This is a genomic window from Clostridium sp. K04, assembly GCF_019734375.1.
Classification (GTDB): Bacteria; Bacillota; Clostridia; order Clostridiales; family Clostridiaceae; genus Clostridium; species Clostridium saudiense.
On record NZ_JAASHD010000027.1, the window covers coordinates 1 to 53,406 of the forward strand.

49 protein-coding genes, 2 pseudogenes and 1 other annotated feature are annotated in these 53,406 nt (G+C 26.0%); of the genes and pseudogenes, 41 read left to right on the forward strand and 10 right to left on the reverse strand.

What is annotated here, in order from left to right; all coding sequences use genetic code 11:
- Positions 1 to 182: 182 nt before the first annotated feature.
- The 10 genes from HCG70_RS11700 to HCG70_RS11745 all read left to right on the forward strand — a co-directional run bounded on the left by HCG70_RS11700 (position 183) and on the right by HCG70_RS11745 (position 10,547).
- Positions 183 to 2,075: a beta-glucoside-specific PTS transporter subunit IIABC gene (locus HCG70_RS11700; RefSeq protein WP_221697813.1), complete on the forward strand. Its 1,893-nt coding sequence runs from the start codon at positions 183 to 185 to the stop codon at positions 2,073 to 2,075.
- 82 nt (positions 2,076 to 2,157) lie between these two features.
- On the forward strand, positions 2,158 to 3,567 hold the full coding sequence (locus HCG70_RS11705; RefSeq protein ID WP_157029179.1) for a glycoside hydrolase family 1 protein: 1,410 nt from the start codon (positions 2,158 to 2,160) through the stop codon (positions 3,565 to 3,567).
- Positions 3,568 to 3,766: 199 nt separating this feature from the next.
- Positions 3,767 to 4,048 (forward strand): hypothetical protein, encoded by a 282-nt coding sequence (locus tag HCG70_RS11710; protein ID WP_042399664.1) that lies wholly within the window; start codon positions 3,767 to 3,769, stop codon positions 4,046 to 4,048.
- 39 nt (positions 4,049 to 4,087) lie between these two features.
- Positions 4,088 to 4,798: a protein kinase family protein gene (locus tag HCG70_RS11715; protein WP_055275478.1), complete on the forward strand. Its 711-nt coding sequence runs from the start codon at positions 4,088 to 4,090 to the stop codon at positions 4,796 to 4,798.
- Positions 4,799 to 4,881: 83 nt separating this feature from the next.
- Entirely contained in the window at positions 4,882 to 5,445 is a 564-nt protein-coding gene (locus HCG70_RS11720) for a hypothetical protein (protein WP_042399657.1), read from the forward strand.
- Positions 5,446 to 5,644: 199 nt separating this feature from the next.
- Complete coding sequence (locus HCG70_RS11725; protein ID WP_042399654.1) at positions 5,645 to 6,562, forward strand: patatin-like phospholipase family protein; 918 nt, start codon at positions 5,645 to 5,647, stop codon at positions 6,560 to 6,562.
- A 241-nt stretch (positions 6,563 to 6,803) separates the two neighbouring features.
- A complete protein-coding gene (locus HCG70_RS11730) occupies positions 6,804 to 7,259 on the forward strand; it encodes a GatB/YqeY domain-containing protein (protein WP_260457821.1) in 456 nt (151 codons plus the stop codon).
- A 129-nt stretch (positions 7,260 to 7,388) separates the two neighbouring features.
- Entirely contained in the window at positions 7,389 to 8,564 is a 1,176-nt protein-coding gene (locus HCG70_RS11735; RefSeq protein ID WP_221697814.1) for a YibE/F family protein, read from the forward strand.
- Complete coding sequence (locus HCG70_RS11740) at positions 8,506 to 9,309, forward strand: YibE/F family protein (protein ID WP_055275474.1); 804 nt, start codon at positions 8,506 to 8,508, stop codon at positions 9,307 to 9,309. The genes HCG70_RS11735 and HCG70_RS11740 overlap by 59 nt, the downstream gene beginning before the upstream one ends.
- Before the next feature lie 185 nt (positions 9,310 to 9,494).
- Positions 9,495 to 10,547, forward strand: a complete 1,053-nt coding sequence (locus HCG70_RS11745) for an HD-GYP domain-containing protein (RefSeq protein WP_055275471.1) — start codon at positions 9,495 to 9,497, stop codon at positions 10,545 to 10,547.
- A 138-nt stretch (positions 10,548 to 10,685) separates the two neighbouring features.
- Here the strand turns inward: HCG70_RS11745 and HCG70_RS11750 are convergent, their stop codons facing one another.
- Positions 10,686 to 10,847, reverse strand: coding sequence for a hypothetical protein (locus HCG70_RS11750; protein WP_172676141.1), 162 nt, complete (start codon positions 10,845 to 10,847; stop codon positions 10,686 to 10,688).
- 247 nt (positions 10,848 to 11,094) lie between these two features.
- Here HCG70_RS11750 and HCG70_RS11755 point away from each other — a divergent pair, with 247 nt between their 5' ends.
- The 5 genes from HCG70_RS11755 to HCG70_RS11775 all read left to right on the forward strand — a co-directional run bounded on the left by HCG70_RS11755 (position 11,095) and on the right by HCG70_RS11775 (position 17,562).
- Positions 11,095 to 12,858, forward strand: coding sequence for an aminopeptidase P family protein (locus HCG70_RS11755; RefSeq protein ID WP_042399648.1), 1,764 nt, complete (start codon positions 11,095 to 11,097; stop codon positions 12,856 to 12,858).
- Between the two features lie 368 nt (positions 12,859 to 13,226).
- Complete coding sequence (locus HCG70_RS11760; RefSeq protein WP_055275468.1) at positions 13,227 to 14,042, forward strand: hypothetical protein; 816 nt, start codon at positions 13,227 to 13,229, stop codon at positions 14,040 to 14,042.
- Positions 14,043 to 14,053: 11 nt separating this feature from the next.
- The gene (locus tag HCG70_RS11765) at positions 14,054 to 15,184 is read left to right on the forward strand and encodes an ATP-binding protein (RefSeq protein ID WP_042399642.1); all 1,131 of its coding nucleotides are present in this window, start codon (positions 14,054 to 14,056) and stop codon (positions 15,182 to 15,184) included.
- A gap of 3 nt (positions 15,185 to 15,187) precedes the next feature.
- The gene (locus HCG70_RS11770; RefSeq protein WP_221697815.1) at positions 15,188 to 16,594 is read left to right on the forward strand and encodes a VWA-like domain-containing protein; all 1,407 of its coding nucleotides are present in this window, start codon (positions 15,188 to 15,190) and stop codon (positions 16,592 to 16,594) included.
- 68 nt (positions 16,595 to 16,662) lie between these two features.
- Positions 16,663 to 17,562: a lipopolysaccharide assembly protein LapB gene (locus HCG70_RS11775; protein ID WP_055275537.1), complete on the forward strand. Its 900-nt coding sequence runs from the start codon at positions 16,663 to 16,665 to the stop codon at positions 17,560 to 17,562.
- A gap of 53 nt (positions 17,563 to 17,615) precedes the next feature.
- Here HCG70_RS11775 and queF read toward each other — a convergent pair whose 3' ends face one another.
- Both queF and HCG70_RS11785 read right to left on the reverse strand, forming a co-directional pair.
- Entirely contained in the window at positions 17,616 to 18,098 is a 483-nt protein-coding gene (gene queF, locus HCG70_RS11780) for a preQ(1) synthase (protein ID WP_042399636.1), read from the reverse strand.
- 3 nt (positions 18,099 to 18,101) lie between these two features.
- Positions 18,102 to 18,581, reverse strand: a complete 480-nt coding sequence (locus HCG70_RS11785) for a QueT transporter family protein (protein WP_242833253.1) — start codon at positions 18,579 to 18,581, stop codon at positions 18,102 to 18,104.
- A gap of 395 nt (positions 18,582 to 18,976) precedes the next feature.
- Between HCG70_RS11785 and HCG70_RS11790 the strand changes: the two genes are divergently transcribed.
- On the forward strand, positions 18,977 to 19,564 hold the full coding sequence (locus tag HCG70_RS11790) for an ECF transporter S component (RefSeq protein WP_042399633.1): 588 nt from the start codon (positions 18,977 to 18,979) through the stop codon (positions 19,562 to 19,564).
- A 136-nt stretch (positions 19,565 to 19,700) separates the two neighbouring features.
- Here HCG70_RS11790 and HCG70_RS11795 read toward each other — a convergent pair whose 3' ends face one another.
- Positions 19,701 to 20,609, reverse strand: a complete 909-nt coding sequence (locus HCG70_RS11795; RefSeq protein ID WP_042399631.1) for a DUF362 domain-containing protein — start codon at positions 20,607 to 20,609, stop codon at positions 19,701 to 19,703.
- Positions 20,610 to 20,832: 223 nt separating this feature from the next.
- Between HCG70_RS11795 and HCG70_RS11800 the strand changes: the two genes are divergently transcribed.
- The 3 genes from HCG70_RS11800 to HCG70_RS11810 all read left to right on the forward strand — a co-directional run bounded on the left by HCG70_RS11800 (position 20,833) and on the right by HCG70_RS11810 (position 23,983).
- A complete protein-coding gene (locus tag HCG70_RS11800) occupies positions 20,833 to 22,248 on the forward strand; it encodes an MATE family efflux transporter (protein WP_055275463.1) in 1,416 nt (471 codons plus the stop codon).
- A gap of 230 nt (positions 22,249 to 22,478) precedes the next feature.
- The gene (locus tag HCG70_RS11805) at positions 22,479 to 22,925 is read left to right on the forward strand and encodes a MarR family winged helix-turn-helix transcriptional regulator (protein WP_055291161.1); all 447 of its coding nucleotides are present in this window, start codon (positions 22,479 to 22,481) and stop codon (positions 22,923 to 22,925) included.
- Positions 22,925 to 23,983, forward strand: a complete 1,059-nt coding sequence (locus HCG70_RS11810) for an FUSC family protein (RefSeq protein ID WP_042399621.1) — start codon at positions 22,925 to 22,927, stop codon at positions 23,981 to 23,983. Before HCG70_RS11805 ends, HCG70_RS11810 begins: the two co-directional genes overlap by 1 nt.
- Positions 23,984 to 24,123: 140 nt before the next feature.
- Here the strand turns inward: HCG70_RS11810 and HCG70_RS11815 are convergent, their stop codons facing one another.
- Positions 24,124 to 25,164: a hypothetical protein gene (locus HCG70_RS11815; protein WP_055291164.1), complete on the reverse strand. Its 1,041-nt coding sequence runs from the start codon at positions 25,162 to 25,164 to the stop codon at positions 24,124 to 24,126.
- Between the two features lie 288 nt (positions 25,165 to 25,452).
- On the opposite strand from HCG70_RS11815, the gene HCG70_RS11820 reads away from it, so the two are divergent.
- The 7 genes and pseudogenes from HCG70_RS11820 to HCG70_RS11850 form a co-directional block, all read left to right on the forward strand.
- The gene (locus HCG70_RS11820; protein WP_042399615.1) at positions 25,453 to 25,983 is read left to right on the forward strand and encodes a hypothetical protein; all 531 of its coding nucleotides are present in this window, start codon (positions 25,453 to 25,455) and stop codon (positions 25,981 to 25,983) included.
- 74 nt (positions 25,984 to 26,057) lie between these two features.
- Entirely contained in the window at positions 26,058 to 26,687 is a 630-nt protein-coding gene (locus HCG70_RS11825; protein ID WP_055291166.1) for a histidine phosphatase family protein, read from the forward strand.
- Between the two features lie 162 nt (positions 26,688 to 26,849).
- Positions 26,850 to 27,977: a flagellin lysine-N-methylase gene (gene fliB, locus HCG70_RS11830; RefSeq protein WP_042399608.1), complete on the forward strand. Its 1,128-nt coding sequence runs from the start codon at positions 26,850 to 26,852 to the stop codon at positions 27,975 to 27,977.
- A 333-nt stretch (positions 27,978 to 28,310) separates the two neighbouring features.
- The gene (locus tag HCG70_RS11835; RefSeq protein WP_221697816.1) at positions 28,311 to 30,272 is read left to right on the forward strand and encodes a HAMP domain-containing sensor histidine kinase; all 1,962 of its coding nucleotides are present in this window, start codon (positions 28,311 to 28,313) and stop codon (positions 30,270 to 30,272) included.
- Positions 30,273 to 30,337: 65 nt separating this feature from the next.
- Positions 30,338 to 30,597, forward strand: a binding site (T-box leader).
- 113 nt (positions 30,598 to 30,710) lie between these two features.
- Positions 30,711 to 31,904: pseudogene (gene tyrS / locus HCG70_RS11840) on the forward strand (tyrosine--tRNA ligase).
- A gap of 185 nt (positions 31,905 to 32,089) precedes the next feature.
- Positions 32,090 to 32,587 carry a hypothetical protein gene (locus tag HCG70_RS11845; RefSeq protein ID WP_154821000.1) on the forward strand — a complete coding sequence of 166 codons (498 nt, stop codon included), beginning with the start codon at positions 32,090 to 32,092 and terminating at the stop codon, positions 32,585 to 32,587.
- A 99-nt stretch (positions 32,588 to 32,686) separates the two neighbouring features.
- Positions 32,687 to 32,869, forward strand: a pseudogene (locus tag HCG70_RS11850) (HsmA family protein); the annotation flags it as partial.
- Positions 32,870 to 32,954: 85 nt separating this feature from the next.
- On the opposite strand, the gene HCG70_RS11855 reads toward HCG70_RS11850, so the two are convergent.
- On the reverse strand, positions 32,955 to 33,305 hold the full coding sequence (locus tag HCG70_RS11855; protein WP_042399595.1) for a thioredoxin domain-containing protein: 351 nt from the start codon (positions 33,303 to 33,305) through the stop codon (positions 32,955 to 32,957).
- A 103-nt stretch (positions 33,306 to 33,408) separates the two neighbouring features.
- Positions 33,409 to 34,824 (reverse strand): spore germination protein, encoded by a 1,416-nt coding sequence (locus HCG70_RS11860; protein ID WP_154821002.1) that lies wholly within the window; start codon positions 34,822 to 34,824, stop codon positions 33,409 to 33,411.
- Between the two features lie 553 nt (positions 34,825 to 35,377).
- On the opposite strand from HCG70_RS11860, the gene HCG70_RS11865 reads away from it, so the two are divergent.
- The 6 genes from HCG70_RS11865 (at position 35,378) to HCG70_RS11890 (ending at position 42,023) form a co-directional block, all read left to right on the forward strand.
- Positions 35,378 to 36,049: a response regulator transcription factor gene (locus HCG70_RS11865; protein WP_042399590.1), complete on the forward strand. Its 672-nt coding sequence runs from the start codon at positions 35,378 to 35,380 to the stop codon at positions 36,047 to 36,049.
- 18 nt (positions 36,050 to 36,067) lie between these two features.
- Positions 36,068 to 37,078, forward strand: a complete 1,011-nt coding sequence (locus HCG70_RS11870; protein WP_042399587.1) for a sensor histidine kinase — start codon at positions 36,068 to 36,070, stop codon at positions 37,076 to 37,078.
- Between the two features lie 385 nt (positions 37,079 to 37,463).
- Positions 37,464 to 38,231, forward strand: a complete 768-nt coding sequence (locus HCG70_RS11875; protein ID WP_055276159.1) for an ABC transporter ATP-binding protein — start codon at positions 37,464 to 37,466, stop codon at positions 38,229 to 38,231.
- Positions 38,221 to 40,230 (forward strand): ABC transporter permease, encoded by a 2,010-nt coding sequence (locus HCG70_RS11880; RefSeq protein ID WP_055291170.1) that lies wholly within the window; start codon positions 38,221 to 38,223, stop codon positions 40,228 to 40,230. The genes HCG70_RS11875 and HCG70_RS11880 overlap by 11 nt, the downstream gene beginning before the upstream one ends.
- A gap of 216 nt (positions 40,231 to 40,446) precedes the next feature.
- Complete coding sequence (locus HCG70_RS11885) at positions 40,447 to 41,028, forward strand: hypothetical protein (protein ID WP_055276163.1); 582 nt, start codon at positions 40,447 to 40,449, stop codon at positions 41,026 to 41,028.
- A gap of 338 nt (positions 41,029 to 41,366) precedes the next feature.
- Positions 41,367 to 42,023, forward strand: a complete 657-nt coding sequence (locus HCG70_RS11890) for a YafY family protein (RefSeq protein ID WP_154821381.1) — start codon at positions 41,367 to 41,369, stop codon at positions 42,021 to 42,023.
- A gap of 189 nt (positions 42,024 to 42,212) precedes the next feature.
- Here the strand turns inward: HCG70_RS11890 and HCG70_RS11895 are convergent, their stop codons facing one another.
- A complete protein-coding gene (locus HCG70_RS11895) occupies positions 42,213 to 42,395 on the reverse strand; it encodes a hypothetical protein (RefSeq protein ID WP_055276165.1) in 183 nt (60 codons plus the stop codon).
- Positions 42,396 to 42,691: 296 nt separating this feature from the next.
- On the opposite strand from HCG70_RS11895, the gene HCG70_RS11900 reads away from it, so the two are divergent.
- From HCG70_RS11900 to recA, 3 genes are all read left to right on the forward strand, one after another.
- Entirely contained in the window at positions 42,692 to 43,606 is a 915-nt protein-coding gene (locus HCG70_RS11900; protein WP_154821382.1) for a Ppx/GppA family phosphatase, read from the forward strand.
- 103 nt (positions 43,607 to 43,709) lie between these two features.
- The gene (locus HCG70_RS11905) at positions 43,710 to 44,036 is read left to right on the forward strand and encodes a DUF1622 domain-containing protein (protein WP_042399683.1); all 327 of its coding nucleotides are present in this window, start codon (positions 43,710 to 43,712) and stop codon (positions 44,034 to 44,036) included.
- A 308-nt stretch (positions 44,037 to 44,344) separates the two neighbouring features.
- Complete coding sequence (gene recA / locus HCG70_RS11910; protein WP_154820815.1) at positions 44,345 to 45,373, forward strand: recombinase RecA; 1,029 nt, start codon at positions 44,345 to 44,347, stop codon at positions 45,371 to 45,373.
- Between the two features lie 51 nt (positions 45,374 to 45,424).
- Here the strand turns inward: recA and HCG70_RS11915 are convergent, their stop codons facing one another.
- Positions 45,425 to 46,072, reverse strand: a complete 648-nt coding sequence (locus HCG70_RS11915; protein WP_042399570.1) for a guanylate kinase — start codon at positions 46,070 to 46,072, stop codon at positions 45,425 to 45,427.
- A gap of 812 nt (positions 46,073 to 46,884) precedes the next feature.
- Between HCG70_RS11915 and abc-f the strand changes: the two genes are divergently transcribed.
- The 6 genes from abc-f to HCG70_RS11945 all read left to right on the forward strand — a co-directional run bounded on the left by abc-f (position 46,885) and on the right by HCG70_RS11945 (position 51,625).
- Positions 46,885 to 48,831, forward strand: coding sequence for a ribosomal protection-like ABC-F family protein (gene abc-f / locus HCG70_RS11920; RefSeq protein WP_221697817.1), 1,947 nt, complete (start codon positions 46,885 to 46,887; stop codon positions 48,829 to 48,831).
- A 48-nt stretch (positions 48,832 to 48,879) separates the two neighbouring features.
- Entirely contained in the window at positions 48,880 to 49,716 is an 837-nt protein-coding gene (locus tag HCG70_RS11925; protein WP_195948797.1) for a hypothetical protein, read from the forward strand.
- Positions 49,717 to 49,850: 134 nt separating this feature from the next.
- The gene (locus tag HCG70_RS11930) at positions 49,851 to 50,264 is read left to right on the forward strand and encodes a type VII toxin-antitoxin system MntA family adenylyltransferase antitoxin (protein ID WP_042399565.1); all 414 of its coding nucleotides are present in this window, start codon (positions 49,851 to 49,853) and stop codon (positions 50,262 to 50,264) included.
- Entirely contained in the window at positions 50,261 to 50,686 is a 426-nt protein-coding gene (locus HCG70_RS11935; protein WP_042399564.1) for a HepT-like ribonuclease domain-containing protein, read from the forward strand. The genes HCG70_RS11930 and HCG70_RS11935 overlap by 4 nt, the downstream gene beginning before the upstream one ends.
- 195 nt (positions 50,687 to 50,881) lie before the next feature.
- Positions 50,882 to 51,376 carry an NUDIX domain-containing protein gene (locus HCG70_RS11940; protein ID WP_042399563.1) on the forward strand — a complete coding sequence of 165 codons (495 nt, stop codon included), beginning with the start codon at positions 50,882 to 50,884 and terminating at the stop codon, positions 51,374 to 51,376.
- A gap of 99 nt (positions 51,377 to 51,475) precedes the next feature.
- On the forward strand, positions 51,476 to 51,625 hold the full coding sequence (locus HCG70_RS11945; RefSeq protein WP_172676155.1) for a hypothetical protein: 150 nt from the start codon (positions 51,476 to 51,478) through the stop codon (positions 51,623 to 51,625).
- Between the two features lie 429 nt (positions 51,626 to 52,054).
- On the opposite strand, the gene HCG70_RS11950 is transcribed toward HCG70_RS11945, so the two are convergent.
- Complete coding sequence (locus tag HCG70_RS11950; protein WP_055292152.1) at positions 52,055 to 53,299, reverse strand: IS256 family transposase; 1,245 nt, start codon at positions 53,297 to 53,299, stop codon at positions 52,055 to 52,057.
- Positions 53,300 to 53,406 lie beyond the last annotated feature (107 nt).

Sequence of the window (53,406 nt, forward strand, 5' to 3'; positions counted from 1 at the left end):
TGTCTTGGATACAAGACACCGTTAGAAGCATTTAACGAAGAACAAGCTAAGTGTTGCACTTAGCTTGACAATTCGTCATAAATAAAAGCTTAGTTATGAAAGGTAGTTACCGTAAGCAGTAGATACTGTATTATGGGCTTTACTTCATTAAAATTAATAAATTTTAAATGGAGGATATTAAAATGGATTATGCAGTAGTTGCAAAAAAAATATTAGAAAAAATAGGTGGAGAAGGTAATGTTAACAGTGTACAACACTGTATGACAAGACTTAGATTCATATTAAAAGATGAAAGCAAGGCTGATGATGAAGCTATAAAAAAGATTAAAGGTGTTATGGGTGTTACAAAACAAGGTGGCCAATATCAAGTTATTATTGGTAATAATGTTGGAGCATGCTATAAAGAAATATTAAAGTTAGGGAACTTTAAAGAAGGAAATTCAAATGAAGTTAAAGAAAAAAAAGGGGTATTTACTAGTATATTAGATGTAGTATCAGGATGTATGTCTGCAACAATGCCAGCAATCGTTGGGGCAGGTATGATAAAGGTTTTACTTGTAATATTACCAATGATAGGAATATTATCAGAAACTAGCCAAACATATACTATTTTAAGTGCTTTAGGAGATGCAACATTTTATTTCTTACCACTAATACTTTGTATTTCTGCATCTAAAAAGTTTAATATAAACGCTTATACTTTAGCAGCAGTAATTGGTGTTATGGTATATCCGGATTTTATAGGATTAGTTGATCCTGGTAATAAAATATCATTATTTGGATTGCCAGTTGCATCTGCAAGTTATGCTTATTCTGTAATTCCGGTAATTATGATGGCATGGGTAATGACATATATTGAAAAATTTACGGATAAAATTACTCCAGCAGTTACAAAGAATTTCTTAAGACCGATGTTAACACTTTTAATTGCACTTCCAATAGCTTTAGTTGTTATTGGACCTATAGGATTCTATGCAGGTGAAGTTTTATCAAGTGCAATGGTATTTATTTATGACAAAGCAGGTTGGTTTGCAATAATGGTAATGGGTGCATTAATGCCTTTATTAGTTATGACAGGTATGCATTGGGCATTTGTTCCACTTTCATTAATGAATATAAATAATCCTAATGTTGGATTTGATACTTTATTATTAGTTGGTATGTTAGCTTCTAACTTAGCACAAGCATCTTCATGTTTAGCAGTATTCTTTAAATCAAAAAATAAAGATTTAAAACAAGTTGCTGGTGCTTCAGCTGTTTCAGCATTCCTTGCAGGGGTTACTGAACCAGCAATGTATGGTGTTACTTTAAAATATAAGAAACCATTATACGCTTGTATGATTGCAGGTGGTATTTCAGGGTTATATGCAGGATTTGTTGGATTAAAATGTTTCGTATTTGCTACACCGGCTATTTTATCAATAGTTCAATTTATAAATCCAGCTGGTGGATCTAACTTTACAAATGCATTAATAGTTGCAGCAATGACGATTGTTATAGCATTTATATTAACTTGGGTATTTGGATTTGAAGATCCAGCTAATGAAGAAGAAGAAGAAAGTCAAGAAGAAGAGATTGCAGCAGATATAGCAGTAAATGAAGAGAAAACTAGCCCACAAACTGATGCATTAGTATTAGCACCAATTAAAGGTAAAGCAGTTTCTTTAAGTCAAGTTAATGACATTACATTTTCAGAAGAAATAATGGGTAAAGGGGCAGCTATAATTCCAAGTGAAGGAAGAGCAGTATCTCCAGTTGATGGAGTAGTTTCAGCAATATTTGAAACAAATCATGCAATAGGATTAACTGCAGATAATGGCGCTGAAATATTAATTCATATTGGTTTAGATACAGTTAAGCTTGGTGGAAAGTACTTTACTGCTCATGTAAAGAATGGGGATAAAGTAAAAGCTGGGGATTTATTAGTAGATTTTGATATAAAAGCAATACAAGAAGAAGGATATGACACAATTACTCCAGTATTAGTTACAAATCCAGATAACTATAGCAATATTTTAACTTTGATAGATAGAGATGTTAATGAAAAGGAAGAGTTTATTAAAGCAACTAAATAATTTAAACAAAATGTTGTATCGAAATACTATTATATTTTAATTTTGATACAACATAAAATTAAAATATATGGAGGTAGTAAAAATGATTAAGTTTCCAGAAAACTTTTTATGGGGTGGAGCTACAGCAGCTAACCAATTTGAAGGTGCATATAATGAGGATGGTAAAGGATTATCAATTCAAGATGTTATGCCAAAAGGAATAACAGGTGCTGCAACTGAAGAACCAACAGCAGATAATATGAAATTAATTGGTATTGATTTTTATCATAGATATAAAGAAGATATCAAATTATTTGCAGAAATGGGCTTTAAGACATTTAGATTATCTATTGCATGGTCAAGAATATTCCCAAATGGTGATGATGCAGAACCAAATGAAAAGGGGTTAGAGTTTTATGATAAGGTATTTGATGAGTTAGCTAAGTATGGTATTGAGCCTTTAGTTACTTTATCTCATTATGAAACACCTTTACATCTTGCAAAAGAATATGATGGATGGGTAGATAGAAGATTAATAGGTTTCTTTGAAAAATATGTTAGAACAGTGTTTACAAGATATAAGGACAAGGTAAAATATTGGTTAACATTTAATGAAATTAATTCAGCGTTACATTTTCCTTTAATGAGTGCTGGAATATGGACTCCAAAGGAAAAGTTAAGTAAGCAAGATCTTTATCAAGCAATGCATCATGAATTAGTTGCTAGTGCATTAGCAGTTAAGATTGGTCATGAAATTAATCCTGAATTTAAAATAGGATGTATGATTTTAGGTGTACCAAATTATCCATTAACTCCAATGCCAAGTGATGTATTAAAAGCTGTAGAACAAGACAGAGGAAATTTATTCTTTGCTGATATTCATGCAAGAGGAGAATATCCTAAGTACATGAATAGATATTTTAAGGAAAATAATATAGAAATTAAATTTGAAGATGGAGATAAAGAAATACTAAAAAATACAGTAGACTTTATTTCGTTTAGTTACTATATGAGTTCATGTGCAACAGCAGACCCAACGAAAAAGGCTGGGAAAGGAAACTTAATTGCAGGGGTTCCAAATCCATATTTAAAGGCATCAGAGTGGGGATGGCAAATAGATCCTGAAGGTTTAAGATATATCTTAAACTTCTTATATGACAGATATCAAAAACCATTATTTATAGTTGAAAATGGGCTTGGTGCTGTAGATGAATTAATTACTGATGAGCATGGAAATAAAACTGTAAATGATGATTATAGAATTAATTATTTAAATGATCATTTAGTTCAAGTTGCCGAGGCTATTGAAGATGGTGTTGAACTAATGGGATATACTACATGGGGATGTATTGATTTAGTATCTGCATCAACAGCTGAGCTTAGAAAAAGATATGGTTTCATTTATGTTGATAGAAATGATGATGGAACTGGAACTTTAGAGAGATATAAAAAGAAAAGCTTCAATTGGTATAAAGAAGTAATTGCCACTAATGGTGGAAGTTTAAAAAGATAATTATTTATTGGGTAATATTTAATTTAATGTATAAAAATAAAATAAAATAAAATTTCGGAAAGACACCTACATTTACTGATGTAGGTGTTTCTTTTTTATACATAACAAAGGTTAAAGTAACACTATTAAAATAAAAAACATAATATATAGTAAGTATAAGTAGTTAGTTAATTATGCTAAAAATATAGAGGTGTTATGTATGGATAATTATGAGGAAAGATCACGTAGAGGTCACAAATATTATTCAATTAATAGAAATAGTAGGTTACAAGAAAATGAATTGAAAGAACTAAAAGAAATAGGCGGAAAGAAAGTCTTAAAGATATTATTAGCTAATTCAAGTAACCCATTAATGGATATAGAGTCATTAGAAAATTCCTTAAGTCCATTATATAGTGATTTTAATAGAAGAACCGTATATTCTTATAGTCTTGAAGAGGAGAAATCACTTTTGAATTTATATTATGGCTATTTACAATAATAGTAATATAACGAAAGTGTAACAAGAGATAAAAACGATATGGACAAGTATTTTAAACCAAATGATATGGTAAATGGATATAGGGTTATTAAAATTATAGGACAAGGAAGATATGGAATTGCATATTTGGCTAAAAACAATCAAGGGGAAAAATGTGTTATTAAGCAATTAAAGAGTAAAATGCTAAATGTTACAAGAGATAAGTTATTTTATGAAGAAGATATTTTAAAAAGTTTAGATAGTCCAAGATTTCCTAAGTTTATTTCAAGGTTTAATGATGGAGTCAGAGAAGGATATTTATTAGAGTATATTGATGGTAGAGTGTATTATGATTTAATTAGTAAATATGATTATGTATTTAGTAGAAAAGAGATATATAATACAGCAAGTCAACTTTTAGATTTAATAGAAATTTTGCATAGTAGTGGTATAGTACATCGAGATATTAGACTTCCTAATGTTATCATTATGAAAAATAGTAAGCTAGCATTAATTGATTTTGGATTGGCTCGATATATTGATGGGTATTATAAAGAGAAGATGGATTATTGGTATATAGGAGATTTTTTAATACACTTATATTATTCATCTTATGAACCGGTATATGCAGAGGAAAGACCGTGGTATATGGAATTAAATTTAACTTCCCAAGAAAGAACCCTTTTAAAAAGATTAATGGGATTAGATAGAAGGTTTAGAAGTATTGATGAAATACGTGAACAATTATATAGAATTAAGAGTAGGTATTAGGAGAAAGCACCATGTAGTGTTAAATTCTAGTATAATATTACATGGTGTATTATTAAGATAAGAAAATAGGGGAGTGGGCTATAATGGAAGCTATAAGGATATTAGAAGTATATCCAGAAAGTTTTAGGGCAAATATTTATACCGATGATCCATTTAGAATGATTGGATTAATAGATGTAGATATTGAATACACTTATGGAATTGAGAGAGTAACATTAGCATTTTATAGATCCTCAGGAACAAATAGCGGTAAGATACAGGGATTATGGTATCCTATAGTTGGAATAAAAATTAAAAATGGAAAATTTACTGAGTTTTCAAGTGATATAAATATAATTATGAAAAATTCTACTAGACAAGGAAAAGGTAAAAAAGGGTGGCTGGCAAAATCAATATTCTTTTCTAAAAAGATAGATGCAAATTATCAAAAAAGAGGATTTTCATATGGAAGGCATTATGAAAAACTATTAGGTATTGGAGAATTATTAAGGCAGTTATATAATAAGCAAAAATATATATATGATAATTCTTTAAGTGCTAAGGAGTATAATAAAATACTGTATTCTGAGGAAATAAAACAAGGAAATAAATTAAGTCAAAAGGTGAATTTTGATAATTTTATAAAAGATGTATTTGAGCAAAGATAATTAAACTAAGACATGTATTGCTAAAAATTTAGTAATACATGTCTTTTTAAATTAATAATCATAAATTAGTTTAAATTTTAGAATGTATATAGTAATAATAATGTGTTATGAAATATTTTGAAAAATTAATATTTATAGTATAATTATGTAAATAAGAGCGATTAGCATTCAATTTAAGTAAAGTATAGGAAGGAATAGTATGAAAATAGGATTAGTATTAGCAGGCGGTGGTGGAAAAGGAGCATATGAGCTTGGTGTATGGAAAGCTTTAAAAGAATTAAATTTAGCACAATATATATCAGTTTTTTCAGGAACGTCTATAGGTGCATTTAATTCTGTATTATTTGCTATGGATGATATGAAAAAGGCAGATGAGCTTTGGGAAGAGGTAACCATGGATAAATTAGTTCCTATTAGTAAAGGGGAATTAATAAAAAGAGGAATAGGTTTATATATTGGAGGGAAAAATCTTCAATTGGCTAAAAAGTTCTTAACTGATAAACTTGAACATGGAGCTATAGGTAATGATGGGGCCGTTGAAGTATTAGAAAAATACTTAGATTTTAATAAGATTAAGGAAAATAATAAAATATGTTATGCTGCATGTACAAAATTACCAGATCTAAATGCAAAGTATTTTAGGATTAATGATTATGATGAAGAAATAGGTAAAAAAATAGTGTTGGCTTCAGCTTCATTACCATTAATATATGAAAGTACAGAAGTATTAGGTGAGAAATATATTGATGGAGGTATTGCAGACAATGTTCCTATTCAACCTGTATACGGTGAAAAGTGTGATATTATAATTGTAGTTTTATTATCTAAAGAAGTGCAAATAGATAGATCGCTTTATCCAAATTCAAAACTTATTATAATATCACCAGAAAATCTAGTTGAAAATACGTTAACAGGAACATTAAATTTAGATACAGATGCTAAAAGGGTAAGAATAAGTGAAGGATATAATGATACAATCAATAAACTTGAGCCAATTGTAGAATTAATAAATTATATAAATTTAAAAGAGGAAGAAGAAAAGAATCCAGTTTTATTTAAATTATATGAGTATTTAAAAACTATTAAAAAAACAAGTACTAAGAAAGCAAAAGGATAAATACTTTATAAATGAATTCGTATGATATTAGATGAGGTTAATGTAGAAGCTATTGAGCTGTCATTTGATAATTTTATAAATTTATAAAGAAGTGGATAGAATAAAGTTAGAATTTATTAAATTTAATATTATTAGTATAATTATAAGTAAAGGTAGTAATGTTTGATTTTGAATACAAAACTGGTATAATTTACTTAAATAAAAATTTAAAATGAAAGCGAGGTAGGTTAGTTTAAATTTTATGACTAACCAAATAGATATGTTAAAAGAGACATTAAAAAAAGATGAAATAGCTGCTATGAAAGCAAGAGATAAAGCAAGAGTAAGTGTTTTAAGATTAGTTAATTCTGAAATTAAGGCATATGAAGTTAACAATAGAGAAGAAATTTCAGATGAAAATGTAATAAAAATAGTAGAAAAGAGTATTAAGCAAAATAAAGAAGCTTTAGAATATGCAAAGCAAGCTAATAATGAAGAAAAAATAGCTGAAGGGAATTTTGCAATCGAAGTATTAACTCCATATTTACCAAAACAATTAACTGAAGAAGAAGTTAGTGCGATGTTAAGAGAAATAATTACAAATGGTAATTATACTGCAAAGGATATGGGAAAGATAATGAAAGAAATTATGCCAAAGGTTAATGGGAAATTTGATAGATCTAAAATTAATCCTATGGTAAAAGAGATTTTAGTATAATATTATATTATATTATATTATATTATAATGGGCATGTATCATAATTATTAAGATATAGCCCATTTTTTATTTGCAATAAATTATATATAATTTATTTGATTTATTTATAAGATAAAGAAAGGAGTAAGTATGGAAATGATAAAAAGGTATATAAAAAATAATAAAGGACGATTTTTTACTGTTCTTATATTTTTTATAGTATTTTTGGTTTTATTTATTTGGACTAACAATAATTATAATATTTATAAATCTACAATAGCAAAAGTAATAAGCTTAGAAAATGTTTATGATAAAATTGAAAAAGGACCAAATGATATAGAAGAAAAATACTATATTCAAACAATGGTTGTGAAAGTAAAAAATGGACAGTATAAGGGGCAACAAATAACTTTGAAAAATTCATATTCATCATCAATGTTAATGAATGAGAAATATAAAAAGGGTGATGATTTATTTATAAGTATTAATGAAAACAGTAGTGAATTATCAGGGAGTATTATAGGATTAAAAAGAGATAAATTTATAGTTTTACTTATTGGATTTTTTGTTATAGCTTTAGTTGCTGTAGCAGGAAGGTTTGGAATATTTACATTATGTACTTTAATTGCTAATATAGTAGCATTTATATATTTTATTAAACTTTATGTTTCAGGCAAGGATTTTATGTTAATAAATGTTTTAATGATTATTTTCTTTAGTGTAGTTACTTTATTGATACTAGGGGGATTTTCTAGAAAGAACATTGGAGCAATTTTATCTACACTAATTACTACTTTTTTAATATTTGCATTATATAAGATTTCATTAGCTTATACTGGAGATTTACATTATGAGTTAATGGATTATATTGCAGGGCCTAATGATTTAGAGAATATATTTTTATCAGGGGTTTTAGTTGGATGTTTAGGAGCTGTTATGGATGTAAGTATTACAGTAAATTCTGCAGTTAATGAGTTGGTAAATGCAGCAAAATCTATTACATTAAAGCAGTTAATTAAATCTATTAGAGAAATAGGTCATGATATTATGGGAACAATGATTAATGTTTTAATGTTTTCTTATATTGGAGGAAGCTTATCTATTGTAATTTTAAAAATAATAAATGGGTATAATTTTCAAAGATTAATTCAATTTGATATATCTTTTGAAATAATAAGATTTTTAGTAGGATCTATAGGAATAGTTTCAGCTGTCCCTATATCAGCTTGTGTAGCTCTATTATTTTTTAGAAAGGGGATGAGTAAGAATGATAGTGTTGCTAACAATAGTATTGCTGATGTTAATGATTCTAGTAGGAGGAGATAGGGGCGCAAAGTCGTTTATTGCACTTGCATGTAATGTGCTTTTATTAGTAATGGCTGTATTTATTATTAGTCATGGGGTAAATCCTGTACTTGTTACAATCATTGGAACTATAATTTTTTGTCAGATAACATTAATTTATCAAAATGGACATAATTTAAAGACCTATGCTGCAGTAATTTCGGTGGTATGTGTTATTTTATTGCTAAGTTTATTAGTTTCAATATTAGGAACAAAGTCTAATTTAGGTGGATATAGTGAGTTAGATTTAAGTTCTGAATTAAGTGTATACTTATCTCCTAATATTAATATAAACATGAATCAATTAATGATATGTATGATTATTATAAGTTTATTAGGAGCAGTAATGGATACTGCTATGGCTATTACATCTTCACTATATGAATTTAACGAAGTTAATAGTGAATTAACTTTTTCTGAATTAGTAGGATTAGGGTTTAATGTTGGAAGGGATATTTTAGGGACAACTGTTAATACAATATTTTTTGCTACTATAGGTGAAACTATGATGATAGGAATATTATTTATAAAAAATAAATATACTTTTGAAAGTGTTATTAATTCAAAAGAATTTTATAAGAATTTATTCGATTTAGTTATTTCTAATATAGGATGTTTATTAATAATTCCTATAAGTATTTTTATTTGTACTTATATGATTAAGAGTAATAATAGTTTTATTAAAAAGGTAAAGGATTATTGCCAAAAGATGAGTAATGAAAATTAAATTTTAATTTTATGTAAAAATGCTACATAACACCTAAATAAATGTAGTATTTTTCTGTATTATATTACAAGATAAAACATAATATTCTATAAAAAACTATAATATTAAAAAAATATATATTATGTTATAATAAGGAATATGAGGGGAGATAAGTTGGGGATTGTGTATAAGGGGTAAATATAATAATGAAAAATCATATTTTAGTAATTAATAATAATTTAGAAGACATTGAAAAAATAAAAAATATATTAGGTAAAGTCTATAGAATTACTATAGTCAAATCAACCCAAAAAGCACTTGAAGTGGTAAAAGATGATACACCAGATTTAGTATTAGTAGATATTAGTTTAATTAGAATTAGTGAAGATGAATTTATTAAAATAATAAAAAAAAATAAGAAGTTATATAAAATACCAATAATCTTTATAGCGGCTAGTTTAAGATATAAAGATGAAGAGCTGAATATGGAATTAGGTGCAATAGATTTTTTAAGAAAACCTATAGAATCAGAGATAATGCTTAAAATAATAAAGCTTAATTTAGAATTAAAAAACTATATAAAAGATTTTGAATATAGAATTCATGAAAGAAATAATAGAATTGAGGATTTAAAAAATGCATTGATATTATCTTTATATGAATTAGTTGAATGTAGAGATTCTCATACTGGAGAGCATGTAAAGAGAACAGCAAAATATGTTGAGATATTGACTGAAGAATTAGTTAAAGAGGGGATTTTTAAAGAGATATTAACAAAAGAATATGTTAAAGATATGATTAGAACAGCTTTATTGCATGATATTGGGAAAATTGGAATTGATGATGCAACTCTTTTAAAAGCAGGATCATTAGATAGCGATGAATTTGAATTTATGAAGTTACATACGACTTTAGGAGCAAAGGCATTACAAAAAATAATAGATGAAATTAAAGAAGAAAATAAATTTCTAAATATCGCTAAGGATATGGCTCATTATCATCATGAAAAATGGGATGGCACAGGATACCCAAAAGGGTTAAGTAAACTAGATATTCCTCTTTGTGCTAGGATAATGGCTGTTGGTGATGTATATGATGCATTAACAACCATGAGACCTTATAAAGAAGCATTTTCACATGAAAAAACTGTAGAGATTATTTTAAAGGGAAAAGGAACAAGTTTTGATCCGAATATTATTGAAGTTTTTGAGAAGATTCATATTAAATTAGAAGTTGAAAAAGAAGCAATGAATAAATAGTCAATTATCAGTTTTATTTATAATACAAAAAAAGTTAGGATGGAGATGATATCCTAACTTTTTATTGTTTTAAAAGTACCAATTTTATTGGTATTAGTATGAGGCATATCAAAAAAAAATAGGTTTGGCTAAGCGTACTTAGAAACAAAGGAATAATAAAGGCCATATTAACCAAGCATTACCAAATCCACAGTTTCCAAATCCACAACCATTATTGAAATTTCCACAGCATCTATTATTCATACAAGAGTTGTTATTTCTACAACAATTTCTTCTACAATTATTACAATTGTTTCTCATGTTTACTCCTCCTATAAATAGTAAAGCTTGTTTTTAGAGCTAAACTATTTTGCTTATACTATAATATACTCAAAGGTAGTAATTTGGTGCACATAACAACAAGAAATGTAAATAAAAATATATTTATTTTACTTAATTTTTAAGAAGAAGCACGCTATAGAGAATAATATTGAGAATCTATTTTATTATTTTAATAAATAATATAAAATAATAGTAATCAAAAGGAGAAATAAAAAGAAAAGAGGGAATAAAAATGAGTAGACTTTTAAAGTTAAGAGAATCAATGAAAAAATATAATATAAATTATTATATAATTCCAAGTTCAGATCCACATCAAAGTGAATATGTAGCAGAGTACTATACGGGTAGAGCTGCGATTTCAGGTTTTACTGGATCAGCAGGAACATTATTAGTTGGAGAAAATGAAGCTAAGTTATGGACTGATGGAAGATATTTTATTCAAGCTGCAGAACAGTTAAATGGAACAGGAATAGACTTAATGAAAATGGCTACACCAGGCTATGATACTATAAATGAGTGGATAGAAAAGAATGTGTATGAAGGAGAAACTATAGGGTTTGATGGAAATTGCTATAGTGTTAATCAGTATAAAGAACTATTAAATATAAGTAAAAAGAACAACTTTAATATAAAAATGGACAAAGATCTATTAGAAGAGGTTTGGGAAAATCGACCTAGTTTACCTAAATCAAAAATATTTATTCATGATGTAAAGTATTGTGGAAAAACTGCTAATGAAAAGTTAAAAGCTGTAAGACTCGTTATGAAGGAAAAGAATGTAGAAAGTTATTTATTAACTTCCTTAGATGATATAGCTTGGTTATTTAACATAAGAGGAAATGATGTTTTGTTTAATCCAGTAGCATTAAGCTATTCAATAATCACTGATACCGAAGCTAAACTATTTATTGATAAAAGCAAGGTAAATAAGGAAGTTGAAGATGAGTTAAAATTACAAGGAATTGAAGTGTTTGAATACCTAGAAATTGAAGAAGAAATAAAGAAACTTAATGGTAAAGTGCTAATAGACCCTGCAAAAGTTAATGCAAAATTATACTCTTTATTAAAATGTGAAATAAAAGAAGAGGTAAACTTAACAACTAATTTAAAAGCAATAAAAAATAATGTTGAAATAGAAAGCTTAAAGAATTGCCATATTAAAGATGGAGTTGCAATGGTTAAGTTTATCAAATATTTAAGAGATAATATAGGAAAAGAAAAGATTACAGAATTATCAGCTAGTAAGGTATTAACTGAACTTAGAAGTAAGGAAGAACTAGCAATGGGTGATAGTTTTGGAACTATAGCAGGGTATAAAGAACATGCAGCAATGATGCATTATAGTGCTACAGAGGAAAGTGCTTATGAGCTTAAAGAAGAAGGATTATTTTTAGTAGATTCAGGTGGACAATATTTAGATGGAACAACAGATATAACAAGAACTTTTGTTTTAGGAAATATTACAGAAGAAGAAAAAAGGGATTTTACGTTAGTATTAAAGGGACATATTAATTTAGCTAATGCAAAATTCTTAAAGGGTGCTACTGGAGGAAACTTAGATGTATTGGCAAGGGGACCTTTATGGCAATATGGATTAGATTATAAGTGTGGAACAGGTCATGGAGTTGGATTTTTCTTAAATGTTCATGAAGGCCCACAAGGAATAAGACCGTATGGAAATAATGTAGTTTTAGAGCCAGGAATGATATTAACTAATGAACCAGGTGTTTATAAAGAAGGTAAATTTGGAATAAGAATTGAAAATATTATGGTAGTAGTTGAAGATGAAACTAATGATAATGGAGAGTTTTATAGATTTGATACAATATCATACTGCCCTATAGATTTAAATGGAGTTAAGGTTGAGTTATTAAATGATGATGAAAAAGCATGGCTAAATAACTATCATAAGAAAGTATATGATAATCTTTCTCCTTATTTAAATGAAGAAGAAAAAGAAGTTTTAAAAATGGAAACTAGAGAAATATAAATATTGTGTAGGAATTTAGTTGATTTATATGATATAGAAAGAAATATTATATTGTAATACAAATTGTTTATGGAATTTTAATATAGAAATAAAGAAAAAATAAATGGAGTATCGTAAGGGAAGTTATATTAATTTCTGTAGATAACCCATTTATTTTTTTATATATTAAATGAAGAGAAGTAGTATAAAATATATACTTACATATAAGAAAAATTAAAAAAAGAGAGAAATATGAGTATAATTTAAAAAAATAATATATCAGACTATATTTATCTACTTTAAAATAATTTAAAAAGTATTATAATTAATATAAGTAATAATTATTATTAAATAAAAATTAAAGTTAATAATAAGAATGAGGTAAAAATATGGATGAAGCAAAAACTATAGAGATGATAAAGAAAAATCCAATTATTATAAAAAATATAGATAATCCTACTGAGGAAATGAAATTAATAGCCATTAATAAAAATGGACTTTTATTAAGATATATAAATAATCCTACATTAGAAATGCAGGAAATTGCTATGAATAATAATCCTAGAGCTATTGAGTTTATAGAAAATCCTACGGAAAAAATGATGATTGAAGCAGTAAATAATGGATGGAGCAATTTAAATTATATTAAAAATCCAAGTTATAATGTTATTAAATTAGCTATAGAGCAAAGGGGATGGGCAATTAGATATGTTAAGGAGCCTAGTGAAGAGTTACAATTATTAGCTGTAATGAGGGATTACGATTCAATCAAATATATTAAGGAGCCATATGAAAGTGTTCAAGAGGCAGCTGTAAATATAAGTTATGATGCGTTAAGATATATAAATTCACCTTGCTATAAAGCTGAGGTTGCAGCTATTAAAAATAACGAAGCAGCAGTAAAATTTATAACCGATTTAAATAAAGATAAAATATTAAACTTTTTAAAGGTAAATATTTTAGTAATTAGATATATTACAAGAAGTATGCTAAATGAAATTTCTCATGAAGAATTAGAAGAAATATTTAAAGAAGTATTATCAAAAGATGATGTTGATGAAAAGTATGTTAGAGATTTCTTAAATTGTAGTATTATTGATAGAAATAGTGAAATAATTGATATTGATAAAATTATGTTTATATATAAGTATGGAAGTAAAAAAGCAAAAAGAATTGCTGTAGATGAAAAACTAAAGATGATATAAGGGGAAGAAAAATGAATTTTATAGATACGTTAAGAAGTGTAGAATTAGTATTAGCAACAGAGGAAGTGCCTTTAGTAGTTGGAGAAAGTGGAATAGGAAAAACAGCTTTAGCTAAAAGATTAGCTAAAGAAAATAAGTGGAAATTAATAGTTATTGATGGTAATCTTCTTAAAGAAGGTGAAATAGGGGGATTACCGACTGTAGAGTCATATATAGCTATGGATTCTAATGGAGATAAGTTTGAAAAGAAGACAACAATATATGCTGTTCATACAAAGTTAAGGGAAATTGATGAAGAAATAGCTAAGGGTAATAAGGTACTTTTATTTATTGATGAAATAAATCGTTGTGAGCATACAGTTCAACAAGAACTTATGAATTTAATATTAAATAGAGAGATAAATGGATACAAATTACATGATAATGTAAATATATTAGCAGCAATGAATCCATCAAGTAAATATGGCTCTGACTTTGATTATCAAGTAGTTGATATGGATGCTGCTCAAGAAAATAGATTTGTATGGCTTAATATGGAAAGTGATCATAATGTTTGGTTAAAGTGGGCAATGGAAGCTAGAATTGAGCAAGAAGTAATAGAATTTATTTCAACATTCCCAGAATATTTACATAAGATAAATGAAGATGATGTAAGAGCAACGCCAAGAAGTTATGAAAGAGTTTCTAAAGCGCTTAAAATTTATAAAGAAAAGAAAGACTCTATACCTAGAGCTGTATTTTTAAATGTTATAAAAGGTAATGTAGGAAAAGTTATAGCAGAAGAATTTATAAGTTTCATCGAAGCTGAACATAGTCCTTTAATATCATTTGAGGAAGTATTTGCTGGAGATACCTTAAGTGAGGAAGTTATAGAAAAAGTAAAAAATGAAAGTCATACTAGACTTTATTTAAGTGCAATGAATATTTTAAAATCTTTAGAAGAAAATATCAAAAATTTTGGTGATGAAGATTCTTATTATATTAATAGATTTATTGAGTTCTTAAAAGAGTATCCTGTAGATTTAATGGTAGGAATTATGAAGGATATGAAAAATGCTTATCCTGAAAGCTATAAGAGGGCTTTAGAAAATGAAACGTTTGTAGAAAGTTATTTTGAATCTTATAGTTCAATAAGGGGATAATGTATGGAAGGAAATTTTGAAAGCATAAAGAATGTACTTTATAATGAAGCTAGTGAATTAGTTAATAGTTCAGCTATGTTTAAAGCATTGCGTGCTAAAGAAAAAATTGATGTAGATATACCTAAAGAGTTTGCCGAGAAATTTTTTAAGATTATAGATAAAGTAAATTTAAGTCTTATGGAAGAAAAGGATAATTTTTATGGATACTTTTTATTTCAAATGGGTAGGGAAATACGCTTTGATATAAATAGTCCAACTGGTATAAATTTTAAAGGGGCTAAATATGTTATATATTTTAATCCAATAATATTTTTACAGCTTAATATAAAACAAATGGAAAGTACTATTAAGCATGAAATTCATCATGTATTATCTATGCATTTAGCAAGAGCAAAAGAATTAAGAGGAAAGTTTAGTACACTTGCAATTAATTTAGCCATGGACATAGTAGTAAATCAATACTTAAATAATTTACCACCATATGCAACTACTTTAAAAGGTGTAAACTTAAAGTATGAATTAAATCTTGAGCCTTATAATTCATTTGAATATTATGCTGAAAATATTCAAAATGTTTTAAATGTATTAGAAGAAAGTGATGAAGGGGAAGAGGATGATAGCTGGGGAGAAGAATTAGAAAATGGATATGATCCAGAAACTACTCATGATCTTTGGGATGAAAGTGAAAACATAGATGAAAAAACTCTTAGGGATTTTACTGAAAAGTTTATAAGTAACTCTGAGAAAGGTGTAATACCTATTCATATAGAAGGAATGATCGATTCATTGAAAAAAAGCAAGGGAGAGCTTCCTTGGAATTTATTCCTTAAAAAATTAATGGGTACAGTAGAAAGTAATAAAAAGAAAACTATAACAAGAAGAAATAGAAGACAGCCTAATAGATTAGATTTAAGAGGTGAACTTAGAAATCATAAAGCTGAAATTGCAGTTGCAATTGATATAAGTGGTAGTATTAGCGATGAAGAGTTTAAGCAAGCAGTTAAAGAAGTTTTATCTATAGTAAAAAATTATAATCATGAAATAACTATAATAGAATGTGATAAAGACATTAAACGAGCGTATAAGGTTAAAACTATAAAGGATATAAAAGAAAGATGTTCTTCTGGTGGAGGAACTAGATTTACTCCTGTCTTTGAATATGCAAATAATAAAAATATTAATTTATTAATTTATTTCACTGATGGTAAGGGAGAAGATAAATTAGGGGTAATACCTAGAGGATATAAAGTATTATGGGTTATTTCAGGAAGAGGAGAAGGAATTTCATTAAAAGAATCTTATGGAGCTGTTAAAAAGCTTAGTAAAGTTGAAATAAAAGATAATACACTAGATATGAAAGATGTTAGAAATGATGGTTATTCAATGAATAACCAAGAACCGATATTTTAAGTGATAATAAGTACAGATTTTATTTAGTATATATTGCAAAAGGAGAATTTACTTTGGATAAGACATACATGTTTGATAACTATATATCAATAGGACGAAACTTTATGACTGAAAAGAATTATTTAAAAGCTTTAAAGTTCTTTAAAAAAGCATATAATTGTCCAGAAGGAAAAGAAGATATAGATTTAATTTTGGATTTAGCATTTCTTTATGATAAAATAGCAAACTTTGATTTAGCTGAAAAAATGTATAGAAAAGTAATAGAATTAGATGATACTAATGCTATAGCTTATTATGGTTTAGGTATAATTTATGATGATGATGAATTATATGAGGAAGCTATTGAATATTATAAGAAAGCTATAGAAAATGATAATAAATACGAAAAGGCATATTTCTTTTTAGCTAATGCTTATGATGAATTAGGAAATAAAGAAGAGGCTATAAAGAATTACAAGGAAGTATTAAAGATAAATCCGAAGGATTTATGGGCAAATGCAAATTTAGGATGTATTTATGATGAATTAGGAGATACAAAACTTGCTTTAGAATATATGGAAAAAGCTTTAGAAATAGATAGTAAGCATTTTAGAATTCTTTTTAATATGGGTGTATTTAATAAGAAGTTAGGAAATTTAAAATTAGCAGAAGAATATTATAAAAAGTCTATAGAAGAAAATCCGTATTATCCATACAGTTATTTGAATTATGCTGTAATGTATAGAGAAAAAGAAGATTATAATAGAGCAATTGAAATAATTAATGAAGGAATCTTAGAAAATAAAGATGAAGGATTCTTATATTACAATAGGGCTTGCTTTTACGTATGTATAAATAAATTAGACTTAGCATTAGAAGATATACTTAAATCTATTGAGCTAAATGATTTTTTTGAGGAATATATGAAAGAAGACGAAGACCTTGATTCTATTAGGAAACTAGAAAAATATAAAGAGATATTTGGATAAAAATACAGTAGACAAATTTGTTTTCATACAAATTTGTCTACTGTTTATTTTAATTATCTATTATCTATTTTTTCAGGATATAAATCATGATTAGCTAATCTATTAAAAGCAATTTCCTCCCATTTTGTACCTGGTTTTCCATAGTTACAGTAAGGATCAATTGAAATACCGCCTCTTGGAGTGAATTTACCCCAAACTTCAATATACTTAGGGTCCATAAGCTTAATTAAATCCTTCATAATTATATTCATACAGTCTTCATGGAAATCACCGTGATTTCTAAAACTAAATAAATATAATTTTAATGACTTACTTTCAACCATTTTTATATTTGGTACATATGATATGTAAATTGTAGCAAAATCAGGTTGAGCAGTAATTGGACAAAGGCTTGTAAATTCAGGGCAGTTAAACTTTACAAAATAATCATTGTTTGGATGTTTATTGTCAAAGGTTTCTAAAATATCTGGATTATATCCAAATTCATATTTTATATTTTGATTTCCAAGTAAATTTAATTCTAAATCATTTCTCATGGGTTATTCTCCAATCTTATTTTTTAAAGCATTAATTAAAAATAAACCTAATATTGCAGGTATAACTTGTCCTAAACACAAGCTAATAGCTAATGCACTATAAGGAACATTTAATAACATTGATAGCCAAATAGGTACTATTAAACCAGGAATAAAGATTATTGGTAATATAGTAAAGTAAATATTTAATTTATATTTACGAACAGCATAAACTAATAAAGCTGTTATTATTCCAACTAATCCTCCTCCGATAATATCAAATATACCTAATCCGCCAAGTAGCATGTTAGATAAAACGTTCGCAAGTCCCAAAGGTAAAGCTAGGAATGGAAAAATATAAGATAATGAATATAAACTAGTTGCTAAACGAACTTGTATAGCACCAAAGGCAAAGCTTTGAGTTATTACCATTATTACAACATATAGAGCAATAACAATTGCTGAAATTGTTATTTTTCTTGTTTTAGTCATAGTATTTTCCATAAATATCACCTCCAGAAAATAAAAAAAGGATGGAAAAAATCCATCCTAAATAAACAATAATAGTATTTCTATTATTAATCCCTAGTTTTATTTTGAGACAGGATGGTTACGAACTGTCTTATATTAAATTATTATTCAACTTTGCTCTTAGAGAAAAGTTGAATTTTAGATTAACTAAATTCAAAATCTAGAATCTCACTTAAGTATATAGTGCTTATGTGGATAAGTCAACCAATTAATAAATAATAGAGGAAGAGAGGATAATATAGTAAAAATGAATATTTAATTTTAAAACAAAATGAATAATATGATAATTTGTATGCATACAATTGATTTATTTGTTTTATTAGGTATAAAATGGATATAAAGTTTTATAAATAAGGGGGCAAATATTAATGAATAACCAAATAAGATTTAAAAAATTAATTCAAACTGCATTATTAGCAGCATTATGTTTTGTATCTTTTACTTACTTACAAATTAAAATTCCAGTACCAGGTGGAGATGCAACTTCACTCCATATTGGAAATGCATTTTGTGTTTTAGCAGCTTTATTGCTTGGAGGATGGTACGGAGGATTAGCTGGAGCAATAGGAATGACAATTGCTGATTTACTTGATCCAGTATATATATTAGTAGCACCTAAAACATTTGTTTTAAAATTATGTATAGGATTAATAACTGGATTAATTGCACATAAAATAGCAAAAATAAGTGAAAGTAATGATAGTAAATATATTTTTAAGTGGAGTTTAATAGCATCAATAGGTGGACTTGCTTTTAATGTAATTGCAGATCCTATAGTAGGCTTTTTCTATAAGCAATATATACTTGGACAACCTCAAGATGCAGCTATGATTTTAGCAAAATTAAGTGCTGCAACTACATTCATAAATGCTGTGGTATCAGTAATTTTAGTAGCAATTATATATAATGCAATAAGACCAATACTAAAAAAATCAGGTTTATTACTACCGGTTTAGTTAGTTAAGAGTTAAGGTTGAAAACATACGGTTTTCTTTGAATGACAAGGGTGAAGAAAGTTTCAAGTGACAAGTTAAGGAATAAATTATATTTTAGCTTATCACTTGTTACTGAATCCTCTTTTCAAAATTTAGATTAATCAATAGAAAAGTCTTTTCCATAAGCACATTTGTTAAAGTGCTTTTCAGCATCAATTAATCTCATACCTAAAATTTTAATAGGGGAGCTAGAATCAGTAGTAACTTCTCCGCAACCAAGACCTTTATTTATTGACTTATATAAATAATTTATAGCTTGAGGCTTAAACCCAAGTAGTCTAGCAGCAACAGTATCTGTAGCAATAGGATCAGTTCCGCATAAAACTAAGCCAGTATGATTACCAATTCCTTTATGAGGCCCAGTTCCAACCATTGCAGGGCTTGCGCTTACAATAGAAAGATCTATAGTGAACTTTTCGAGCATAGCACTTATAAATCCATGCAAATCTTTATGGATACCTAAATTCTTTTTTGGATAACCTTGTTCTTCACCAGTTGGCCATCCCATAGCTATATTTTTAATAGATGCAGAAATAGTAGCTTCTTCATGAATTTTTAATTGAGTAAATGATATTAAAAATGTCATTTCATCATATAGTTTATTTAAAGCTATTGATTTTGGACAACTATGATTAAGTGGAAGATTAATAAAAGGCCCATTATTTAAATTTATAAATTCAACATTTTCTGATTTAATAACATCCATAAAACCAATATCAATCATTAATTTTTCAACATCTTTTCTTGCTGAAGCTGTAGCAATTACAATTCTTTTAGGATTGCAACTTTTAATTATTTGAATAATCTTTTTTAAACTATTAGGACCAACTACATCTCCAATTTCAGGTCCACCTGCTCCAACCCAATTTGGTGTAATGACAACAACATCATTACTGTTTATCATTGATGAGATATTAAGTAAATTTAAGCCTTCTTCTATAGCAAAAGATTCATCATTATTTTGTGTAATTGCAACTAATGGACTTAGTGTTCTCCTTACTCTCATGTAAAATTTCCTCCAAAATAAAATTAATTTATTATTAGTTTTAGCAAAATTTAATATTTTATTTGATGTTTATTCTTATTGTAGAAATATATAAATAGTATAAGAAAATACATGGAAGTTTCTGTGAATTTGTAATAATATATAGTTTGGTAAAAAGATTATATAGTCAATGTTAGAAATAAGTAAAAAATAAAATTAAATATAAATATGAAGAGGAAAAATTATGAGGAGTAATGAAGTTAAAGATTTAACACAAGGAAATGTATTTAAGCTTATTTTAGGATTTTCAGTACCACTGCTGTTAGGAATGTTATTTCAACAATTCTATAGTATGGTGGATACAATTATTGTTGGTAAATATTTAGGGGTAAGTGCTTTAGCTGAAGTAGGTTCAACTGGTTCAATAAACTTTATGATAATTGGATTTTGTATGGGAGTATGTAATGGGTTTGCTATACCTGTTGCACAAAAATTTGGAGCAAATAATTATAAGAAGTTACGTAAGTATGTATTTAATAGTGCTGTTTTAGCAGCTATTTTTTCTATTGTTATGACTATGATTGTATGTGTTCTTTGTAGAAGTATTTTGGAATGGATGAATACACCAAGTGATATTATAGATGGAGCATATAGTTATATTTTTGTAATATTTTTAGGAATACCAGCAACATATCTTTATAATTTATCATCAGGAATTATTCGTTCTCTTGGAGATAGTAAAACACCGTTAATGTTTTTAATTATGTCATCAATAATAAATATAGTTTTAGATTTAGTATTTATAATTGTGTTTAAAATGGGTGTTGCAGGGGCTGCATGGGCAACAATTATAGCACAGGCCGTGGCTGGAATTTGGTGTACTATATTTATGATGAAAAAATATAAGATACTAAAGTTTGAAAAAGATGAGTTAAAATTAAATGGACATTATATAAGTAGGCTTTGTTATATGGGCATTCCAATGGGATTACAATACTCCATTACTGCTATAGGAAGTGTAATTTTACAAACGGCAGTAAACGGGCTTGGATCTCTTGTTGTAGCAGCTGTTACGGCTTCAAGTAAAATTTCAATGTTCTTATGTTGTCCTTTTGATGCTTTAGGGTCAACTATGGCAACATATGCGGGACAAAATGTAGGAGCAAAAAAATTAAGTCGTATCAGTGAAGGAATAAAGAAAAGTTTATTAATTGGATCAGTATATTCTATAATAGCATTAGTAGTATCAATTTTCTTTGGTGAAACTATAGCATTATTATTTGTTAATGCAGGAGAAACAGAACTGCTTTTAATGGTTAAGCAATGTTTAGTAACATCAGCAGCATTTTTTATACCACTATGTATTGTAAATGTTGTTCGTTTCACAATTCAAGGTATGGGATATTCAACATTTGCAATTTTTGCAGGTATTTGTGAAATGATAGCAAGGGCACTTTGTGGATTTATTTTAGTACCTATGTTTGGATTTACAGCTGTTTGTTTTGCAAGTCCTATTGCTTGGATATTTGCAGATGCATTTTTATTGCCAGGATATAAAAATGTATCTAATAAGCTAAAGAAAAAGATAGAGATCTCAGAAATAGATTATAAAAACAATAAAGATGAAAAAATTGAAGAAAGTATTACTTTAATAGATTAAAAATATAAGATTAATTATTTTATATAAAAATTATATATTAGTTAATAATAAGAATGGTATCATGATTTAGCAATGATATCATTTTTTTTATTGAATTATTTTATCATAGTAGTTTAAGTTGTTTTAGACTAAGTGTTTGACAAAAAAAAACTTTTAGAATAAAATAAATTTAAAAAGTAGTTCACAAAGTAAACTACTTTTTCTTATATTAGTTAGAGGGTGTTGTGATTATGGAAAATAATGATTGGATAACAATGGTTGAGAATATGAATGAAATCAGATTATTTAGTAGATTACTTATACGTCGTGTTACAAAAGAACATGAAATATCAACTCAGCATTTAGATTTATTATCTCAACTTATAATTAATAATGGAGGAATGACTCCGTTAAGGCTTAGTAAGGCGATGTGTGTTAGTAAAACTATAATAAGTAGATTAATAGAGGGGTTAAGCCAAGCTGGATATGTAGTTAAAAAGCAAGATTCTCATGATAAAAGAAGTTATAGTATTTTTATTACAGAAGCTGGTGAAAAAAAAGTAGATGAAATATTTAAGTTCTATTTAGGGCCAATATATAATCTGCGAAGAAAATTAGGTGATAAGGATTTTTCAGAATTAATGTATTTTATAGAAATGGCTAATAAAAAAATAGGAGAAGAGGGGGAATTAGAATAATGAGTTTTTATCAAGCTATACAATTAGGAGCTAATAGTTTAAAACCACTAATAAAGAATGCTGAAAGCAAAGAAATAAGAAATAAGTATATAGCAGCAATTATATTAAGAACAGTGTTAAATCTTATGTTTTGTATGTTTGTTATTGTTAGTTTTGGGGCAGTTTTTGGATCGGAAAATAGTATAGTTGGAGTTGTAGCAGTTTTAGCTTTATTACATTTTAGATTTTCAAATTTAGATTTTAATGTTGGACAATCAGCATTAACTATATTTGGGGTATTTTGCATTTTTGCAGTGGTGCCTTATTTTGCAAGTATATCAAATCCCATATTAGGATTTGTAATAAATTTTCTTTCAATAATAAGTATATTAATTTTAACATGCCATAATGTAAAATTATTTAATCATAGTATACTTGTATTATCATATCTTCTTTTATATGGATATAAGATTGATAATGAACAAGTTCTTTTTAATCGTATTATAGGATTAATTTTTGCAGGGATTTTAGTGACATCAATATTTTATATAAAACAAAGAAAAATAAAGTTTGAAAATAAATTTTCTAATATGATAAAAGATATTGATTTTAATACAGAAAGAACAAAATGGCAATTTAAATTTGCTTTTGTGGTAACTTCATCAGTATTAATTGGAGAGCTTTTACACATTCCAAGAGCTATGTGGATAGGAATTGCATGTATGTCAATATTTCATCCAGATAGGGAGCAGATAGAAATACGTTATAAAGATAGAATGAAATATATGATTATTGGATCTATAATATATGGATGTATTTATATTTTACTTCCAGAGGAATTTAGAAGTTTTATAGGGCTTATGGGTGGAATAATGGTTGGATTTAGTGCAACTTATAAATGGCAAGTAGTATTTAATGCATTTGGTGCCTTAGCTGCAGCAACACCTATTTTAGGACTTGGAGGAGCGATAATATTCCGTATTATAAATAATGTTTTTGGAGCATTATATAGTAAGGGATTCGATTATATAACTAACAGCATAAATAAAAAGGTATTAATGAATGTAAATGAAGCATAGAAGCTTTCTATAATAATTAATCATAATACTAATTTTTTATTGTACTTTATCAGTGGAGAACGAAAAAATGGATTATCTTAAGGAGTTAATATAAAATTCCTTTAAATAATCCATTTGTTTTTTTATTTAAAATCAAGTAATTAATAACTAAATAAGGCAAAGCAAACTAACGATTTATCTGTATTTATAGGTGCATAACCACAAGTAACAAGGTAATCCTCTTTAGATAAAATTAAATCTGTAGTTTCACTAGGGTACAGCAATTCTGTAGTACTCCATAAACTTTCTTGGTTATTGCTTCCTATACATTCAATAAAAGCATGAGAGTTATTATTAATTGTTGAAGATCCAGAAATAATATAATTACCTTCTTTTGATTGAATTATATTATTTAATTTATAATTGGAATTTTTTTTCGACCATACAATATTACCAATAGAATTTATTTCGAAGATAATAGATTTTGCTACTACAGCAAAATGTCCATTTTTCATTTCAATAATAGATGAATTTACAATATCGCTATCTATAAATTCACTATAAATCCTATCCCATAATTTTTTTCCATTTGAATCTATTCTTAATATAAAAATATTATTTAAAGATGAATTTAATGTATTTATAGCTCCAGACAACATAAATCCATTATCCATGGTTTCAACTATTGAAAAAGCAACACCTATATCGAATAATTCATCCCACTGTAACTCATATTCATTATTAAATTTGAAGATTCTAGTCTTATAAGAAATACCATTATAAAATAAACTAGTTATGGCAAATCCACCATCAGATGTGGCACAAATATCATAACCTTCAGATTGCATACCAACAAATCCGAGTGTTTTTTGCCAAACAATATTTCCGTTTTCATCTAGTTTAACTATCCAAGTATATTCATCACTAGCATATTCAGAATAATAATATATACCGGTAGCTACTAAATCACCATTAGTTGTTTGAATTATTGAAGTAAAAAATTGAGGAAGTGGGGAACTATATATTTTTTTCCAAATTACATTACCTTTGTAATTCACTCTTATAGCAAAGGCAGATGAATGAGAGTCTTTATTATGAGCTTTTCCAACAATTATATAATCACCATTTTGGCACTCAATAATTGAGTTTGGTGTTAGCGAATAATCAAAGCTATAAGTAGTAGCAAATTTAAGTTTTGTCATAATATAAACAACCTCTTTATAAAGTTACTTTTGGTAAAAATAACTAAAACATTCTAATGTAAAATATGTAAAAGACGAGGAAAATGTTACTGCTAAGAAAGAGTGATAGATTGAATATGAATTTGTTAAGGAGTTTAATGTAATGCTAAATAAAATGGATATATTAATAAATGATGAGGTTAATGAAATAAGATTCATTACTTTTAAAAGTTTAGTAATAAATGATATGTTATAATTACAAATAGTAGATAAGGAAAATTAGTATGAAATACTAGGGAGGAAAATCACATGAAATTAAAAAAGATGATAGTAGGAGTAACAAAGACCGATATAAAGAACTTTTTAAAGTTACAAAATAAAATTAATATAACTGATATATTTATTAATGATGAAATAAGATTAATTGGAATAGTTCAATTTTTAGGAATGAATATAAATATTGAAACAGAATTAAACATTTCAAAGGTTAAATTTAATAGTGTTTATTTAAATATAAACAGTTTTAAAATTTTAAAAATGAATATAGTGAATTCTATATCAAAAAAAGTTTTTAATTATGTAATAAATGTTTTTACTGATTTAGAAGGTATAAGCTTTGAGGGAAATGATTTTAAATTAGAAGTGGATAAACTTATTAATAGATATTATAAAGAACAAGGACTAATTGATTTAAATAAGATGCAAGTAACTGAGGTATCAATAATTAACAAAGAAATAGAAATAGTTTTTGGTGGAATTGATATTGATACTGAAGTAATTAGAAAAGAATATGGTGTAGATGAAATTCCATATGTTGAAGCTGAAATAGTAAGTGAGTAGCAATAGATGAACTATCTATATAAGTAATGAAATATATAATTATAAAAGGTAATATATTATGAGGGGATTAGTTTATGAATACAACAATTTATTTAACAAGACATGGTCAAACTTTATGGAACTTGGAAAAAAGATTACAGGGAAGAGGAAACTCACCATTAACTGAAGATGGAATAGAAAGAGCTAAAGAGCTACGAGATAGACTTAAAAATATACATATAGATATTATTTATTCTAGCCCAATTGAAAGAGCATTTGAAACAGCTAAAATTATTAAAGGTGATAAAGATGTTGAAATTATAACTGATGACGGATTTATGGAAATGTGTTTTGGTGATTATGAAGGAAGAAAAACTGATGAGGTTATGAAAGAAAATCCTAATTGGGATATAGGCCTAATTATGAAAGGTAATACTGAATTATCAGCACCAAACGGTGAAAATTTAAATGAAGTTAGGGCTAGGGTTGCTAATACTATGAATAAAATAATAAAAGCAAATATAGGAAAAACTATTTTAATTGTAGCTCATGGAATAACTCTTAAAGCTATTATGTATTACTTTAAAGACAATGAGGTAAATTCAGAAGTTATGGGACAAGCAACTTTAACTAAAATTAATGTAGATGAAAATAATAATTTTAATATTGAATTTAAAAATGATAGTAGCCATTTTACAGTAAAAGATCAAAAATTAGGGTGGTAGATGTTAAAGTATTATTCAAACAATATAAAACAATGTACTGAAAAATTTATTTTAAGTTATTTTATAAAATGAAAGTAATTGATAATTATATTAAGTATAATATAATTTCTTAAGCATGTAGCTTATAATAAAGTAATAACATCGAAATGGAGTTAGTGACATATGAATAAAGAAGTGAAAATTTTTAAGATACAAAATTATGATTATTTTAGATGTACTGCTGATAAATGTAAGTTTACATGTTGTTCAGGATGGGATGTAAATATTGATAATAACACTTATATTAAGTGGAAGAATAATAAAAAAAATTATATATTACAAAATGTAATAGAAATAATTAATGATGATGAAGTTGAGTATTTTATAAATAAAGAAACTCAAGAAAAGTGTCCATTTTTAGATAATAAGGGATTGTGTAATATAGTAAAAAATGATGGTGAGGAATGTTTATCATTAACATGTAAAAAGTTCCCTAGAATTGAAAATGTACTTGAAGGAAGAAAAGAAATTACATTATCATGCGCATGTCCAGAAGTTGTAGAAAATATAAGTAAATTAAAAGGAAAAATTAAAATGATTTCTTCAGATAATAAAATAATTGAGGAAAAATCTACAATGTATAAGGTTAGGGAATTATTAATTTATATTATTCAAGAGAAAAAGTTGTCATTAGATGATAAATTAATACTTTGTTTTGATATATTAATTAATATGTTAAGTAATGATATAAGTAAAAATCAAATATTAAAAGAATATAAAAGTGATAAATATATTAGTAACGTACTAAGAGCATTTAGTGAAATTGAATTTAATATAGAAGAAGCAATAGAGGAATTAAATTATTTATTTTTAGATATTACTGAAAATTATAAGGATGTTGAAGGATTAGAAAATTCATTAAGAGAAATATATAAATTTTCAGAAAGTAAGAAAGATAAGAATTATATTAATAAATGGATAATCTATAAAAAAACATTTGAACAATATAATGAGTTAATAGAAAATTGTATAGTATCTAAAATCTTAAGTGAGTGTACTAGTGAAGATTTTCAAGAGCTTGCACTTAGTTTTCAACTTATAATATTAGAATATTTATTAATGAGATATACGGTATTTTTAAAATATTATACTAATAATAAAAATGAAATATCAATTGAAGATATTAAGGAATATATTGTAGTATTTTCTAGAGTTATTTCAAATAATTCTGAAGCTGTTTTAGAGTTTTTAGAGGATGGATTTGGAAAAGCAATTTTAGATATTGGATATATTAAATTAATTATGATATAGAATAAAAATATTATAGTGTTGAATATTAATATTGGTAATCAATTTTTAAAGAATAAAGAAGAAGTTTATATTTTAAATACTTATTTTAACCTTAATCAAATATAAGAAGTTGATTAAGGTTTTTTATTTTTAATGAGTTATAGATTTGTAATATAGCTAAATTAATGTGAAAAAGTGAAAAATGTGGCAAAAAGGAGTTTTGAATATTAAATAAAATGTTTAATCATAATAAAAAAATATAGAAAAATAAAGAAAAAGGGTATAAAATATAAAAAAAGGTATTAATACAGAAAAACTTTTGTTGAGTATTAATGGTTAAAGGGGAGATGTTGTATGGGAGAGGTATCTATAAAAAAAAACACTGTAGCTGAAAAGGCAAGTGATATAATAAGTGTTTTTTTTATGTTAGCTTTAGTTCTGATAACATTTTTTGTTTATAAAATATTTATAACAGGCAATAATAAAGAATATTTATCAGCTACATTAGAATTATTAAAGATGATTAATAGTTTTTTAGCTATTATTTCAGTTATAAGTTGTTCAATTTTATATAAAAAAACAAAGAAAAATACAGTATTTACATTAATATTAGTATATATAGGGTTAGCTATTGGAATAATTACAGATCAATTTGATTATTTTACTTTTATAAGTAATGAATTTTATATTTCTGATTATATAATGATTTCTACATCAATATTAAGAATGCTAATACTTTACACTATTCTTTTTCCAAAAAGTAAATTATATAAATTTATAAAAGAGAATAGGGGTTTTTCATTAATATTTGTTGTTATATATTCATTTATAGTAGGAATAATTGAAAAGTATTTAAGAGGAACAATTTTAAATATACCTGATAGTGTATTTGTATACTATAATGTATTTTTATTTATCTCATATTATATTATTGCCATCAGGTTGATTTTTATATCATTAAAGGAAAAAAGTGTAATAGTAGGATGTTTTAGTGTTAGCTTAGCTTTATTAGGAATAAAGGCTATATATGCAATATATGCTCATACTGGTTTATATTTTGATATAATGCTAACATCAATATTAATTACCTATATATCTTTTATTAGTGTAATTATTGGAACAGTAATAGAATTATATTTATTGTATGAAGAATCAAAAATTCTAAATGAAGAATTGCAAAAATTTTATAATTTAGCGCATTATAATAGTCATACATATATGTTTATTTGTGATAATAAGTTTAATGTATCTTATATGAATAACAAAATTAAAGAAGGATTTTCAAATGATATCAGTAATGAGAAATTTAGAGAATTAATACTTGAAATTGAAGATGTAAAAGAGAAAATACCAGAAATATTAAGGGAATTAAAAAGAACTGGAATGTGGAGAGGGATACTTACAGATGTTAAAAAAGATGAAATAATTGATTGTTTTATTCAACTTATTCATTCAGATAAAGGTGAAAATCAAATTTTGGTTAGTTATATTAATATTTCTAATAATATTAGACTAGAATCTGAAATTCAGGCTCATAAACTAAATGATATAAAAAAAGCCGAGTTTATATCTACTCTTTCACATGAATTAAAAACACCATTAAATATTTTTGCTTCGAGTGTGCAACTTTTAGATAGTTTTAGTGATGGTGATAAAGAAGAGTTTGTTTATAAATATAAAAAACATAGTCCATATTTAGCTTTAAATTGTAAGAGGATGTTAAGACTAATAAATAATATAATAGATTTAACAAAAATAGATGTAGGAATGATAAAACCTAATTTTGGGAACTATGAAATAGTATCACTTATAGAGGAGATAGCTTTATCCATAATTCCATATGGAATGTCTAAAAATATTGATATTGAATTTGATACTAATGTAGAAGAACATTATATTAAATGTGATCCTAATATGATTGAAAAAATAGTATTGAATTTACTGTCTAATGCTATTAAATATTCAAAAAATAATGGATATATAAAAATAAATTTAATTTTAGAAAGTGATATAATAAGATTTATTGTTAGTGATAATGGAATTGGTATCGATGAAAAAATAAAGGGTAAAATATTTGATAGATTTTCAAGAGGAGATAATTCGTTAAATAGATTAAATGAAGGTAGCGGAGTAGGTTTAAGTATAGTAAAATCAATGATAGATATTCATAATGGAAATGTAACTGTAGAAAGTGTTTTAGGTAAAGGAAGTACTTTTGAAGTTCAGTTACCAAACATAAAAATAGAAGATGAATTAGAGGAAATATATGAATATAATCGTGATAAAACAGTTTTAGAATTATCAGATATTTATTAAATTAATTTATATTATAAATATTTTGTTGACAAAAAATAATAATGGAATATAATGAATTATAATAATATAAAGCTTTGAAGAGAAAGAGTAAAATTAATAGAGTTATAAAGAGAGGTTCCGGTTGGTGAAAGGAACATAACAAGTTAATTTGAATACATCTCTGAGCAGCACTCCGAAAGATAACAACCAGTAGGCAGATGTCGTAATGCACACGTTATAGTGCTAGAGTATAACCAAAATTTTTTTGGCGTACTTGAAGAGGTTGTTATTGTGAGATAATGATAAATTTAGGTGGTAACACGTGAGTAATGCTCTCGTCCTATTCATATAGGATGAGAGCTTTTTTGTATTTAAAAATAATTGCGCAATTTATATATAGTTTCTTAAAGTAAAGTGCACGTCAGTTTAAGAAAAAAGTAATTATTGGAGGAAAGTAAAATGATAGATGTAAATGAACAAATCAAGATAATATTAAAAGGTGTAGATGAAATAATAGGTTTAGAAGAATTAAGAGAAAAATTATAGCAAGGAAAAAGTTTAACAGTAAAGTTAGGATTAGATCCAAGTGCTCCTGATATTCATTTAGGACATACAGTAGTTTTAAGAAAGCTTAAACAACTTCAAGATTTAGGACACAAAATAGTAATAGTAATTGGTGATTTTACAGGAAAGATAGGTGATCCAACAGGAAAATCACAAGCTAGAAAAGCACTAACAACGGAACAAGTTTTAGAAAATGCTAAAACATATGAAATACAGATTTTTAAGGTTTTAGATAAGAATAAAACTGAAGTTAGATTTAACAGTGAGTGGTTATCTAAGATGAATTTTGAGGATGTAATTAGATTAGGATCTAAGATGACAGTTGCCAGAATGCTTGAAAGGGAAGATTTTAAAAAGAGATATGAAAATCAAATGCCTATAAGTATTCATGAATTCTTTTACCCTTTAATGCAAGGTTTTGATTCAGTAGAATTAAAAGCTGATATTGAACTTGGTGGTACAGATCAAAGGTTTAATTTACTTATGGGTAGAATGTTACAAAAGGAATTTGGTCAAGAACCACAATGTACAATAATGATGCCACTACTTGAAGGTTTGGATGGTATAAATAAGATGAGTAAGAGTTTGGGTAATTACATTGGAATTGATGAAGAAGCAACAGTAATGTTTGAAAAAACTATGACTGTTCCAGATAATTTAATTGTTAAATACTTTGAGTTAGTTACAGACATTCATCCGGATAAAGTAGCAGAGATAAAGAAGAGTTTAGAAGAAGATAGTATAAATCCAAGGGATATAAAAATACAATTAGCTAGAGCAATTGTTGAATTATACCATGGTAAAGATGCAGTTAGAGATGCAGAAGAAAGATTTAGAACCGTATTTCAAAAGAGACAAATTCCAGATGATATAAAAGTAATTAAAGTTAAGAATGATGATTTTAATTTATCTGAAATAATTGTAAGTAATGGATTAGCTAAGAGTAAAAATGAATTTAGAAGATTAGTAACTCAAGGTGGAGTTAAAATAAATGAGGAGAAAATAAGTAATATTGAAGAACTTAAATTAGCTTCAGAAATTATAGTTCAAATAGGCAAAAAGAAATTTATTAAAATAATTACTAATTAATACTGTAAGTAGGTTGTTTAGATTTTAAATTTGACTAAATAATAAAATATTTCTTGAAATAAAAATAAATTTTAGATATAATGATAAAAGAAATTTATGCGCGTATAATTGTTCAGCGTGGAATCAACTAATTGGTTCCACGCTTATTTTTTTGATATAAAATAAATTTAAGGGAGAAAAATAATATGGAATTTTATATGAAGTTACCAAGAAATAAAAAGGAGATGACAATTTTTATAGCAATTATTTCAGTTATATCTGTATGTATAATTGCACCACTAATAACTTGCTTTGAAATTGGATTTAATATTACTGTATGGGGAGAAGCTATGAGAGTTGTACCATTCATATGGATTAGTGTTATTATAGTTGTTTTACTTACACATAAGCCAGCGGACTGGTTAACTGGAAAAATAATAAAAAAAGAAGATAGTTTTAATGCACATATTATAGTAAACACATTATGTACAGTATTCTTAATGTCAATATTACTAACGATAATTGGAACATGGATTGGTGTTGGGAAAATTACTATGGAGCCGATTTATAACTTCTTTTATAAATGGCCAAGAAATTTTGCAATTGCATTTGCTGTAGAGATTTTTATAGCACAACCTATTGCTAGATTTGTAATGAAAAAGATGCATGAAGTACAAGAAAAAGTTGTTCAAAATGAATGCTAATTAGTGCTATTAAAGTTATAAAAGTAGAAATAGTTATTTGATACTACAGGAACTTTAAATATGTCAAGAAGTTGATTCTATTTCAAGTTCAAGTAAATGATTCATGGTATAACAGGAACTTTAGCTATAGTTTTAATGTTATTTCATGTAGGATGGGTAACTTGGGTATTATATAAAAATAATGAAGAGCAAAAAGCTAAATTTCATAAGTTTAGTATATTTGTATGGGCAGTATGGCTTATACCATATGTTATAGGTATGATTATTGGAATGGGTGCTTAGTTAAAAGGATAAATTAAGAAAAAATAAAAGCAAGTAGTATTTTCAAAAGTAAATACAGCTTGCTTTTATTATTATACTTAAAATATTAATTTATCATTTTTAAAATTTCATCTTCTGGAGTAGAAGAATCACATTTAACTTCTATTTTGCCACTTTTATTAACAATAAATCCAGGAACAGTTACAATATTATATTTTTCTCTAAATGCCTTAAGATTATTATCAGAGAAAGACTCACTATTTACATAATATATAGTTGTATTAATTTCATCTGATAATCCACTTAATTTTTTAGCAAATTTACGACAATAAGGACAAGTTTCTCTTCCTATATAAACAACAGCTAAGTTTTCTTCAGACAATAATTTATCTGCTTGTGTAGAATTTATTTCTTTAAATACTTGAATATCTTCTTTATATGTATTTTCATCAAACATTTAAAAACCTCCGAGTCTTTTAATATATTAAATTTTAGTTTTATTATATCAAATTAATTTAAGTATTATATTTAATATATAAAAAACTAATCTTTATAATTTACTATTTTTTACTTGCTGTTTTCTTAGTTCTAAATAATAAGTGCTTTAAAGCGCTCCAATTGAAAGGTATTAATGGATAAAGATAACTTTCACCAGTAAGTGTTTTAGTTGAAGCTACGATTGCTATACTTATAATTATTCCCGCAATAAAGCCCCAAGTACCAAAGAGGCCAGTAAATACAAGTAGGATTAATCTAATAAACTTTAATGCAAATGTTAACTCTACACTAGGTTGAACAAAGCTTGAAAGAGAAACAATTGCCATATATAAGATACTTTGAGGAATAAACCATCCAGATTGAACAGCATAATCACCTAATATTAAACCACCAATAATTGATAAAGATGTTCCTAAAACATTTGGTGTATTTAATGAAGCTAATTTTAAACCATCTACAGCAAATTCACCAATAATAAATTGTAAGAATAATGGTATTGTATATGAATCTTTAGGCAATAAAAAACTAAGTGGACCAGCAAGCCAAGTTGGATTATCTGTAAGTAAAACATATACCGGTGTTAAAAATACATTTACTAAAAGTACTAATGCTCTAATTAGTTTTTGATAGTTACCTGTAAGCACTGGCATATAATAATCATCTATAGATTGAATAAAGTCAAAAACATTAGATGGAAATATTAAAGCAGATGGCATATTATCTATCAATATAATAACACTACCTTCAATTATCTGTGCAGCTGCAACATCAGGTCTTTCAGTAAATTTCACCTTAGGAAATGGATTAAGCCAACTTGATGAATTAAGTAATTCTATTAAACTTTGATCTCCTAAAGTTAATGATTTAACTTTTAAATTATCAATCATATCTCTAATTTTACTAAGGGTATCTTCTTTAACTGTTCCTGCTAAAAATCCAATAGCAATATCGGTTTTTGAAATACTACCTATATTATGCATTTCAAAAGTAAGGTGAGGATCGCGAATTCTTCTTCTGATTAAAGCTGTATTAAAAACTATTGTTTCAACAAAGCCATCGTGGGCACCCCTAAGAACCTTTTCTTTTTCAGGTTCTTCAACACCTCTTGCAGGATAAGTTCTATAATCTAATAGTACTGCTTCATCAAAGTTTTCGCATAACATAGCTGTTTGACCACAAAGTATAGCAGTAATTATATTACCAATATCACTTTCGGTAGAAGCTTCAATTGAGCATAGGGCTTTTTCAACTAAATCTTTAGCGTTTTTTATGCTATTAAAATCTTTTTCATCTAAATTATAAATATCTCTACGAACATATTCCATATTTGTATCTTTTACAAAGCCATCAAGAAAATAAAAGTAATACTTATGATTATGGACTTCTATTATTCTTTCAATTACATCAAAGCTTTTACCTAAATTTAATTCTTCCCGTAATTTCTTTACATTAATATTAATATCATTAGTTAGTTTCATAGCTTTCTCCTTTAAATAATAAGACTAAATATATTTTTTACTATTTTTTATCTAATATTCAAAGATTAAATAAGATAAGTTTTTAAATATAAGTAATGAATAAATTTAGTAGTTTTGGGAAAATAATTTATAGGATAAAAGATAATGACTATAGTATTAATTTAAGTATGAGATATTATAAATAGCAAAGTATTTTGGACTCTAATTAAAAGTTACAATTATTTTGGACTCTAATTAAAAGTTACAATAATGAAAGATAAATGTAATAAACATAAATATGAAAATAAAGAATTAATTAATATAATAAAAGTACATCGTAAGATAAAACAAGGAGCTGATTATTGATGAAAAAAATAATTGAAGTTATAAAAGTAGTTGGATTAGTAATGTTTGCTGGTTATGATGAAGAAAAATTTAAATTAGTTCGAAGATAAAAATTATGTTTAATATACATATTGGTAAATGAAATATATTATAATGTTAATTAAGCTTTGATTAATATATATAAATATTAACAAAGCTTTTTATTTTATAATTATATGAGGAGTATAAAATGAGTAAAATTTTTATTGTGGAAGATGAAAAAACAATTAGAGATGAGTTAAGTATTTTTTTATCTAGATATGGATATCAAATAGAAGCACCAGATAACTTTGAAAATGTAATAGAAAATATAAAAGAAAGTAAGGCTGACCTAATATTGTTAGATATAAATTTACCTATATTTGACGGATATTACATATGTAGAGAAGTTAGAAAGTTTTCAGAAATTCCAATAATAGTTGTAACTAGTAGGGATAGTGATATTGATGAATTAATGAGTATGAATTTAGGTGCTGATGATTTTGTAACCAAACCATATAATACACAAATTTTATTAGCAAGAATTGAATCAATTTTAAAGAGAGTAAATAGAAATTCGACTCAAGTAGATATATTAGAATATAAAGACATGAAAGTAAATTTATCAAATGGAACAATAAGTTATAATGATAAAACTATTGAAATAACAAAAAATGAATTAAAGATTCTTTCTTATTTAATAAAAAATAAAGGAAAAATAGTATCTAGAGAAAACTTAATGAATTATCTTTGGGATTGTGAAATGTTTATAGATGATAATACTTTATCTGTAAATGTTACAAGAATAAGAAAAAAGCTTGATGAAATAGGAATTAAAAATGTAATAGAAACAAGAAGAGGGTTAGGATATATTATTCCATAAGATAAAAGGAAGTAAAATATGAGCATAATTGAATTTATAAAGGAAAGAATGATTTTTTTAATAATTAATTTGATAATGTTTTTATTAGTAGCAATATTAATGAAAATAGTAAAAGTATCAATAAATATAATATTAATATTATTTTTAATATGGTTTGGCCCGATTCTAATATATATGTTTTTGGAATTTATTAAATATAGAAGATATTTAAATAATTTAATTAATACAGTAGAAAATTTGGATAGAAAATATTTATTGCCAGAAGTTATTGAAGAGCCTAGATTTCAAGAAGCAAGAATTATAAATGATGTTTTAAAACAATGTAATAAATCTATGCACGAAAAAGTTAAGCATTATAAAGATGAACAAATTGAATACAGGGAATATATTGAAACATGGGTACATGAAATAAAAACTCCAATTGCATCAGCTAAGCTTATTTTAGAAAATGATAATAGTAATTTAAGCGAAAGAATTAATTATGAAATGAAAAGAGTAGAAGGATTTATTGAACAAGTTTTATATTATGCTAGGAGTAGTGATGTAAGTAAAGATTATATTATTAAAGAATTTTCATTAAGAAGTGTAGTTATGAAATCTGTTAAAAGCAATAGCAGGGATTTCATAAATAAGAATATAAAATTAGATATTAGAGGTATAGAAGGTAATATTTTTAGTGATGAAAAATGGGTAGAATTTATTATAAATCAAATTATAATAAATGCAGTGAAGTTTTCTATACCTAATGAAGGAAAAGTTTCGATATATTCAAAAGTAAATGAAAATAATATTATTTTAACTATAGAAGACAATGGTGTTGGAATAAATGAAAAAGATATAGATAGGGTATTTGAAAAAGGGTTTACTGGAGAAAATGGACGGAAATTTGGAAAATCTACAGGAATAGGACTTTATTTATGTAAAAAGCTTTGTGATAAATTAGGTATTGGAATAAGTTTAAATTCAAAAGAAAATATAGGAACTAAAGTAAATATAGTTTTTCCGCAAGGAAAGTTTACTGATTTTTAAATTATTATGTAATAACTATGGAAGTAGTAAAATAAAAAAGTTGAACTTTAAATATTTCTATAAAGGTATAGGAATGAAAAGAGTTTAACTTTTTTATTTTTTTATTGTAATAAAGACAAACCTTTTGATAATTTCATAAGAGCAGTAGAACTATAGTAGGAGAAGTGAGTTTTTTATTGAAAATATATTAATGTAACTTAAATAAATTAAAAGTTTTAATATTATTAAAGTTACGATTTTGTAAGATTACTGAAATGTAATTCAATATGTACTTTGCTAACATTAATATAAAATAAATAATGAAGACAGCGATGATTACAAATACTTAAAGTAAGAAGATAGTTTGTTAAATTAAGAGATATAAAATAATTGGAGGGAAGATTAGATGAAAAATATATTAAAAGTTGAAAAAATAGAAAAATATTATGGAAATAAAGATAATATAACAAAAGCCATTGATAATATCAGTTTTAGAGTGGATAAAGGTGAATTTGTTGGAATAATGGGGCCATCAGGAAGTGGTAAAACAACATTGCTTAATTGTATTTCTACAATAGATACCGTAACTACAGGTAATATTATAATAAATGATAAAGATATTACTAAAATGAAATCAAAACAATTAGAAAACTTTAGAAAAGATGAACTGGGATTTATATTCCAAGATTTTAATCTTTTAGATACATTAACAGCTTATGAAAATATAGCATTAGCATTAACAATACAAGGAGTTAAAACTAGTGAGGTAGATAATAAAATAAAAAAGGTTGCAGAGAACTTAGGCATTATAGAAGTTTTAAATAAATATCCATATCAAATGTCTGGAGGGCAAAAGCAAAGGGTTGCTTCTGCAAGAGCTATTGTAACAAGTCCATCATTAATTTTAGCTGATGAACCTACAGGTGCATTAGATTCAAAATCTTCAAGATTACTTTTAGATTCTTTTGAAAAATTAAATAAAGATTTACAAGCAACAATTTTAATGGTTACTCATGATGCTTTTACTGCAAGTTATGCTCATAGAATTTTATTTATTAAGGATGGTAAAGTTTTTAATGAATTAGTAAGAGGTAATGATACAAGAAGAGAATTTTTTAATAGAATAATTGAAGTAGTAACATTGCTTGGAGGGGATGTAGAAAATGTATTCTAAAATAGCAATAAATAACGTAAAAAAGAGCTTTAAAGATTATACAATATACTTTTTAACTATAGCTTTTGCAGTTTGTATATTTTATAGTTTTAATTCAATAGAATCTCAAAAAGCACTATTAGATATGAATAAAAATCAGGCAGAATATATGTCACTTGTAACAACATTAATATCATATGTTTCTGTATTTGTATCATTTATTTTAGGTGGATTGATACTATATGCAAATAATTTTTTAATTAAAAAAAGAAAAAAAGAACTTGGAATTTATATGACTCTTGGAATGAGTAAAAGAAAAATATCAAAGATATTATTAAGTGAAACTTTAATAGTTGGAGTCTTATCACTTATAGCAGGTTTGTTATTAGGATTAGTTGTATCACAAGGTTTATCATTATTTACAGCTAAGTTATTTGACGTTGGAATGACAGAATTTAAATTTATAATATCAAGTAGTGCTATTTTAAAAACAGTATTATACTTTGCTTTAATATTTGGTGTTTTAATGATATTTAATACAAGGATTATAGCTAAATATAAATTGATTGATATGTTAACTGCAGCAAGAAAAAGTGAAGATATTAAAATAAAGAATCCAATAATTTCATCAATTATATTTATTTCAGGTATTATAATTTTAGGAACAGCTTATTATTTAGTAACTAAAAGTGGGCTAAATCCAGACAAGTTAGGATTTAAGCTTTCTATAGTATTTGGAATAATTGGAACGGCAGGATTTTTCTATGGAATCGCAGGGTTCTTATTAGGGGTAATTCAAAGAAGTAAAAATATATATCTAAAAAAATTAAATATTTTTGTTACGAGACAAATTAGTAGTAAAGTAAATACAAACTTTGTATCAATGACAGTAATTTCACTTATGTTATTTATAACTATAGTACTTTTATCAACTGGTTTAAGCTTTAAAAGTGCTTTAGAAAAAGGTATAGTTGTTCCATTTGATGCTTCAGTAAAGTTATTTACAGATGAAGAAAATAAGTATAAAAGTATGGAAGATGTATTTAAAGCTATAAATTATGATTTTAATGGAAAAGAGCCTATATTTATCAATGGTTATATAATAGATGGTATAGATGCTAATATGATATTAAAAGATTATGCAGTAGGAGAATTTAAAAAAAGCTTAGATAATGGAAAACACAGATGGGAATATATAGATGCTATTAAAATTTCAGATTATAATAAAATAAGAAGTTTATATGGTGAAGAACCATTAAGTATAAATGATAATGAAATATTAGTTACATCTAATTTTACAGAAGCTAAGGATTCAGTAAAAAACTTTATTAAAAATAGTCCACAGGTTAGTATAGCTGGAAAAGAGTATAAGGTAGCTAATAAAGAATATTTAAATGAAGCTGTATATAATTCTGAGTTAGCAGATAATGTACTTACGATTATAGTACCAGATGATTTTAAGGATATGACTTTAAATGCAGCATATATGAATATGAATTATAAGAATCCTAATGATCCTGCTGAAGAAGAGGATATGAATAGTCTATTTGATTCTTTTAGAAGATATGATGAAATTTATGATTTACCAATGATAAGGGCTACAAAAAGCCAAGTTTATGAGGCTAGCAAAGGACTTACTACAATGATACTTTATATAGGATTATATTTAGGAGTTGTATTTTTAATTTCTAGTGCAGCAGTTCTTGCTCTTCAACAATTATCAGAAGCTAGTGATAGTAGTGATAGATATAAGGCGTTAAAGAAAATTGGTGCAACAGAAAAGATGATAAATAAAACTATATTTACTCAAACTGCAATTTATTTTGCAATGCCATTAATACTTGCAATAGTAAGTTCAATTGTTGGGATATCAGTAGTAAATAAGTTTATAGCTTTATATGGAAAGCCTAATATAGGCCCAACAGCATTACTAACTTTAGGTATACTTGTTATAGTATATGGAGGATATTTCTATGTAACATATGCAGGTTATAAGAGCATAGTTAAAAATTCAAAATAAAATATTATAGTAAAGTAAGAACTCTATAGGTTTTATATCTATAGAGTTTTTACTATTTAAAGTATATTAATTAATGATAAAGGTTTAGATAGAGAATATGGATTTAATAATAGAGAATGATATAGTTTTTTATTTGTATATAATTTTTGTGTGAATGTAACAGTAAACAAGGTTGCAACATAATATATATTATAAAAAAATAAGGGGGGAGATATTATGAGCAAATCAAGTGTTACTAAAGCTTTAAAGTTTATTTTGAATTCAGATTTATTAGATTTAACAATTGATACAAGTGCAGCACACTATGGATTAAGATTTTATACTGAATTTAATAGAATAGATGCTGTAGATGAAATGCCAAAGTTAGTAGTTAATAATAATCTAGTAAGTTGCACTGCTAATATTATTACTCCAGTAGATTATCCAAGTAGGTTTGATAACCTAATGAGAGAAATATTTATTCCAGTAACAGATATTATTGGCATTGCATTAGTAGTAAAAGAAGAGAAATTAGATGAATTCATGGATCAATTATCTAAGATATATGATTGGAGTAGATTGCCAAGTGAAAGTGACGTTAATTGCAATAGCGAAATAGCAGAATTCTTAACTCAAAATAATGATATAGAGAATTTTGATATTGCTCTTGATGCAATAGATCGTTCAAATAACCCAGCAAGAGGAAAAGTTATTTGTATAGATAATGATTTAATATGGATTAAGGGAACAGATACGGATGTGCCACCAACTTTTTATATTGTTCAAATGAATAAAATACCATTTATTTGTAAAAGTTAAAATTAAGCAAGCTCAAGAGTATAATATTTTTGAGCTTTTATTTTATATTCTGATGAATTAGTATTTATATAATTACTATTGAATACTATAAAAAAGTAAGTTAAATTATATTTAGAATTTTTTATTTAAAAGTAAGTTATGTAATATGGATATATAATAATCCACAGATTGAGTAGAAATAGTTAACAATTATAAATAGTAATTAGTTATAAAAAGAAACTATTTTTGGTTGTTATATACATATGTTTTTATAAAATCTTATAATATGGACTATATGAGTCTTATTTATAGGCTAATATATAATAAAAAAACTTAATAAAGTATGTGAGGCAGTATTAATGAGATTATTAGATATTATATTTTATTTATTAAGAAAAGGCTTTAAAATTACAATGAATGAATTAGCGGAATATTTTAATGTATCTATTAAGACTATACAAAGAGATTTAGATAAATTATCAGTAGTAGGAATTCCATTAATAATTCATAGAGGTAAAAATGGAGGCGTAGAAATAGATAGGAGTTATAATATATCAAGACTAATGCTAAGATATGAGGATTATGAAAATTTAATATTTGCAATGTATATTGCTGAAAGTATTAGTAAAAATTTAAGAAAATCCTATTTGAGTGATAGGTTTAGAATAATAGATAATGATAGATATTCTCAAATTTTAAGTAAATATAAGAAACGATATATATTAGATTATAAAGATGAATTTGATATAAAAAATGAAGTATGTAAAATGATTGATAATGCTTTGGATAATAAATTTTATATAGAAGTTTATATTAATGATAGAAAAATAGAAGTATTTCCAATTTTTTATGTTATACGAAATGAAGGATTATATTTGTATTGTTATAATGGAGAGTATTTACTTATTTATGTAAATGAAATCAAAGATGTTTTAATTATTAATAAAATTTATGAAGGAAAGATAATAAGTTATGAACATAATAAGGAGAAATTATACATAAATAGTGTTTTGTAAGTTAAAGATATTTCAATATATTGTAAAGTAAAAGAAATAGAGAGATAAGTTATTAATCTTATTGAAAATATATTTAAATTTATTTAAATATATGGTGAAAATGTGATGATAAAAGATATTAATAATATTTTTATAAAAGATAATTGTAATCCCCCTGTTTTTAGAACAGAGGGGTTTTTTAGAATACTTTTATTTAGCTGCAGGTTCCCATTTGCAACGAACTGGTGAAACGATAGCTTCTTCTTTTTTTAATTCCTTAAATGCTTTATCTATATCTTTACGATCAAGTCCTGATAGTTTTTCAACTTCTCCAGCACTAACAGGTTTTCCAGCTTCTCTCATAACATTTAAAATAGTTTCTTTAATATCCATAATATAGCCTCCTTGAAGATAATAATTATTAGTTAATATTATATATTTATTATTAACATAAATCAATAAATATAATCAATATCTTACAATTTTTATAAAATAATTTATTGTTTTTTAGAAAATAAATAATTATGTTAAAGGTATAATAGAGGCTAATTAAAATAATAAACAAAATATAAATGTCTTTAATTAATAATTGAGGACATTTTGTTTTATTTAAAGTGTTCTATATTGTAAAATATAAGAAATAATATAGTATAAAAAATTATTTAATAGTTAATTGAGAGGTAAGTAAAATGAATAGAGGGGCAATAATAGATATTGGATCTAATTCTGTGAGACTAATAATTTATCATATAAATGAACATTCAAATTTTGAAGTAATTGATGAAGCAAAAGAGACTATTAGATTAGGTAGCTATTTAACAAAAAATAATTATTTAATTGATGATGGAATAGAGATAGCCATTAATGTATTAAAAAGATTTAAAGACATATGTCAAAGGTATGAAGTTGTAGAAATTTATGTTGTTGCAACAGAAGCAGTTAGAAAAGCTGTTAATAGAAGTTATATATGTAATAGAATTGAATCAGAATTGGGGTTAAATGTAAATATATTATCAGGAAAAGAAGAAGCTAGATATGGATATTTGGCAGTTAAAAATTCAATGAAGGAAAAAGATGCTGTTTTATTGGATTTAGGTGGTTCAAGTATGGAGATTACTCTTATGGAAAAAGGAGAATTTAAAGAAACCATAAGTTTACCATTAGGATGTATTCCGCTTACTAAGATGTTTAATAATATTGAATCTGATGATGAAAATATTGAACTAGAAAAATTTATTAATAATAAGCTTGATGAAATATCTTGGTTAACAAAAAATAATAAATTGAATGTAATTGGAATTGGTGGTATTGCTAAGCATATAGGGAGGGTAGCTAAGGGGGATAAAAATTATCCTAAGGAATCACTTCACGATTATAGTATGACAAGAGAAGAAGTATCTAAAATATATAGTGATTTTTTAAAGTTATCTATAAATGAAAGAAATAATTTTAAGGGTTTATCTAAGAAGAGAGCAGAAATATTTGCAGCACCGCTTGGGGCTATTTTAGTAATACTTAGATATTTTAATTCAGAGAAATTTATAATAAGTGCATTAGGACTTAGAGAAGGTATAATTTATGAAGAAATTATAAATAAGAAATAAAGTTATATTAAAAATAAGTATTATTCATATATCTATTAAATTGAAGATAAGAAGTGTATCATGTATAATTATTCCTGCAAATGAAAACATAGGAGGAATAATTATGTTAAGTAACTTTTTAGAAATAGTAATCCCTGAAATTATTCATTTACTTGAAGCTATGGGGGTAATTATAATTTTTATAGGTGCTATTAAAGCGTTTTGGAAGTATTTTTGTAATTTAATAAAGGGGACAAACTATCCAATAAAAATTCAATTTGCGGAAGCACTAACTTTAGCTTTAGAATTTAAAATGGGTGCAGAAATATTAAAAACAGTAATAGTAAGATCCTTAGATGAAATGTATATTTTAGCAGCTATAATACTATTAAGAGCAATATTAGCTTTTGTAATTCATTGGGAAATAAAGGCCGAGAATCATGTAAAATAAATTAGAAAATCAATATTATTCATGTATTAAACAATATTGTATAAATTATTATAGTTTATTTTATATTTACACTAAAAATAAAAAATATTGAAAATTTAAATAGTTTATAAGAAGAAGTTTAAGCATATAATTTAAAAGTTTTTTAACTTGTAGTATTACATTAGAAAATAAAATTATGTTATACTTAAAATAGTAAATGCGTTGTACCGATGGTTATACCACTTGCCGTCGATACAATGCATTTTTTATTTTATAAAAGGTAAAAGTAGTATTAATAAAAAGTGGATAAAAGAGAATGGGGAGAAAAAATGGATATTGATAAGAAGAAAATGGCAGCGATAGAAACAGTTATGAATCAAATTGAAAAACAATACGGAAAAGGTTCTATAGTTAAATTGGGTTCAAATAAAACACTAGATATAGAGTCTATACCTACAGGTTCATTAGCTTTAGATATAGCATTAGGAATAGGGGGAGTTCCAAAGGGAAGAATAATAGAAATATATGGACCAGAATCGTCAGGTAAGACAACTATATCATTAAGTATAATAGCTGAAGCACAAAAATTAGGAGGAGCAGCAGCTTTTGTTGATGCAGAGCATGCATTAGATCCAACATATGCTAAAAAATTAGGAGTTAATACAGATGAATTAATAGTCAGTCAACCAGATACTGGAGAACAAGCTTTAGAAATAGTAGAAGCTCTTGTAAGATCTAATGCTATAGACGTATTAGTAGTTGATTCTGTAGCAGCATTAGTACCAAGAGCTGAGATAGAAGGAGAAATGGGAGATTCACATATAGGATTGCAAGCTAGATTAATGTCTCAAGCATTGAGAAAATTAACAGCGGCTATTAATAAATCAAATTGTATTGTGATATTTATAAATCAATTGAGAGAAAAGATAGGTATTATGTTTGGTAATCCAGAGACAACAGCAGGTGGAAGAGCACTTAAGTTTTATGCATCTGTAAGGTTAGATATAAGAAAGATTGATACAATAAAGAATGGAGATACTTTTTTAGGAAATAGGGCTAGGGTAAAAGTTATAAAAAATAAAGTTGCATCACCCTTTAAACAGGCTGAATTTGATATTATGTATAATGAAGGGATATCTAAGGAAGGTAATTTAGTAGATATTGGTGTGAATGAAGAGATAGTTCAAAAGAGTGGTGCATGGTTTGCTTATAATGACATAAGATTAGGTCAGGGAAGAGAAAATGCAAAAATATATTTAAAAGAAAACCCTGAAATAGCTCTTGAAATTGAAAATAAAATTAGAGCAAAGCATGACTTACCGCTATGTAATGAACAAATTTATAAGGATGAAAAATAGAGTTTAAATTAAAATAGAGTATAAGTAAAAATACTATTGCCAGACATAAATTTATCTGGCAATAGTATTTTTTATAATTTCAATTATATCTAATAAAACAAAATCAATTCTTTTATTAACATTAATAATAAAATCTGCTTTGTTTTTGTAAGACATGATATGTAAGTTAGTAGTTCTTGTTAGCATTGATGCAGGATCATCATTTCTAAAATTCATTCTCTTTTCCATAACATCCACAGGGATATCTAGGTAAATAGTAATTGCTTGGGATTTTAAAAGTTCTTTCATTTTTATAGCACCTTTATCATCTAAAACAATAATTGAATTTCCTATATTCAATGAATTATTTATAGATTCTAAGCAAGTTCCATAGTAGTTTCCGAAGTTTTCAACATATTCTAAAAAGTCATCATTACTAATTTTTTTTTCAAATTCATCTTTATTATAAAAATAATAGTCAACACCATGTATTTCTTTTTCTCTTGGAGGTCTTGAAGTAGATGTAATGATTTTATTAAAAGGAGACTTTTCCAAGGTGTTAATTGCTATATTTAAATTTTCTAACATTGATGATTTATCTAAATCATTAACTACATTAATTAGATTTTGCAAAAAATTAACATCTTTATGTACTAAAAAGTTGGAAATTAGAGTCTTTCCTGCTGCTGATGGACCAACTAATATAAATAATTTATTCATAAAACACACCTTTTTAATAATTTTTATAGTATTTGATTTGTACATTATAGCATGTTTTGAATATTGATTGGATATTAAATTAATAGAAATTATTAATTATAGATTTTCACTATCTTGAATTAATTTTTTTTTATATCTTCATTCCTTGTAGCCAAGTAAGTACGGAAACGAACTGCAAAATGATTATCTAGTTATAGATGTTTTATATTTGATTTAAATACATATTATGGTATAATAAAGGAAAAGATGCTGAAAGGGGAATGTAAGTTATGAGACCAGCTAATTGCTAATATAAATTAAATTTTAATTTTATATTGATTTTATAATGAGTAAAAATTGACCTAATTATATAGGTTTTATTGTTGTGCTCTTTATAGAATAAGGCATTTAGAAGGTAACTTACTTTACTGAAATAGGCATTATAGTTTTTAGATATAAGTTTAAATAAATAATATATTAATTATATAAACACATATTATTATAAAATAACATAACAAAAAGTTTACGTTATTTATAGTATCTTTGTGGAGTATAATTAATTGTTTGACTATGAATATTTGGAGATTATAGGTTAATAATGTGATTTCAGACTGTAGGGAGAGTATATCTTTTTACAGTTTTTTTGTTTTTATCTTAAGACTGACCGTTGTAATAACCTAGAATATTGGGTGATTGATAACAAGGAGTAGTTTTTAGCTAACAAATTCTTAGATTAAGTTTGAGTTAAAAGTATATATGAAGCTAAGAGTTAAGTTTATAGCTTTGTGCCTTTCTATTTAGAGTTTTAGTAGAAAAAGAAAGAAGGCGTATTTATGTTTGAATTATCGTTAGTTAATGTAAAAAAATATATGGAAGCAACACTTGTTCTTAAGAATATTAATTTTCAAGTATATTCAGGAGAAAAGGTTGGTATCGTTGGTGTCAATGGAAGTGGTAAAACTACGGTTTTAAAACTTATTGCAGGAATATTGCCAATGGATTATTGTGTTGGATATCCAGGGGCTACTAGTCCTGGGTATGATGAAGGATTTATTAATAAGCCAAGTGGAGCTACATGTGCATATTTAGAGCAAATTCCACAATATGAAAATGGAATAAAGGTTATTGATGTTTTGAAGATGGCTTTTAGTGAAGTTTATGAAATAGAAGAAAAAATGCATAAGTTAGAAGATGAGATGAAAGTGTTGAAAGGAGAAGAACTTGAGAGAAGTTTAAAACAATATAGTAGATTAGTTCAAAGCTATGAAGTTAAAGGTGGTTATAATACTGAAGAAAAATTAGCAAAGATATGTACAGGATTAAAATTTACACAAAACTTTTTAGATAAAGAATTTAATTTATTAAGTGGTGGTGAAAAAACTACAGTTATATTAGGAAAATTATTAATGGATAATCCAGATATTTTATTATTAGATGAGCCTACAAATCATTTAGATATGGATTCTATTGAATGGCTTGAAAGATATCTTAATAATTATGATGGTATTGTAATCATAGTATCTCATGATAGATATTTCCTAGATAATGTAGTTAGTAAAATTATAGAAATTGAAGATATGGAAAGTAAAACTTATAAAGGTAATTACTCAAGTTATGTTAAGCAAAAAGAAGAAAAGTTACTTGAACAAATGCATAACTATAAAGAACAACAAAAAGAAATTAAAAGCATGGAAAGTACTATAAAGGACCTTAGAGATTGGGCAATACGAGCTGATAATAGTAAATTCTTTAAAAGAGCTGCTAGTATGGAAAAAAGGCTTGAAAGAATGAAAAGTAATGAGGATGCACAAAAGCCAAAGATTGAAAATAAAACTATGAAGCTAAACTTCAAAAATAGTGAAAGATCAGGAGAAGAAACTATAAAAGCTAAGAGCTTATGTAAAAGTTATATTGATAAGGTAATTTTTAATGAAGCTGATTTATTAATTAATTTTAAAGAAAGAGTTGCTTTAGTTGGTCCTAATGGAAGTGGAAAGACAACATTTTTAAAGATGCTATTAGGAGAAGAAGCTCCAGACAAAGGAACAGTAGAATTAGGTGCTAATGTAAAGGTGGGTTATTTACCACAAGTTATTACTTTTGATAATGAAGAGTATACTGTGATTCAGGCTTTTAGAGATGATATTTCAATATTAGAAGGGCAAGCAAGGGAATATTTATCTAAGTTTATGTTCTTTGGTAATAGTGTGTTTAAAAAAGTTAAAGCCTTATCAGGAGGAGAAAGAATAAGATTGAAACTTTCAATGCTTTTATATGAGGATATTAACTTATTGATATTAGATGAACCAACTAATCATCTTGATATAGATTCTATAGAAACTTTAGAAGAAGCTTTAGAAGAATTTAAAGGAACTATTTTCTTTATATCACATGATAGGTATTTCATTAATAAGATTGGTGAAAGAATAATTGCAATTGAAGATAATAAATTTAAAAGTTATCTTGGAAATTATGATTACTATAAAGAAATACAGGATAGGGTAAAACTAGAAAAGGAAATTAATGATTTACAGAAAGAAAAAGTTATAAAAAAGGAAAAGAAGAAAAAAGAAATAGATGAAGTAAAAAAGAGAGAAAATGAAATAAAGAAACTTGAAATAAAGATTCAAAAGCTTGAAAAGGAACTTGAAGGGATTGAGTTAACTATGAGCAATTTAGAGTTAAATTATGAAGAACTTAATGAACTATTTTCTAAAAAAGAAGAATTAAGTGAAGAGTTAGAAAAGGTTATGGAAGAATGGATAGAGTTGAATAGTTAAAAAGAGTTTAGAGGTAAAATATCAGTATAGGTTTATGAGGGGAAATGTATGAATAGTAGATTAATATTAGTTGAGGGTATACCAGGTGCAGGTAAAACTACAACTGCAAGAAAAATAAAGGAAAAGTTAATAGATGAGGGAAAAGAGGCAATTCTTTATGAAGAAGGAATGTCACATCCAGCAGATATGGCATGGAATGCTTGTTTAAAAGAAGATGAATATAATGATTTTATTAAGAAGTGTTCTGAAATGTGGGAAGGTTCAAAGAAGAGTATAAGTAAAGAAGAGTTAATTAGTAGAATTCAAAGGCAAACACGAATAGAAGATAATAATGTTATTTTAGCTTATACTAAAATAGATTTTCCAGAAGATTGTTATTGGAGTTTAATAGGTGATGTTGCTTCAAAGGAAATATGTGATGGTAGAAAAAGCTTAGATGAATTTAGAGATATACATTTAAGAAGATGGAGTAAATTTGCAGAGCAGGCTTTGTTAAATGATAATATTTATATTTTTGAATGTGCATTTCTACAAAATCATATATTTGAATTGTTAGGTGTATATGAAAAAAGTGATGAAGAAATATATTTATATCTTAAAAGCTTATTAGAAACAGTAAAATCCTTAAGTCCATCTATTGTTTATATTGAGCCTTCAAGTGTAGAAGATATAATAATTCAAGCAGCAAATGAGAGAAAGTCACCAGAGGGTTCAAGGCCAGATTGGATTGATGAAGTTGCAAATTGGGTTAGTAATATGAATTTTGGTAAGAGTCATAACTTAAAGGGGATAGAAGGAGTATTTTATTTTTGTAAGGAAAGACTGAGAATTGATAAGCTAATGATAGAGAAGTTAAATGTTTCAGTAACTATAATTAAAAGATAAGATAATAATATTATTAGGAACACCTATTTAAACGTAGGTGTTTTTATTTTAAAACTTTTAGAGAAATAAACAAGGAATATTATGCTATAATTAGTACATAATCAATAATATTAGATAAAGAAGAGAGGAGTAAAATGGAGAATATACAGTTAGAAATATTAGATAAATTAAAGAGTAAAGAATTAAAGAATTATCTTAGTAAGTTAGATATAAATAATGCTTTAGTTTTTGGTAGTATAATTACTGACAATTTTAATGAAGAGTCTGATGTGGATATAGCTATATTAGGAACCTCAAAGTTAACAATTAAAGAAATTTTAAAATTAGAATTATTTTTAGAAGATCTTTTAGAAAGAAATATAGATGTAATTGATTTAAATAGTGATAACTTAGATATATTTATTAAAATAGATATTCTAAATGATGGTAAAAGTATTTATACAACTGATAATAATAAATTTTTAGAAAAATTTATAGAAAAAGTTGATTGGTATTATAGAGAAAATGAGTATTATTTTAAGTGTAGAAGAAGGGAATTGTTATCATGAATCAAGAAAGATTAATAAAAATAATTGAAGATATGACTGAAGTAATAAAGAATTTGAAAGATTGTAAGCAATTATTGCAAGATTTAGAAGAAGATAATAAAACAATTTTTATAGAATTTGGGCTAAAGCAAATATTTGTAGATTTTTTTATAACAGTTGAAAATTTAACTTCTATGATCTTAAAAGAGTTAAAGAAATATAAAATAGGAATAGATATGAAAGCATCGCTTATTATTTTAGTTGAAAATAAAGTTATAGGTGAAGAGACGTATGAATTCTTAAATGGAGCAAGATTGCTTAGAAATAGAATTTCACATAGATATAAAGAACCGTCAAGAGAAGAGCTTTTAGAATTTATAAATGATAATATAAATGAATTTGAAAAGGTGTTGGATATAGCAAAAAGTTATATTAAAGCCTAGTTAATTAAAGAGAATGGTAAGTGAAAATTGAGGATCTAAAATAGATTCTCTTTTTCTTTGGAAAAATATAGATTATAATTAGTAAAAAGCAATAAAAGGAGATAATATGTGGAATGGTAGATATGCTGAATGCATTTCTGTAGATGATACTATTAAAAGAATAACAAAATAGAATAAAGTTAGGAGGTTATATGTATGGAATTATGGGATGGATATAATGAAAATGAAGAAAAAATAGGTGTTGATATAGTCAGAGGAGAGAAAATAAGTAAAGGGATTTTGCATGCAGTAGTTGATGTTATTGTATATCATGAGGATGGAACTTTTTTATTAATGCAAAGAGATTGGAATAAACCTAATAAACCAGGCCTTTGGGAAGCTGGAGCTAGTGGAAGTGTAGTAAAAGGTGAAGAGTTTTTAGATGCAGCAAAAAGAGAATTGTTTGAAGAGACAGGTATTAAAGCTAATAATTTAGAGCTTATTTATACAATAAAAAAGGTAGAGAAAAATACATTTTATAAGATGTATACATGTAGATGCAATATAAAGAAAGATTCAATTATATTACAAGATGGGGAAACTATTGATTATAAGTGGGTTACAAAAAATGAATTAATTAATTTAATTGATTCTGATAATTTTGTTAGTCCAGATAAGAGTAAACTTCTTCAGTTTATTGAAGTACTATAATAATATGAAGAACTAAATGTCAGCCTTAGGTAATTATTATAAAAATAAGAGGGAAAGATAATAACGAATGATATTTATAATATTTAAGAGGTGAAGGTAATGAGTACAAAATATAAAAATACTAAAAAGAAAATGGCATCTTTAGGATTAAAAAAGGATAGCAATGGAGACTATGTCTACATTGACCCTAATGATACTACTTCAGAGTTTGTACCGGTAAGAAACAAAAATAAAGAAGGTAATAAATAATATAAAAGGTATTAGAAAGTTTCAATAAGTAGTCTTTACATTTGCTCAAAAATCCACTGCAGAAATGTCGTGTTTTTTGATATAATGGAATAATAAATTAGATATTGAGATATGATCTGAGGAGAGATAGATAAATTTGTGTAAATCACAAATATAGATGTAGTACTGGTATACATAGGCATTAATAGTTATTATGAAAAACTCGACAACACTAAGATGTATTGTCGAGTTTTATTGTCTATTTGATTGAATTTAGAGGATATCTAAAAATTTGTGTAAAATATAAATATAATAAAATGTATAACTGGAAATTTTATTTCCAGTTATATTTTTATTTATTTTTTCAAATAATAATAATGAGTTTTTATATACATTTAGTATCTGCTAAAAATGGTTTAATATTCATTAAAGCTCGAAAAAGTACAAGCCTTATATTATTTCATTTTTATCAAGCCTATCACCAAACATAATCATAAATTGTGATAAAATTAAACCCCAATTAGGAATTGGTGACGTCCATTTTTGCATAATAATTTCTGTAGCTAAATATAATGATTTTCTTAATGAATCGTCGTTTGGAAATACAGTTCTTGTCTTAGTAAATTTTCTTATCTGTCTATTAACTCCTTCAAGTGTATTAGTAGTATAAATCATCTTTCTTATTTGTTCATTAAATGCAAAAAATGTTGATAATTTATCCCAATTTGTATACCATGAATCAATGACATTTGAATATTTATCATCCCATTTATCTTTTAGCATATCGAGCTGCGCTAGCGCAATTTCTTCAGTAGGAGCTTTATATACTTTCTTTAAATCCGCTACAAATGCTTTTCTATCTTTATAGGGTACATATTTCATAGAATTTCTAATTTGATGTATTATACAATTTTGAATACTTACATTTGGAAATACTGTTTTAATAGCTTCTGGAAGTCCTTTCAATCCGTCCATGCATGCAATACATATATCCTTAACACCCCTATTGCTTAGATCATTACAAACACTTAACCAGAACTTAGCACCTTCGGATTCTCCAATCCAAATTCCTAAGATATCTTTTATTCCTTCCATATCAATACCTAAGCAAATATAAGCTGCTTTTGTTACTATTCTATGTTCATCTCTCACTTTAAAATGAATAGCATCCATATAAACTATAGGATATACTTCATCTAACATCCTATTTTGCCATTCGGCGGCGGAGCCTAATACTTTATCTGTTATATTGGATATCATGCTAGGTGATATATCTATTCCGTATAATTCATTTAATTCCGCTTGAATATCTCTAGTACTCATTCCACGAGCATATAATGCTATTATTTTTTTATCAAATTCATTACAATCCGTTTGATATTTTTTTACTGCTATAGGATCAAATTCTGATTTTCTATCTCTTGGAATCTTCAACTCCACATCTCCAAAGCTACTTCTCACATTCTTTTTAGAATGACCATTTCTATAATTACGTTCTTCATATTCGCTATCATCTGAAATTCTTTCATATCTTTCACGACCTAAATTTTCCTCCATTTCAGCTTCTAAAAGTTGTTGCATAACATCTTTAAATAACCTTTGCAATAATCCATTTTTACCTGTAACATCTTCAAGTGTTTTACATTTTTTAATCTCTGCTTGATAATCAATATTTGGTACTTTTATTTCTTTCATTTGGAAACCTCCTTTTTAACAATAAGAATATTATTCCAAATCTACCACTTTAAAATACAAAAAAGGATGTAGTAGATTTGTTTTTCCACAAATCTTACTACATCCTC

Excerpts from the sequence above, each read along its gene's own strand:
- HCG70_RS11700 (WP_221697813.1), top strand. The coding sequence starts at position 183 with ATGGATTATGCAGTAGTTGCAAAAAAAATATTAGAAAAAATAGGTGGA.
- HCG70_RS11705 (WP_157029179.1), top strand. The coding sequence starts at position 2,158 with ATGATTAAGTTTCCAGAAAACTTTTTATGGGGTGGAGCTACAGCAGCT.
- HCG70_RS11710 (WP_042399664.1), top strand. The coding sequence starts at position 3,767 with ATGGATAATTATGAGGAAAGATCACGTAGAGGTCACAAATATTATTCA.
- HCG70_RS11715 (WP_055275478.1), top strand. The coding sequence starts at position 4,088 with ATGGACAAGTATTTTAAACCAAATGATATGGTAAATGGATATAGGGTT.
- HCG70_RS11720 (WP_042399657.1), top strand. The coding sequence starts at position 4,882 with ATGGAAGCTATAAGGATATTAGAAGTATATCCAGAAAGTTTTAGGGCA.
- HCG70_RS11725 (WP_042399654.1), top strand. The coding sequence starts at position 5,645 with ATGAAAATAGGATTAGTATTAGCAGGCGGTGGTGGAAAAGGAGCATAT.
- HCG70_RS11730 (WP_260457821.1), top strand. The coding sequence starts at position 6,804 with ATGACTAACCAAATAGATATGTTAAAAGAGACATTAAAAAAAGATGAA.
- HCG70_RS11735 (WP_221697814.1), top strand. The coding sequence starts at position 7,389 with ATGGAAATGATAAAAAGGTATATAAAAAATAATAAAGGACGATTTTTT.
- HCG70_RS11740 (WP_055275474.1), top strand. The coding sequence starts at position 8,506 with ATGATAGTGTTGCTAACAATAGTATTGCTGATGTTAATGATTCTAGTA.
- HCG70_RS11745 (WP_055275471.1), top strand. The coding sequence starts at position 9,495 with ATGAAAAATCATATTTTAGTAATTAATAATAATTTAGAAGACATTGAA.
- HCG70_RS11750 (WP_172676141.1), bottom strand. The coding sequence starts at position 10,847 with ATGAGAAACAATTGTAATAATTGTAGAAGAAATTGTTGTAGAAATAAC.
- HCG70_RS11760 (WP_055275468.1), top strand. The coding sequence starts at position 13,227 with ATGGATGAAGCAAAAACTATAGAGATGATAAAGAAAAATCCAATTATT.
- HCG70_RS11765 (WP_042399642.1), top strand. The coding sequence starts at position 14,054 with ATGAATTTTATAGATACGTTAAGAAGTGTAGAATTAGTATTAGCAACA.
- HCG70_RS11770 (WP_221697815.1), top strand. The coding sequence starts at position 15,188 with ATGGAAGGAAATTTTGAAAGCATAAAGAATGTACTTTATAATGAAGCT.
- HCG70_RS11775 (WP_055275537.1), top strand. The coding sequence starts at position 16,663 with ATGTTTGATAACTATATATCAATAGGACGAAACTTTATGACTGAAAAG.
- queF (WP_042399636.1), bottom strand. The coding sequence starts at position 18,098 with ATGAGAAATGATTTAGAATTAAATTTACTTGGAAATCAAAATATAAAA.
- HCG70_RS11785 (WP_242833253.1), bottom strand. The coding sequence starts at position 18,581 with ATGGAAAATACTATGACTAAAACAAGAAAAATAACAATTTCAGCAATT.
- HCG70_RS11790 (WP_042399633.1), top strand. The coding sequence starts at position 18,977 with ATGAATAACCAAATAAGATTTAAAAAATTAATTCAAACTGCATTATTA.
- HCG70_RS11795 (WP_042399631.1), bottom strand. The coding sequence starts at position 20,609 with ATGAGAGTAAGGAGAACACTAAGTCCATTAGTTGCAATTACACAAAAT.
- HCG70_RS11800 (WP_055275463.1), top strand. The coding sequence starts at position 20,833 with ATGAGGAGTAATGAAGTTAAAGATTTAACACAAGGAAATGTATTTAAG.
- HCG70_RS11805 (WP_055291161.1), top strand. The coding sequence starts at position 22,479 with ATGGAAAATAATGATTGGATAACAATGGTTGAGAATATGAATGAAATC.
- HCG70_RS11810 (WP_042399621.1), top strand. The coding sequence starts at position 22,925 with ATGAGTTTTTATCAAGCTATACAATTAGGAGCTAATAGTTTAAAACCA.
- HCG70_RS11815 (WP_055291164.1), bottom strand. The coding sequence starts at position 25,164 with ATGACAAAACTTAAATTTGCTACTACTTATAGCTTTGATTATTCGCTA.
- HCG70_RS11820 (WP_042399615.1), top strand. The coding sequence starts at position 25,453 with ATGAAATTAAAAAAGATGATAGTAGGAGTAACAAAGACCGATATAAAG.
- HCG70_RS11825 (WP_055291166.1), top strand. The coding sequence starts at position 26,058 with ATGAATACAACAATTTATTTAACAAGACATGGTCAAACTTTATGGAAC.
- fliB (WP_042399608.1), top strand. The coding sequence starts at position 26,850 with ATGAATAAAGAAGTGAAAATTTTTAAGATACAAAATTATGATTATTTT.
- HCG70_RS11835 (WP_221697816.1), top strand. The coding sequence starts at position 28,311 with ATGGGAGAGGTATCTATAAAAAAAAACACTGTAGCTGAAAAGGCAAGT.
- HCG70_RS11845 (WP_154821000.1), top strand. The coding sequence starts at position 32,090 with ATGGAATTTTATATGAAGTTACCAAGAAATAAAAAGGAGATGACAATT.
- HCG70_RS11855 (WP_042399595.1), bottom strand. The coding sequence starts at position 33,305 with ATGTTTGATGAAAATACATATAAAGAAGATATTCAAGTATTTAAAGAA.
- HCG70_RS11860 (WP_154821002.1), bottom strand. The coding sequence starts at position 34,824 with ATGAAACTAACTAATGATATTAATATTAATGTAAAGAAATTACGGGAA.
- HCG70_RS11865 (WP_042399590.1), top strand. The coding sequence starts at position 35,378 with ATGAGTAAAATTTTTATTGTGGAAGATGAAAAAACAATTAGAGATGAG.
- HCG70_RS11870 (WP_042399587.1), top strand. The coding sequence starts at position 36,068 with ATGAGCATAATTGAATTTATAAAGGAAAGAATGATTTTTTTAATAATT.
- HCG70_RS11875 (WP_055276159.1), top strand. The coding sequence starts at position 37,464 with ATGAAAAATATATTAAAAGTTGAAAAAATAGAAAAATATTATGGAAAT.
- HCG70_RS11880 (WP_055291170.1), top strand. The coding sequence starts at position 38,221 with ATGTATTCTAAAATAGCAATAAATAACGTAAAAAAGAGCTTTAAAGAT.
- HCG70_RS11885 (WP_055276163.1), top strand. The coding sequence starts at position 40,447 with ATGAGCAAATCAAGTGTTACTAAAGCTTTAAAGTTTATTTTGAATTCA.
- HCG70_RS11890 (WP_154821381.1), top strand. The coding sequence starts at position 41,367 with ATGAGATTATTAGATATTATATTTTATTTATTAAGAAAAGGCTTTAAA.
- HCG70_RS11895 (WP_055276165.1), bottom strand. The coding sequence starts at position 42,395 with ATGGATATTAAAGAAACTATTTTAAATGTTATGAGAGAAGCTGGAAAA.
- HCG70_RS11900 (WP_154821382.1), top strand. The coding sequence starts at position 42,692 with ATGAATAGAGGGGCAATAATAGATATTGGATCTAATTCTGTGAGACTA.
- HCG70_RS11905 (WP_042399683.1), top strand. The coding sequence starts at position 43,710 with ATGTTAAGTAACTTTTTAGAAATAGTAATCCCTGAAATTATTCATTTA.
- recA (WP_154820815.1), top strand. The coding sequence starts at position 44,345 with ATGGATATTGATAAGAAGAAAATGGCAGCGATAGAAACAGTTATGAAT.
- HCG70_RS11915 (WP_042399570.1), bottom strand. The coding sequence starts at position 46,072 with ATGAATAAATTATTTATATTAGTTGGTCCATCAGCAGCAGGAAAGACT.
- abc-f (WP_221697817.1), top strand. The coding sequence starts at position 46,885 with ATGTTTGAATTATCGTTAGTTAATGTAAAAAAATATATGGAAGCAACA.
- HCG70_RS11925 (WP_195948797.1), top strand. The coding sequence starts at position 48,880 with ATGAATAGTAGATTAATATTAGTTGAGGGTATACCAGGTGCAGGTAAA.
- HCG70_RS11930 (WP_042399565.1), top strand. The coding sequence starts at position 49,851 with ATGGAGAATATACAGTTAGAAATATTAGATAAATTAAAGAGTAAAGAA.
- HCG70_RS11935 (WP_042399564.1), top strand. The coding sequence starts at position 50,261 with ATGAATCAAGAAAGATTAATAAAAATAATTGAAGATATGACTGAAGTA.
- HCG70_RS11940 (WP_042399563.1), top strand. The coding sequence starts at position 50,882 with ATGGAATTATGGGATGGATATAATGAAAATGAAGAAAAAATAGGTGTT.
- HCG70_RS11945 (WP_172676155.1), top strand. The coding sequence starts at position 51,476 with ATGAGTACAAAATATAAAAATACTAAAAAGAAAATGGCATCTTTAGGA.
- HCG70_RS11950 (WP_055292152.1), bottom strand. The coding sequence starts at position 53,299 with ATGAAAGAAATAAAAGTACCAAATATTGATTATCAAGCAGAGATTAAA.